This is a genomic window from Thiomonas delicata, assembly GCF_900088825.1.
Taxonomy (GTDB): domain Bacteria; phylum Pseudomonadota; class Gammaproteobacteria; order Burkholderiales; family Burkholderiaceae_C; genus Thiomonas_A; species Thiomonas_A delicata.
Map to the genome: position 1 here is coordinate 1,816,382 of NZ_LT592170.1, position 57,671 is coordinate 1,874,052.

The 57,671-nt window shown below is 65.9% G+C and carries 47 protein-coding genes (2 of these 47 running past the window's edge); 38 read left to right on the forward strand and 9 right to left on the reverse strand.

What is annotated here, in order from left to right:
- Positions 1-759, reverse strand: partial view of a PAS domain-containing sensor histidine kinase gene (locus THIARS_RS08660; protein ID WP_245845666.1) — the 5' end (the start) only. Its footprint begins 1,839 nt before the window's first position; only the first 759 of its 2,598 coding nucleotides appear in the window; the start codon lies at positions 757-759; its stop codon lies beyond the left edge, outside the window.
- Between the two features lie 324 nt (positions 760-1,083).
- Between THIARS_RS08660 and aceE the strand changes: the two genes are divergently transcribed.
- Genes aceE through lpdA (THIARS_RS08675) form a run of 3 tightly spaced genes read left to right on the forward strand, consistent with a single transcriptional unit; the run spans position 1,084 to position 7,002 of the window.
- Positions 1,084-3,786 (forward strand): pyruvate dehydrogenase (acetyl-transferring), homodimeric type, encoded by a 2,703-nt coding sequence (gene aceE, locus THIARS_RS08665; protein WP_094160310.1) that lies wholly within the window; start codon positions 1,084-1,086, stop codon positions 3,784-3,786.
- 30 nt (positions 3,787-3,816) lie between these two features.
- Positions 3,817-5,166, forward strand: coding sequence for a dihydrolipoyllysine-residue acetyltransferase (gene aceF / locus THIARS_RS08670; protein ID WP_094160312.1), 1,350 nt, complete (start codon positions 3,817-3,819; stop codon positions 5,164-5,166).
- Positions 5,167-5,184: 18 nt separating this feature from the next.
- Positions 5,185-7,002: a dihydrolipoyl dehydrogenase gene (gene lpdA, locus THIARS_RS08675; protein WP_094160313.1), complete on the forward strand. Its 1,818-nt coding sequence runs from the start codon at positions 5,185-5,187 to the stop codon at positions 7,000-7,002.
- A gap of 37 nt (positions 7,003-7,039) precedes the next feature.
- Here lpdA (THIARS_RS08675) and THIARS_RS08680 read toward each other — a convergent pair whose 3' ends face one another.
- Positions 7,040-7,720 (reverse strand): C40 family peptidase, encoded by a 681-nt coding sequence (locus tag THIARS_RS08680; protein ID WP_245845667.1) that lies wholly within the window; start codon positions 7,718-7,720, stop codon positions 7,040-7,042.
- Positions 7,721-7,885: 165 nt separating this feature from the next.
- Between THIARS_RS08680 and acuI the strand changes: the two genes are divergently transcribed.
- From acuI to THIARS_RS08750, 14 genes are all read left to right on the forward strand, one after another.
- Positions 7,886-8,863: an acrylyl-CoA reductase (NADPH) gene (gene acuI / locus THIARS_RS08685; protein ID WP_094160317.1), complete on the forward strand. Its 978-nt coding sequence runs from the start codon at positions 7,886-7,888 to the stop codon at positions 8,861-8,863.
- 169 nt (positions 8,864-9,032) lie between these two features.
- Positions 9,033-9,425 (forward strand): ArsR/SmtB family transcription factor, encoded by a 393-nt coding sequence (locus THIARS_RS08690; RefSeq protein WP_094160319.1) that lies wholly within the window; start codon positions 9,033-9,035, stop codon positions 9,423-9,425.
- A gap of 21 nt (positions 9,426-9,446) precedes the next feature.
- Entirely contained in the window at positions 9,447-10,826 is a 1,380-nt protein-coding gene (soxC, locus tag THIARS_RS08695) for a sulfite dehydrogenase (protein ID WP_094160321.1), read from the forward strand.
- The gene (locus THIARS_RS08700) at positions 10,780-11,880 is read left to right on the forward strand and encodes a c-type cytochrome (RefSeq protein WP_245845670.1); all 1,101 of its coding nucleotides are present in this window, start codon (positions 10,780-10,782) and stop codon (positions 11,878-11,880) included. The genes soxC and THIARS_RS08700 overlap by 47 nt, the downstream gene beginning before the upstream one ends.
- A gap of 76 nt (positions 11,881-11,956) precedes the next feature.
- A complete protein-coding gene (soxY, locus tag THIARS_RS08705) occupies positions 11,957-12,430 on the forward strand; it encodes a thiosulfate oxidation carrier protein SoxY (protein ID WP_094160325.1) in 474 nt (157 codons plus the stop codon).
- A gap of 45 nt (positions 12,431-12,475) precedes the next feature.
- Positions 12,476-12,787 carry a thiosulfate oxidation carrier complex protein SoxZ gene (soxZ, locus tag THIARS_RS08710; RefSeq protein ID WP_094160719.1) on the forward strand — a complete coding sequence of 104 codons (312 nt, stop codon included), beginning with the start codon at positions 12,476-12,478 and terminating at the stop codon, positions 12,785-12,787.
- A gap of 65 nt (positions 12,788-12,852) precedes the next feature.
- Positions 12,853-13,689, forward strand: a complete 837-nt coding sequence (gene soxA / locus THIARS_RS08715; protein WP_094160327.1) for a sulfur oxidation c-type cytochrome SoxA — start codon at positions 12,853-12,855, stop codon at positions 13,687-13,689.
- Positions 13,690-13,705: 16 nt separating this feature from the next.
- A complete protein-coding gene (gene soxX / locus THIARS_RS08720) occupies positions 13,706-14,356 on the forward strand; it encodes a sulfur oxidation c-type cytochrome SoxX (RefSeq protein WP_094160330.1) in 651 nt (216 codons plus the stop codon).
- Positions 14,357-14,459: 103 nt separating this feature from the next.
- Positions 14,460-16,196 (forward strand): thiosulfohydrolase SoxB, encoded by a 1,737-nt coding sequence (gene soxB / locus THIARS_RS08725; protein ID WP_094160331.1) that lies wholly within the window; start codon positions 14,460-14,462, stop codon positions 16,194-16,196.
- Between the two features lie 294 nt (positions 16,197-16,490).
- Positions 16,491-19,346: a 2-oxoglutarate dehydrogenase E1 component gene (locus tag THIARS_RS08730; RefSeq protein ID WP_094160333.1), complete on the forward strand. Its 2,856-nt coding sequence runs from the start codon at positions 16,491-16,493 to the stop codon at positions 19,344-19,346.
- Positions 19,347-19,435: 89 nt separating this feature from the next.
- Positions 19,436-20,731: a 2-oxoglutarate dehydrogenase complex dihydrolipoyllysine-residue succinyltransferase gene (gene odhB, locus THIARS_RS08735; protein ID WP_094160335.1), complete on the forward strand. Its 1,296-nt coding sequence runs from the start codon at positions 19,436-19,438 to the stop codon at positions 20,729-20,731.
- A 10-nt stretch (positions 20,732-20,741) separates the two neighbouring features.
- A complete protein-coding gene (gene lpdA / locus THIARS_RS08740; protein WP_094160337.1) occupies positions 20,742-22,169 on the forward strand; it encodes a dihydrolipoyl dehydrogenase in 1,428 nt (475 codons plus the stop codon).
- A 10-nt stretch (positions 22,170-22,179) separates the two neighbouring features.
- Positions 22,180-23,277 carry a cell division protein ZapE gene (gene zapE, locus THIARS_RS08745; protein ID WP_094160338.1) on the forward strand — a complete coding sequence of 366 codons (1,098 nt, stop codon included), beginning with the start codon at positions 22,180-22,182 and terminating at the stop codon, positions 23,275-23,277.
- Positions 23,277-24,056, forward strand: coding sequence for a hypothetical protein (locus THIARS_RS08750; protein WP_094160340.1), 780 nt, complete (start codon positions 23,277-23,279; stop codon positions 24,054-24,056). The genes zapE and THIARS_RS08750 overlap by 1 nt, the downstream gene beginning before the upstream one ends.
- Here THIARS_RS08750 and THIARS_RS08755 read toward each other — a convergent pair.
- A complete protein-coding gene (locus tag THIARS_RS08755) occupies positions 24,053-24,853 on the reverse strand; it encodes a PP2C family protein-serine/threonine phosphatase (protein WP_094160342.1) in 801 nt (266 codons plus the stop codon). The two genes, THIARS_RS08750 and THIARS_RS08755, sit on opposite strands and share 4 nt — an antisense overlap.
- Before the next feature lie 74 nt (positions 24,854-24,927).
- Between THIARS_RS08755 and THIARS_RS08760 the strand changes: the two genes are divergently transcribed.
- Together THIARS_RS08760 and yoaA are read left to right on the forward strand one after the other, a co-directional pair.
- Entirely contained in the window at positions 24,928-25,131 is a 204-nt protein-coding gene (locus THIARS_RS08760; protein ID WP_094160344.1) for a DUF465 domain-containing protein, read from the forward strand.
- On the forward strand, positions 25,128-27,290 hold the full coding sequence (gene yoaA, locus THIARS_RS08765) for a DNA repair helicase YoaA (protein WP_245845673.1): 2,163 nt from the start codon (positions 25,128-25,130) through the stop codon (positions 27,288-27,290). Before THIARS_RS08760 ends, yoaA begins: the two co-directional genes overlap by 4 nt.
- Before the next feature lie 72 nt (positions 27,291-27,362).
- Here yoaA and THIARS_RS08770 read toward each other — a convergent pair whose 3' ends face one another.
- Entirely contained in the window at positions 27,363-28,184 is an 822-nt protein-coding gene (locus tag THIARS_RS08770; RefSeq protein WP_425444230.1) for an outer membrane protein assembly factor BamD, read from the reverse strand.
- Positions 28,185-28,319: 135 nt separating this feature from the next.
- Between THIARS_RS08770 and THIARS_RS08775 the strand changes: the two genes are divergently transcribed.
- The 9 genes from THIARS_RS08775 (at position 28,320) to THIARS_RS08815 (ending at position 37,502) form a co-directional block, all read left to right on the forward strand.
- The gene (locus tag THIARS_RS08775) at positions 28,320-29,390 is read left to right on the forward strand and encodes an RluA family pseudouridine synthase (protein ID WP_186436613.1); all 1,071 of its coding nucleotides are present in this window, start codon (positions 28,320-28,322) and stop codon (positions 29,388-29,390) included.
- A complete protein-coding gene (gene pgeF / locus THIARS_RS08780; RefSeq protein WP_425444241.1) occupies positions 29,371-30,225 on the forward strand; it encodes a peptidoglycan editing factor PgeF in 855 nt (284 codons plus the stop codon). Before THIARS_RS08775 ends, pgeF begins: the two co-directional genes overlap by 20 nt.
- A 169-nt stretch (positions 30,226-30,394) precedes the next feature.
- Positions 30,395-32,164, forward strand: a complete 1,770-nt coding sequence (phaC, locus tag THIARS_RS08785; RefSeq protein ID WP_094160349.1) for a class I poly(R)-hydroxyalkanoic acid synthase — start codon at positions 30,395-30,397, stop codon at positions 32,162-32,164.
- 93 nt (positions 32,165-32,257) lie between these two features.
- A complete protein-coding gene (locus THIARS_RS08790; protein ID WP_094160351.1) occupies positions 32,258-33,439 on the forward strand; it encodes an acetyl-CoA C-acetyltransferase in 1,182 nt (393 codons plus the stop codon).
- 52 nt (positions 33,440-33,491) lie between these two features.
- Entirely contained in the window at positions 33,492-34,232 is a 741-nt protein-coding gene (phbB, locus tag THIARS_RS08795; protein WP_094160353.1) for an acetoacetyl-CoA reductase, read from the forward strand.
- 128 nt (positions 34,233-34,360) lie between these two features.
- The gene (gene phaR / locus THIARS_RS08800; RefSeq protein ID WP_094160355.1) at positions 34,361-34,903 is read left to right on the forward strand and encodes a polyhydroxyalkanoate synthesis repressor PhaR; all 543 of its coding nucleotides are present in this window, start codon (positions 34,361-34,363) and stop codon (positions 34,901-34,903) included.
- A 140-nt stretch (positions 34,904-35,043) separates the two neighbouring features.
- On the forward strand, positions 35,044-36,453 hold the full coding sequence (rimO, locus tag THIARS_RS08805) for a 30S ribosomal protein S12 methylthiotransferase RimO (RefSeq protein WP_094160357.1): 1,410 nt from the start codon (positions 35,044-35,046) through the stop codon (positions 36,451-36,453).
- 51 nt (positions 36,454-36,504) lie between these two features.
- Positions 36,505-37,140: a 7-carboxy-7-deazaguanine synthase gene (queE, locus tag THIARS_RS08810; protein WP_094160359.1), complete on the forward strand. Its 636-nt coding sequence runs from the start codon at positions 36,505-36,507 to the stop codon at positions 37,138-37,140.
- Positions 37,137-37,502, forward strand: a complete 366-nt coding sequence (locus THIARS_RS08815) for a 6-pyruvoyl trahydropterin synthase family protein (RefSeq protein WP_094160361.1) — start codon at positions 37,137-37,139, stop codon at positions 37,500-37,502. The genes queE and THIARS_RS08815 overlap by 4 nt, the downstream gene beginning before the upstream one ends.
- Positions 37,503-37,535: 33 nt before the next feature.
- On the opposite strand, the gene THIARS_RS08820 is transcribed toward THIARS_RS08815, so the two are convergent.
- Positions 37,536-38,375, reverse strand: a complete 840-nt coding sequence (locus THIARS_RS08820) for a sulfite exporter TauE/SafE family protein (protein WP_094160363.1) — start codon at positions 38,373-38,375, stop codon at positions 37,536-37,538.
- A 277-nt stretch (positions 38,376-38,652) separates the two neighbouring features.
- On the opposite strand from THIARS_RS08820, the gene THIARS_RS08825 reads away from it, so the two are divergent.
- Positions 38,653-39,198 (forward strand): acetate uptake transporter, encoded by a 546-nt coding sequence (locus THIARS_RS08825; RefSeq protein WP_094160366.1) that lies wholly within the window; start codon positions 38,653-38,655, stop codon positions 39,196-39,198.
- A 60-nt stretch (positions 39,199-39,258) separates the two neighbouring features.
- Here THIARS_RS08825 and THIARS_RS08830 read toward each other — a convergent pair whose 3' ends face one another.
- The 3 genes from THIARS_RS08830 to argA form a co-directional block, all read right to left on the reverse strand.
- Positions 39,259-40,533 carry an OmpP1/FadL family transporter gene (locus THIARS_RS08830; RefSeq protein ID WP_094160368.1) on the reverse strand — a complete coding sequence of 425 codons (1,275 nt, stop codon included), beginning with the start codon at positions 40,531-40,533 and terminating at the stop codon, positions 39,259-39,261.
- A gap of 280 nt (positions 40,534-40,813) precedes the next feature.
- Entirely contained in the window at positions 40,814-41,089 is a 276-nt protein-coding gene (locus THIARS_RS08835) for an oxidative damage protection protein (protein ID WP_094160370.1), read from the reverse strand.
- An 81-nt stretch (positions 41,090-41,170) separates the two neighbouring features.
- Complete coding sequence (gene argA, locus THIARS_RS08840) at positions 41,171-42,496, reverse strand: amino-acid N-acetyltransferase (RefSeq protein ID WP_094160372.1); 1,326 nt, start codon at positions 42,494-42,496, stop codon at positions 41,171-41,173.
- Between the two features lie 40 nt (positions 42,497-42,536).
- On the opposite strand from argA, the gene hrpA reads away from it, so the two are divergent.
- The 5 genes from hrpA to THIARS_RS08865 all read left to right on the forward strand — a co-directional run bounded on the left by hrpA (position 42,537) and on the right by THIARS_RS08865 (position 50,282).
- Positions 42,537-46,547: an ATP-dependent RNA helicase HrpA gene (gene hrpA / locus THIARS_RS08845; protein ID WP_094160374.1), complete on the forward strand. Its 4,011-nt coding sequence runs from the start codon at positions 42,537-42,539 to the stop codon at positions 46,545-46,547.
- A 193-nt stretch (positions 46,548-46,740) separates the two neighbouring features.
- The gene (locus THIARS_RS08850; protein ID WP_094160376.1) at positions 46,741-46,962 is read left to right on the forward strand and encodes a DUF3311 domain-containing protein; all 222 of its coding nucleotides are present in this window, start codon (positions 46,741-46,743) and stop codon (positions 46,960-46,962) included.
- A gap of 5 nt (positions 46,963-46,967) precedes the next feature.
- On the forward strand, positions 46,968-48,509 hold the full coding sequence (mctP, locus tag THIARS_RS08855) for a monocarboxylate uptake permease MctP (RefSeq protein ID WP_094160378.1): 1,542 nt from the start codon (positions 46,968-46,970) through the stop codon (positions 48,507-48,509).
- Between the two features lie 113 nt (positions 48,510-48,622).
- A complete protein-coding gene (locus tag THIARS_RS08860) occupies positions 48,623-49,021 on the forward strand; it encodes an MAPEG family protein (RefSeq protein WP_094160380.1) in 399 nt (132 codons plus the stop codon).
- On the forward strand, positions 49,014-50,282 hold the full coding sequence (locus tag THIARS_RS08865; protein WP_094160382.1) for a CaiB/BaiF CoA transferase family protein: 1,269 nt from the start codon (positions 49,014-49,016) through the stop codon (positions 50,280-50,282). Before THIARS_RS08860 ends, THIARS_RS08865 begins: the two co-directional genes overlap by 8 nt.
- Positions 50,283-50,312: 30 nt before the next feature.
- Here THIARS_RS08865 and THIARS_RS08870 read toward each other — a convergent pair whose 3' ends face one another.
- The gene (locus tag THIARS_RS08870; RefSeq protein WP_094160722.1) at positions 50,313-51,728 is read right to left on the reverse strand and encodes an FAD-binding oxidoreductase; all 1,416 of its coding nucleotides are present in this window, start codon (positions 51,726-51,728) and stop codon (positions 50,313-50,315) included.
- A gap of 91 nt (positions 51,729-51,819) precedes the next feature.
- Here THIARS_RS08870 and THIARS_RS08875 point away from each other — a divergent pair, with 91 nt between their 5' ends.
- The 4 genes from THIARS_RS08875 to THIARS_RS08890 form a co-directional block, all read left to right on the forward strand.
- On the forward strand, positions 51,820-52,410 hold the full coding sequence (locus tag THIARS_RS08875) for a cob(I)yrinic acid a,c-diamide adenosyltransferase (RefSeq protein WP_094160723.1): 591 nt from the start codon (positions 51,820-51,822) through the stop codon (positions 52,408-52,410).
- Between the two features lie 267 nt (positions 52,411-52,677).
- Positions 52,678-54,018: an efflux RND transporter periplasmic adaptor subunit gene (locus THIARS_RS08880; protein WP_094160384.1), complete on the forward strand. Its 1,341-nt coding sequence runs from the start codon at positions 52,678-52,680 to the stop codon at positions 54,016-54,018.
- Positions 54,019-54,176: 158 nt separating this feature from the next.
- A complete protein-coding gene (locus THIARS_RS08885; RefSeq protein WP_245845818.1) occupies positions 54,177-57,248 on the forward strand; it encodes a multidrug efflux RND transporter permease subunit in 3,072 nt (1,023 codons plus the stop codon).
- On the forward strand, positions 57,245-57,671 hold the 5' end (the start) of the coding sequence (locus THIARS_RS08890; protein WP_094160387.1) for an efflux RND transporter permease subunit. 2,678 nt of this gene lie beyond the right edge of the window; the window shows 427 of its 3,105 coding nt (coding positions 1-427); its start codon is at positions 57,245-57,247; its stop codon lies beyond the right edge, outside the window. Before THIARS_RS08885 ends, THIARS_RS08890 begins: the two co-directional genes overlap by 4 nt.

A 57,671-nucleotide genomic window follows, 5' to 3' on the forward strand; every position in this document is an offset into this window, starting at 1 on the left:
GGGTTTCATGCCGGTCTCCGCCGAGGCACTGCTGGCCAGAACATCCTGGTTTTGGTTGATCAGGGCGACCGCGTAGCGGCTGCTCAATTCCTGGGCCACGGCGCCGCGCAGCAAGCCATCGACCGAGAACACCGCGTTCACGGTGCCGACGAATTGCTGATCGCGTAATACAGGTGTGACGGACTCGACCACCCAGCCGACGCGTGGCAGGAGGTAGGGCAGGGTGTATGTGGTGTGCAGGCTGCTCTGGGCCTGTGCATAGGCGCGTTCCGAAAAAGCCAGGGTGAGCGGTTTCCCCGCTTGCAAGAGCTTGAGGTCGTGCGGCAAGCCGGGGTTCATGACGGTCTGCGTGACCCTGGCCTTCGCATCGGTGGCGTAGATCAACTCCACGCTCTGATGCTGATGGATGAAGTTGCGGGCCATGGCCTCGAGGCGCGCGGGGCCGCGCGGGGAGGACTCCAGCGCATTGGCCATGGACTGCACCTGCTCTTGCATCAGCGCCATTTCCAGGCTCATGCGTTGCTGCGCCCATTCGCTATCGCGCTGCAGGGTGTCGCGTTCGCGCTGCAACTCCGTCTGCTGGGTGTAGCGCACGAGGGCGGCGGCAGCCCCCAGAAACAGCACGAGAGACAGTAGCGGGCCGAACAGCAGCAGGCGGTCGGCACTGCGGCTGCGCATAAAGGCCTGGAAGCGCATGCGCCATTCCAGCGCGAACGGCGCGGGATGGCGGGAGGACGAGGCTCGGTGCGGTCGTTTCACCCTTGCAGTCTATGCAAGTTGGGATCGGCCGTGCTTGATTGACGTTCCCGGGCCATCGCGCAGCAGCCCTGGGTCGCTGTTTCCGCGAAAGAAGCGACTGCGGTGCCGGCCGGCCATCATGCCGACTGTGCGACGGACTTGGCTTGTCTTGCGGCTGGCAAGGTCGTGGCGCGTGTTTGCGTTTACGCAAGGGCGCATTTGAATCTTGTCGCTGGCCGCCGTGCTTGTCTTCAAACAGCCCTATATTTTCATAATATAAAAACGAATATTGTGATTCGAAAAACTCTCTGCAATACTAGAGCCAAACCACAGAGGAGATTCATCATGGCCGCAGTTCCCGAGATGCCCGCGTCCGCCAATGACGGCGATCCCCAAGAAACACGGGAATGGCTGGACGCTCTCCAGGCGCTGATCGCATCCGAAGGGCGTGAGCGCGCGCATTTTCTGCTCGAGTCGCTGCTCGACCAGGCCCGCCAGAACGGCGTGGACATGCCGTTCTCGGCCAACACGGCCTATGTCAACACGATTCCTCCTGATCTGGAGGAGCGCAATCCGGGTAATGTGGAAATCGAGGAACGTCTGCGTGCCTATATGCGCTGGAACGCCATGGCCATGGTGGTGCGCGCCAACCGCCTGCATCCGCCCGACGGAGGCGACCTGGGCGGGCATATCGCTTCGTTCGCTTCGCTGGCCAGCATGCTGGGTGCCGGTTTCAACCACTTCTGGCATGCGCCCACGGAAGACCACGGCGGCGACTTGATTTATTTTCAGGGCCATAGCGCACCGGGCATCTACGCCCGCGCCTTCATGGAAGGCCGCCTGAGCGAAGAGCAACTGCTGAACTTCCGCCAGGAGGTCGACGGCAAGGGTCTGTCGAGCTATCCCCACCCCAAGCTGATGCCCGATTTCTGGCAATTCTCCACGGTGTCCATGGGCCTGGGGCCGATCATGGCCATCTACCAGGCGCGCTTTCTCAAGTACCTGCATGCGCGTGGCATCGCCGACACGTCGAAGCGCAAGGTCTGGGTGTTCTGCGGCGATGGCGAGATGGACGAACCCGAATCGCTCGGCGCCATCGGCTTGGCCGCGCGCGAGAAGCTCGACAACCTGATTTTCGTCGTCAACTGCAATCTGCAGCGCCTGGACGGTCCGGTACGCGGTAACGGCAAGATCATCCAGGAACTCGAAGCCGAGTTCCGCGGCTCGGGATGGAACGTCATCAAGCTGATCTGGGGTTCGTACTGGGATCCGCTGCTCGCGCGCGACAAGGACGGCATCCTGCGCCAGGTGATGATGGACGTGCTCGACGGCGATTACCAGGCCATGAAGGCGAACGACGGCGCCTTCGTGCGCAAGCACTTCTTCGGCCGCCATCCCAAGCTGCTGGAGATGGTGAAGAACATGAGCGACGAGGACATCTGGCGCCTCAACCGCGGCGGTCACGATCCGCAGAAGGTCTACGCCGCCTTCCACGCCGCGGCGCATCACCAGGGCCAGCCTTCGGTGCTGCTGGTGAAGACCATCAAAGGCTACGGCATGGGCCAGGCCGCCGAGGCGCGCAACGTGGCCCACCAGGTGAAGAAGCTCACCGATGACGATATCCGGGAATTCCGCGATCGGTTCAACATCCCCGTTCCCGACCACGAGTTGCCGAACCTGCCGTTCTTCAAACCGGCCGACGACACGCCCGAGATGCAGTACCTGCACGCGCGCCGCAAGGCCTTGGGCGGCTCCTTGCCGCAGCGTCGCCGCAAGGCCGACGAGACGCTGCCGATCCCCGACCTGGCGGACATTTTCAAGCCTGTGCTCGAGCCCACTGCCGAGGGACGCGAAATCTCGACCACCCAAGCCTATGTGCGCTGCCTCAATCAACTGCTGCGCAACAAGAACCTGGGTCCGCGCGTCGTTCCCATCCTGGTGGACGAGACCCGCACGTTCGGCATGGAGGGCTTGTACCGCCAGATCGGCATCTACGCCCCCGAGGGACAGAAGTACACCCCGGTAGACCGCGGCGAGGTGATGTATTACCGCGAGGACAAGTCCGGGCAGATTCTGCAGGAAGGCATCACCGAGGCCGGAGGCATGTGCTCGTGGATCGCCGCGGCGACGAGCTACTCGCACAGCAACCGCATCACCATTCCCTTCTACATCTATTACTCGATGTTCGGTTTCCAGCGCATCGGCGACCTGATCTGGGCCGCCGGCGACATGCTGGCGCGCGGTTTTCTGCTCGGCGGAACCTCGGGCCGCACCACCCTCAACGGCGAAGGCCTGCAACACGAGGACGGCCATAGCCAGATCCTAGCTTCCAACATCCCGAATTGCGTCAGCTACGACCCCACCTTCGCGCACGAGGTGGCGGTCATTCTGCACAGCGGCCTCAAGCGCATGGTCGAGAACCAGGAAGACGTGTTCTTTTATCTCACCCTGCTCAACGAGAACTACGCGCAGCCGGGACTGCGTGCCGGAACCGAGGCGGAAATCCTCAAGGGCATGTACCTGCTGCGCGAGGGGCCCAAGCTCACGCCGCGGGTGCAATTGCTCGGCTCCGGTTCCATCCTGCGCGAGGTGATCGCCGCGGCGGATTTGCTGGAAAAAGACTGGGGTGTGGCCGCCAACGTCTGGAGTTGCCCGAGCTTTAACGAGCTGGCGCGCGATGGCCGCGACGCGGAGCGCTGGAACCTGCTGCATCCGGGCCAGGCGCCGCGCCAAAGCTTTGTGGCGCAGCAACTGGACAAGCACCCGGGCCCGGTGGTCGCCTCCACCGACTATGTGCGCCTGTTCGCCGAGCAGATTCGTCCTTATCTGCCAAAGGGGCGCAGCTATCGCGTTCTGGGCACCGACGGTTTCGGCCGTTCGGACACGCGCACCAAGCTGCGGCGGCATTTCGAGGTCGATCGCCATTTCGTCACGCTCGCAGCGCTGCGCAGCCTGGCCGACGAGGGGGCGCTGCCGCAGGCCAAGGTGGCGGAAGCGATCACCAAGTACGGCATCGACGCCGATCGCATCAACCCCTTGTTGGCCTGAGCCCGCGCCTTGATAAAACTGGAGACAAGCATGGCAGTCGTGGATGTGAAGGTGCCCGACATCGGGGATTTCAAGGAAGTGGAGGTGATCGAGATTCTGGTCAAGCCGGGCGACGTCGTGGCGGTGGAGCAATCACTGGTCACGGTGGAGAGCGACAAGGCCAGCATGGAGATTCCGAGCAGCGCGGCCGGGGTGGTCAAGGCGTTGCGCGTGAAGCTCGGAGACAAGGTCAGCGAAGGCTCGGTCCTGCTGGAGCTCGAGGCTGCGTCGGCCGCAGCAGCCGAGCCCACTGCCGCAACGGCTTCCGCGCCTGTCGAAGCCGTTGCGGCCGCTGCGGCAGCGCCAATCGCTCCGGCGGCGGTGGGCGTGGGTTTCGCCTCCGAGCCGATCAAGCATGTACCGCCCACTGTGGCGCTGGAACCCGTGGCGCCCGCGCCGACGCCCGCTCACCTGCCGCACGCATCGCCCACGGTGCGCAAGCTGGCGCGCGAACTGGGTGTGCCCCTGGCGGAAGTCAAGGGTACCGGCCCGAAGGGGCGCATCAGCGCCGATGACGTGCAGGCCTTCGTCAAGGCCGTGATGTCGGGCAAGGCCGTCACCCAGGCCGCCGCTGCCGCCAAGCCTGCGCAGAACGGAATCGGCCTGAACCTGCTGGCCTGGCCCAAGGTCGACTTCGCCAAGTTCGGCCCCATCCGCACCGAGCCGCTGTCGCGCATCAAGAAGATTTCCGGCCCGAATCTGGCGCGCAACTGGGCCATGATTCCCCACGTCACGCAGTTCGACGAAGCCGACATCACCGAGCTGGAGGAGTTCCGCAAAACCAGCAACGAACGTCTGGCCAAGAGCGGCGTCAAGCTCACCATGCTGGCTTTCGTGATGAAGGCCTGCGTCGCGGTACTCAGGCAGATGCCGGCGTTCAACGCCTCGCTCGACGAGTCAGGCGAGAACCTGATCCTCAAGGACTACGTGCATCTGGGCTTCGCGGCCGATACACCCCAAGGTCTGGTCGTGCCGGTGTTGAAGGATGTGGACCAAAAAGGCTTGGGCCAGATTGCCACCGAAATGGGCCAGCTCGCCGCCACCGCGCGCGAGGGCAAGCTCAAGCCATCCGACATGCAGGGCGCCAGCTTCACCATCTCCAGCCTGGGCGGGGTGGGCGGCACCGCGTTCACGCCCATCATCAACGCGCCCGAAGTCGCCATCCTCGGCCTGTCCAAATCGCAGATCAAGCCGGTATGGGACGGCAAGGCCTTTCAGCCGAGGTTGATGCTGCCATTGTCCTTGTCGTACGACCATCGCGTGATCGATGGCGCGATGGCGGCGCGTTTCACCACCCTGTTGGGCGAGTTGCTGGCCGACATGCGGCGCGCGCTGCTGTGAACCTTGGAGACCACACGCATGGCAACGATGGAAGTCAAAGTCCCCGACATCGGGGATTTCAAGGAAGTGGAGGTGATCGAGATTCTGGTCAAGCCGGGCGACGTCGTGGCGGTGGAGCAATCACTGGTCACGGTGGAGAGCGACAAGGCCAGCATGGAGATTCCGAGCAGCGCGGCCGGGGTGGTCAAGGCGTTGCGCGTGAAGCTCGGAGACAAGGTCAGCGAAGGCTCGGTGCTCCTCGATCTGGAGGCTGATGCGAGCGACGCCGGCACGGCGTCGGCGGCGCAATCCGTTTCCGTGCCGGATGCAGCGAAACCCGCCGCGGCAGCGCCTGCGTCGATCACCGCGGCGCCCGCCACGGGAAGCTACGCGGGCACGGTCGACCACGATTGCGACGTGATGGTGCTGGGCTCGGGACCAGGGGGCTACTCCGCCGCATTTCGCGCCGCAGACCTGGGCCTAAAGGTGGTTCTGGTCGAACGCTACGCCGCGCTCGGCGGAGTCTGTCTGAACGTCGGCTGCATTCCTTCCAAGGCGCTGCTGCATGTGGCGGCGGTGATGGACGAGGCCGCCCACTTCGCGGCTCTTGGGGTCGATTTCGGCACCCCCAAGGTGGACCGCGCCAAGCTTGCCGCGCACAAGGACAAGGTGGTCGGCAAGCTCACCGGCGGACTCGGCGCGATGGCGAAAATGCGCAAGGTGACCGTGCTGCGCGGCTATGGCAGTTTTGCCGATCCGCATCACGTGGTGGTCGAGTTGACCCAGGGTCCGGCGCAGGACAAGACGGGGGCTGCGCAGACCGTGCGTTTCAAGCGGGCCATCATCGCGGCCGGATCTCAGGCGGTGCGCCTGCCTTTTCTGCCCGAGGATCCGCGCGTGGTGGATTCCACCGGTGCCCTGGCGCTGGACCAGTCGCCGAAAAACATGCTCATCGTCGGCGGCGGCATCATCGGTCTGGAGATGGGCACCGTCTATTCGACCTTGGGTGCACGCCTGGACGTGGTGGAAATGCTCGATGGCCTGATGCCGGGCGCCGACCGCGATCTGGTCAAGGTCTGGCAGAAAATGAACGCCAAGCGCTTTGACCGCATCCTGTTGAACACGAAGACCGTGGCGGCCGAGGCCAAGCCCGACGGAATCTGGGTGCGCTTCGAGGGGGCAGGCGCTCCCGCCGAGCCGCAGCGCTATGACCTGGTGTTGCAGGCCGTGGGGCGTGCGCCCAACGGCGGCAAGATCGGGGCGCAGAGGGCTGGCGTCACGGTCAACGAGCGCGGATTCATCCCGGTCGACGCGCAACAGCGCACGAACGTTCCGCATATCCATGCCATCGGCGACATCGTCGGCCAGCCCATGCTCGCGCACAAGGCCGTGCATGAGGGCCATGTTGCAGCCGAGGTCTGCGCCGGGGAACTGCGCGGGGACGCGGCACTGGCACGCGCGGCTTTCGATGCCAGGGTGATTCCGAGCGTCGCCTACACCGATCCCGAGATCGCCTGGGTCGGGCTGACCGAGGACGCGGCCAGGGAGCAGGGCATTGCCGTGACCAAGGGGCTGTTTCCGTGGACGGCTTCGGGCCGCGCCATCGCCAACGGCCGCGACGAGGGCTTCACCAAGCTGCTGTTCGACGCCGAATCCCATCGCATCGTCGGCGGCGGCATCGTCGGAACCCACGCCGGCGACCTGATTGGCGAGATTGCGCTGGCGATTGAAATGGGCGCTGACGCCGTGGATATCGGACGCACCATCCACCCGCACCCCACGCTGGGCGAATCCGTCGGCATGGCGGCGGAGGTGGCCGAAGGAGCGTGCACAGACCTGCCTCCGGCCAAGCGCTAGCCCTTGCGCCGGGCCTGCCGACGGTCGTCGCGAGGCCTTAGTGGCTGACGGAGCCCTGGGCCTGGACCTGCTCCGCGGCCTTGTCCGCGGCGCCCCCGCTTGATGGGTCCGGGCCTGGCGCTGCGGCCTGTGCCGGTGGCAGCGGATCGGCGGCGTGAGTGATCAAGCGGCGCGCGCCATCAAAGTGGCGCGCCCAGTAGGGATCGTCGAGTTTGCTGATCTGCACGCTTTGACCCGGGCGCGGGGAGTGGACGAATTCGCCATTGCCGATGTAGATGCCGACATGGGAGAACGCGCGGCGCAGCGTGTTGAAAAACACCAAATCACCAGGGCGCAACTGGCTTTCGGAAATTTTCTCGCCCTCGCGGCTTTGTTGCGCCGCGCTGTGGGGCAAGACGAGACCGAGAGTCTGCTGATAGACATGGCGCACGAAGCCCGAGCAATCAAACCCGGTGGAAGCATGATCGCCGCCATATTTGTAGCGCACACCTAGAAAACCCAGGGCGTTGACCACCAGATCCGAGGCGCGGGTCGAAACCTGCTGAACCAGGCCGTTCCGGGCAAGCCACTGCTGAAGGACATCACTTTTGCCGGAAGATGCCCCGGATACGTTCGAGGCTGCCGGCGAGCCCGCCTGCGCGGCGTTTGAGGCGTCCTCGCCAACTGGTTTGTTTTGCGCGCATGCCGCTGCCGAAGCCACCAGAACGGCAAGGCTCAAGATCAGTTTCAGCGAGTGCGCGTGAAAATCCTGCATAACATGATCAACTTACCCTTTCCGGCGCGGGACTGTCAACCTTTGCACGAACCTGGCTTGTCCTCGTGCCTGCATGGCGCGCCGCGCTGAACTAGGCTCGCGACAGAACAAATCCGATGGAGACCGACAATGTTCAAGGCTTGGCTGCTGAGCAAGGATGAGGGCAAGTTTCATGCGGCGTTGCGCGACGTCGACGAGCAGGATTTGCCCGATGGCGATGTGCTGGTGCAGGTTCTGCATTCCTCCATCAACTACAAAGATGCGCTGGCCCTGACCGACAGCGCCCCCGTCGTCCGGCGCTGGCCCATGGTGCCCGGCATCGACGGCGCTGGCGTGGTGCTGCGCAGCAGCCACCCGGGCTGGAAGCCTGGGGATCGCTGGATTCTCAACGGCTGGGGCGTGGGCGAAACGCATTGGGGCTGTCTGGCGCAGCGCGCCAGCCTGCAGGGCGATTGGCTGGTCCCGCTGCCGGAGTGTTTCGACACCCGTCAGGCCATGATTCTCGGCACGGCCGGATACACCGCCATGCTTTGCGTGCAGGCCGTCGCGCGCCATGGCGTTGCGGCCGGGGATGGCGATGTGCTGGTGACCGGGGCGACAGGGGGCGTCGGCAGTGTCGCGGTGGGCCTGCTGGCTCGTCGCGGATATCGTGTCGTCGCCGCAACGGGCAAGCCTGCCGAAGCTGCGTATTTGCACGCGCTGGGCGCGGCCGAGGTCATCGACCGCGCAACGCTGAGCGGTCCCGGCAAGCCCTTGCAGAAAGAGCGGTGGGCCGCAGTGGTGGATAGCGCGGGCAGCCATATCCTGGCCAACGCTTGCGCGCAGACGCGCTGGGGTGGCGTGGTCGCCGCATGCGGACTTGCCCAAGGCATGGATTTCCCAACCACGGTGGCCCCATTCATTCTGCGCAATGTGACGCTGAGCGGGGTGGACAGCGTGATGCAACCCATGGCCGCGCGACAGGCTGCCTGGGCCGCGCTGGCCAGGGAGGTCGACACCGCGCAACTCGAGCGCATGGCGCACGATCTGCCATTGAGCGAGGCGCTGGCGGCCGCGACCCGGATCATGGCGGGGCAGGCCCTCGGTCGCACGGTGGTATCCGTCTGAGCCCGCCGAAACGGATGGAGCATGGCGCGCTCGCAAGGATCCATGGCATCCATGGCGGGCCTTTGTGAAGCAATTGTTCACCATTGACTAGGGAAAATCCTAGGCGCGCCGTCTAGACTCATAGGTCCACTTCCCTACAATCATAAGTGCTTGCTTATAAGCAAATTCAATGACCGCGCAACTTACGTCCCTGCCACTATTGAACACCGATGCCGAAGATGATGAAGACGCCGAGCGCGTGTTCATTCTTGCGGCGGAATTGTTCGGCGTCCTTGCCACGCCATTACGCCTTCGCATCCTGAACGCGATCTGCAATCAGGAAAGAGGTGTGGGCGAGATCATGGAAGTGGTCGAATCCACCCAGCCCAACGTGTCCCAGCATCTCAAGGTGCTGTACCAGGCCGGCATCGTGGCCAAGAGGCGTGTGGGTAACCAGGTTTATTACCGGGTGCAGAGTGAGAAGGCGGTGCAGTTATGCCGCACGGTTTGCACCCAAATTGCCATCGAGCTGGACGATCCAGAGTCCGTTTCCCAATCAGAGCGCTTGGCTCGGCGCATTTAGCATTTACCAGCGAGTACGAGGATGAGTGACTACAGCAAAAGGCTAGGCCGGTTGCGTCCTGCACCGGAAAACTTCCTGACTGCCGAGCAGATCGCGCAGGTTCAGGGCGGCCGTCGCGATTTTCTGCGCCGGGCGTTCACCGCGGCCAGTGCCGCCATGGTGACTGGGGGTGCCGCAAACGCTTACGCCGAGGACCGCAAGGACTGGGTTGGCGACAAGGGCAGCAAATTCATTCTGGACAAGCCCGAGTGGGGAACCACGCTGGGTAAGCCGGTGGATGAGCCGCCCTATGGCATGCCTTCCAAGTACGAGGCCAATCTGGTGCGCCGCATCAGTCCTGGCCTTTCGGCGGTGAATCAGGCCAACGTGGCGTTCGCGCCGCTGCAGGGGATGTTCGGCATCATCACGCCCTCCGGCCTGCATTTCAACCGCTCGCACCAGGGCTGGTATGACATCGACCCGGCGCAGCATCGCCTGATGGTGATGGGCGAGAAGGGCCTGGTCAAGAACCCCAAGGTCTATACCGTGGGCGACATCATGCGCATGCAGCCGGTGTCCCGCATCCATTTCATCGAGTGCGGCGCGAACAGCGCCATGGAGTGGGGCAACGTGTCTGTGCCCACCGTGCAATACACGCACGGCATGGTGTCGTGCAGCGAGTTCACCGGCGTGCCGCTGATCAAGCTGCTCGAAGATTGCGGCGCCGACCTCAAGGGCGTGCGTTTCATCATGGCCGAGGGGGCCGATGGGTCGCACGAAAACCGCACCATCCCGATGTCTCTGGTGATCTCCGGGGAAGTGTTGGTCGCTTACGGGCAAAACGGCGAAATGCTGCGTCCCGAGAACGGCTACCCACTGCGCCTTGTCGTCCCTGGCGTGGAAGGCGTGTCGCAAATCAAGTATCTGCGCCGCATCAAGCTTGGCACTTCGCCTTTTGCCACGAAGGACGAGGTGTTGGGCTATGTCGATCTGATGCCGGACGGCAAGTTGCGCCAGTACACGTCGATCATGGAATGCAAGTCCGTCATCACTTCGCCTTCCGGCGGCCAGGTCCTGATGGACAAGGGCGTCTACAACGTCACCGGCCTGGCCTGGTCCGGCCGCGGCAAGATCAAGCGCGTCGACGTGTCCTTCGACGGTGGTGTGAGCTGGCAGCAGGCCCGACTCGAGGGCCCGATCCAGAACAAGGCGCTGACCCGTTTCAACATTCCCTGGGTGTGGAATGGCAAGGGTGCTTTCCTGCAAAGCCGCGCTGTCGACGAAACCGGCATGGTGCAGCCCACCTATCAGGAAATGCGCAAAGTCCGTGGCACGCGTTCGGTGTACCACAACAATTCCATCCAAACTTGGCAAGTTGAAGAAACTGGAGATGTTCGCAATGTCCAACTCGCGAATTCGTAAGGCCGCCGTTGCGGCAGCTCTCGGCCTGGCCTTTTCGGCGGCCTGGGGAGCAAATCTGGGGGCCACGCTGGGCCGTGGCGCAACGCCGGATGAAATCAAGGCGTGGAATATCGACGTAAGGCCCGATTTCCAGGGTCTGCCGCAAGGGCAGGGCACGGTGGCCGAAGGCACCAAGCTGTGGGAATCGACATGCGCTTCCTGTCACGGGGATTTCGCCGATTCCAACGCCGTATTCCCGCCCATCGTCGGCGCCTACCAGGCGTCCAAGCAGGACATCGCCACGGGACGCGTGGCCAAGCTGGCCAACGTGACCGATGGCGGCGGCACATCCATCGAGAAGCTCTCGACCCTGTCGACGCTCTTCGACTATATCCACCGCGCGATGCCTTGGAATGCACCGGACACGCTGACCTGGAACCAAACATATTCCCTGGTCGCCTACTTGCTGAATTTGGCGAATGTCGTGCCGGCCAACTTCACCCTCACCCGCGACAACGTCCAGCAGGTTCAGGATATGCTGCCGAACCGCAATGGCATGACCTGGAACCATGGGATGTGGCCCGGCAAGGAAATCGGCAATGGTGGTATCCCCGATACCCACAATGTCGAGTGCATGAAAAACTGCGCCGCTAAGCCGAAGGTCGACTCATTCATCCCCGAGTACGCCATGAACACCTGGGGAAACTTGGCAGACGAAACTCGCCCCTGGGGTCCGATCCGCGGTCAGGTCACGCTGTCGAAAGCTGAGTTGAAGAAGATCGACGAAAAGAAGCAGGCGGCTGCCAGCGATCCGAATGCCAAGGTCGTTTCCCTGATCAAGGCCAACGGTTGCATCGCTTGCCATAGTTTCGGCGACAACAAGGTGGTGGGGCCGGGCTACCAGGAAATTGCCAAGCGCTATGCTGGCAAGAAGGACATGGTGGCCGAGTTGACTGGCCGAATCATGAAGGGCGGTTCGGGTGTATGGGGGAGTATCCCCATGCCCCCGCAGAGTATCAGTGAAGCTGATGCGAAGATGATCGCAACCTGGGTTGTAGACGGAGCGAAGCAGTAAAGCGTTAATCCCCAGTGGTCGATCCACGCAGGCAAGCCTTTCTGTTACGCATTTTCATTTTGAGGAGCATAGTCGTATGAATCAATCACGTCGTCAGGTCATGCAGCTGGGTGCTGGTGCGACCGTTGTGGGTCTGGCCGCCACGGCTGGGCTTCTGCCCGTTACCGCCCAGGCGGCCGACGCCCCGGGCTGGAATCCCAAGCTGTTCGAAGCCAAGACGCTGGATGAAGTCGCCAAAATCCTTGGCGCTACGCCCACCGAAAGCACCGATGTTTCCATCATCGGTCCGGACATCGCCGAGAACGGCGCGGTCGTGCCGGTCGGTGTGAAGTCCACCGCCGCGGGTGTCAGCATGATCGGCATTGTGGTGCAAAAGAATCCCACCGCATTGGTCGCGACCTTCAACACCAAGGATGGCGCCGAACCGAATGTGGCGACCCGCATCAAGATGGCACAAACCTCCCACGTCTACGCCGTGGCCAAGGCTGGTGACAAGCTGCTGTTCAACAAGAAGGAAATCAAGGTCACCCTCGGTGGCTGCGGCGGCTGAACGGCCTTTCCTACTTCGGTTTTCTAGACTTTATTGGAGTTCAATATGCCAAATCCGATGCGCATGCGCGCCAACGTCGAAGGCGATGCTGTGATTGTTCGTGTCCTGATGACCCACCCCGAGGACACCGGCCTGATGAAGGGCCCCGACGGGAAAATCATCCCCGCCCATTTCATTCAATCCGTCATTTGCAAGAACAACGACAAAACCGTCATGACTTGCGATTGGGGCACCGCCATTTCCAAGAATCCGTTCCTGGAATTCCGCTTCAAGGGCGGCAAGTCGGGTGACAAGGTGTCTGTGACCTGGCTGGACAACAAGGGCGAAACCCAGACTGACAGCACCACAGTGTCCTGAAGTTCCCGCTTCTGAAGTTCACGCCTCATTTGTTTGATGCAGTACGCACTGTTCGCGAGGAGACCATGAGACTACGACTAAAAAATTTCGCAGCACTGGCCGGGATGACGCTTCCCGCCCTGATGCTGATCGGGGCCGGGATGCATTACGCCCAAGCCGCTTCCGTAACCCAGGAAGGCAATGCCTACCTGCAGCTGATGAACGAGATGGGTGGTAACCCCGCCGATTTCAACATCGACGACGGCAAGAAGCTGTGGAGCGAAAAGCGCGGCCCGAAAAATGCTTCTCTCGAACAGTGCAATCTCGGCCTCGGCCCTGGTGTCGTGAAGGGCGCCTATGCCCAACTGCCGCGCTACTTCCCGGATACCGGCAAGGTGCAGGATCTTGAGTCCCGTTTGGTGACTTGCGAGGAGACTCTTCAAGGATTCACTCCCAAACAGGCGGATGCTGATCATTTCGCCAAGGAAGGCGGCAACGCTTCACCGCTGGAGAACATCGCCATGTATGTGGCGCATGAATCCGACGGCATGAAGATCGCCATTCCGCAAAATACCGAGCAGGAAAAGCTTTCGTATGAGAACGGCAAAAAGCTGTTTTTCTACCGCGCCGGCCCGTTCAGTTTTTCCTGTGCCGCCTGCCACTCGGAAAGCGGCAAGCGCATCAAGATTTCAGCGCTGCCCAATCTGACCAATAGCGAAGCGGCTGTTTCCTATGCCACTTGGCCTGCCTACCCCAACTCCCAAGGTGTTGCTCGCACGCTTGAATGGCGCATGCTGGCTTGCATGCGTCAACAACGTTGGCCGGCGCCCAAGTTCACATCCAATGCGGTGATCGACTTGATCACTTATATGGGTGTCAACTCGAATGGCGCCACGCTCCATACGCCGACCTTCAAGCGCTAAAAGAGGAGACGACGACATGAAAAAAATTGTTCTATTGGCGATGACGGCTGTCAGCGCCGCTGTGCTGAGCGGCTGTGCGGGAATGGATAAATCCGCTTCGGCAAATGGTGGCGACCCTTTTGCCACCGCATCGTTTCAAAAAATTCTCAAGGACGACTTTGTCAGCAAGGGCCAGGCCAGCGTGGATCGCCTGAAGCAAACCCAGCATCAGTACGAGTGTTCCAAGTACGAGTATCTGGGCAAGCCCATGCCGGCCGACCTGCAGAAGAAGTTGGAACAGGATGCGATGAGCAAGGTGGTTTATCCAAAGGACGGCCAGTACCTGGGCGACTGGAAGGCCGGCCTAAAAATCGCTGAAGATGGCAAAGGCATGCAGTGGAGCGACAAGCCCGGCTCGCCCAATGGTGGCAATTGCCTGGCTTGCCACAAGATGATCGCCAATGATCCTTCCCAGGGCAATATCGGCCCCGAGCTTTACCACTACGCGAAGCTGCGTGGCAACAGCGAAGCCGTTCTGAAGTACACCTGGCAGCGTATCTATGATTCCGAAGCGTTCAATGCCTGCAGCTATATGCCGCCTTTCGGCGCGCACAAGATTCTGACCGAGCAGCAGATGAAGGACGTGATGGCGCTGCTGATGGATCCGGATTCTCCTGTCAACAAATAATTGATTGTTTGTATCTAGGCTGGTCGACAGCCGATTAGCCGAGTCTGACCTGCCCGCCTCATCGTTGCCGATCGGCGGGCTTTTTCTTTTTCAAGGACCCACAATGAGCATCTCCCGCCGCGAATTTCTCAGTGTTTTGGCTGCCGCAGGCGTCAGCGGATTTCCGATGATGCGTGAAGCCAGTGCAGCCGAGGTGGATCAGCTGTACAACCCACCCGTGACGGGAAATGTGCATTTCCTGCATATGACCGACAGTCATGCGCATTTGCAGCCGGTCTACTTCCGTGAGCCGAACGTCAACATCGGCGTGGCCAGCATGGAAGGTCATCTGCCGCATTTGGTGGGGGCGAACTATCTCAAGCGCGTGGGTTTCAAGCCCAATACGCGCGAGTCCTATGCGTTCACCTATCTCGATTTCGTGCGCGCCGGCAAGCAGTACGGCAAGATGGGCGGCTATGCGCATATCGCCACCTTGGTGAAGAAACTCAAGGCCTCCCGCCCCGGCGCGCTGCTGCTCGATGGCGGCGATACGTGGCAAGGCACGGGACTGTCGCTGTGGACCAAGGGCCAGGACATGGTCGACGCGCAGCTCCAGCTCGGCGTGGACGTGATGACTGCCCACTGGGAGTTCACCTATGGGCAGGACCGCGTGAAGGAAATCGTGTCCAAGGATTTCAAGGGCAAGATCGACTTCGTGGCGCAGAACGTGAAGACCGCCGACTTCGGCGACCCGGTATTCCCGAACTACGTGATGAAGCAGATGAACGGCGTGCAGGTCGCCATCATCGGCCAGGCCTTTCCCTACACCCCGATTGCGAATCCCGCTTATCTGATTCCCGACTGGACCTTCGGCATCGACACCGACCACATGCAAAAGGTGGTGAACGAGGTCAAGAAGAAGGGAGCGCAGTTGGTTGTCGTCATCTCGCACAACGGTATGGACGTGGACCGCAAGATGGCTTCGCTGGTCGAAGGCATCGATTGCATCTTTGGCGGCCACACGCACGACGGCGAGGCCGTCGCGGTCGAGGTGCGCCGGCCTTCCGGCGGCATGACCCTGGTGACGAATGCGGGCTCGCATGGCAAATTCCTCGCGGTGATGGATTTCGATGTGCGGGGCGGCAAGATGGCGGGCTATAAGTACCGGCTGCTGCCCGTGTTTTCCGAGCTGCTCCCGGCCGATGCCGACATGACGGCGCTGATCAAGAAGCACCGCGCACCGTACGAAAGCAAGATGAACGAGGTGCTCGCCCATACCGAAGGCGTGTTGTACCGCCGAGGCAATTTCAACGGCACCTGGGATCAACTCGTGGTCGATGCCATGCTCGCCGTGCGCGGCGGCGACCTGGCGTTCTCGCCGGGCTTCCGCTGGGGCGGCAGCCTGCTTCCGGGCGAACCCATTACCCGTGAGGCCATGATGACCCAGCTGGCCATCACCTATCCGTACTGCACGCTTTCGGACATGACCGGCGAAACCGTGAAGGCCGTGATGGAGGACGTCTGCGACAACCTGTTCAACCCCGATCCCTACTACCAGCAGGGCGGTGACATGGTTCGCCTGGGGGCGCTGGAGTACACGTGCGCGCCCAATGAGAAAATGGGCAACCGCATCCAGGACATGCGCCTGGGAGGCAAGCCGCTCGATCCGAAGAAGACCTACAAGGTGGCCGGCTGGGCACCCGTGCAGCAAGCTTCGGCCAACGCCAGCAATCCGCCGATCTGGGACATCGTGGAGGAATACCTCAAGCACCAGAAGGTCATCAAGCCGCTCAAGCCCAACGAGCCCAAGCTGATCGGTGTGAAAGGCAATCCTGGGTTGGCGCAGTACAACAAATTCTGAGATCCGGGCTGAAGCTTGCGTTCCTGCCGCTCAGGGCGGCAGGGTAGGAAGGGTTGGAAGCAATTCCAGCCCTTTTTTTTGCTGTCCGGCCGTGCTGCGCACCCTGCAGCGTCACAGAACATCGGACTTGGCGTGGTCATGCTCGGCTAATTTTGCGATGCATCAAAACCGCTGTTACAGTTGATGCAGGTCTTTCGTCATCGGACCGCTGTGCGCCAGGGCAGGGTACCTGCTCCGGCGTATGGTGCTTCACCCACTTCACGCCGGGGTGCCCGGCATACCAGTGAGCCCACCATGACCATTCAACAGCTTCGCGCCAACTCCTATCTGTTTGGCGGCAATGCTCCTTATGTCGAGGAGCTGTACGAAACCTATCTCGCGAATCCAGGGGCCGTGCCGGATCATTGGCGCGACTACTTCGACGCTTTGCAGCACGTGCCGGCCGTCGACGGCAGCAATTCCCGGGACATTCCGCACGCCCCAGTCGTTTCGGCTTTTGCGCAGCGGGCCAAGAGCGGCCCGACGCGACCGATCACGTTCAGTTCCGATGCGGAGATGTCGCGCAAGCGCGTCGCCGCGCAGCAGCTCATTGCCGCCTACCGCAATGTGGGCGTGCGCTGGGCCGACCTCGATCCGCTCAAGCGCACCGAGCGTCCGCAGATTCCCGACCTCGACCCGGCTTTCTACGGCTTCACCGATGCCGATCTGGAAACGGTGTTCAACACCAGCAACACCTATTTCGGCAAGGAGAGCATGAGCCTGCGGGAACTCGTGAACAACCTGCACGAAACCTATTGCGGCTCCATCGGTGCCGAGTTCATGTACTTGAGCGACCAGGGGCAGAAGCGCTGGTGGCAGCAGAAGCTGGAGAGCATCCGCACGCGACCGAATTTTTCGGCGGAGAAAAAGCGCGAGATCCTGGACAAATTGACCGCCGCCGAAGGTCTGGAGCGCTATCTGGCGACGCGCTATGTCGGACAGAAGCGGTTTTCGCTGGAGGGTGGAGAGAGTTTCATCGTCGGCATGGACGAGGTCATTCAGCGCGGCGGTGAGTTGGGCTCGCAGGAGGTGATCATCGGCATGGCCCACCGCGGCCGGCTCAACGTGCTGGTCAACACCCTGGGCAAGCGGCCGAAGGATCTGTTCGACGAGTTCGAAGGCAAGCACGCCAGCGATCTGCCGTCGGGCGACGTGAAGTACCACCAGGGTTTTTCCAGCGACGTGTCGACCCCGGCGGGACCGGTTCATCTGTCGCTGGCGTTCAATCCTTCCCATCTGGAAATCGTCAACCCTGTCGTCGAAGGTTCGGTGCGCGCCCGTCAGGAGCGCCGCGGCGACAAAAAGGGGCAGCAGGTCCTGCCCGTTCTGGTGCACGGCGATGCGTCCTTTGCCGGGCAGGGCGTCGTGATGGAAACCCTGGCGCTGGCGCAGACCCGAGGCTATTCGACCGGCGGCACGCTGCACATCGTGATCAACAACCAGATCGGCTTCACGACCTCGGATCCGCGCGATGCGCGGTCCACGCTGTATTGCACCGACGTGGTCAAGATGATCGAGGCTCCCGTGCTGCATGTGAACGGCGACGATCCCGAAGCCGTGGCCCTGTGCTGCCAGCTCGCGGTCGATTACCGGGCTGAGTTTAGCCATGACGTGGTGGTCGACATCGTGTGTTTCCGCAAACTGGGGCACAACGAACAGGACACGCCGGCCGTGACCCAGCCGCTGATGTACAAGAAGATCGCGGCGCACCCCGGCACGCGCAAGCTCTACGCCGATCGTCTGGTCAGCCAGGGCGTGATCGGCGCCGACGATGGCGATGCGATGGTTCAGCGCTACCGTCAGGCCATGGAGGACGGCGAGCGAGCGATCGAGCCCGTGCTGTCGAACTACAAGAGCAAGTTCGCGGTCGACTGGACGCCTTTTCTCAATCGCAAGTGGACCGACAACGCCGACACCGCCCTGCCGCTGTCCGAGCTCAAGCGCCTGGCCGAGCGCATCACGACCGTGCCGTCCGATTTGAAGCTGCATCCGCTGGTGGAGAAGGTGGTCGCCGACCGAGCGGCCATGGGCCGCGGCGAGGTCCCGCTCGACTGGGGCATGGGCGAGCACATGGCCTTCGCCTCGCTGGTGGCCAACGGCTATCCGGTGCGGTTGTCGGGCGAGGACAGCGGGCGCGGCACCTTCAGCCATCGCCACGCCGTGCTGCACGACCAGGGCCGCGAGCGCTGGGATGCCGGCAGTTACGTGCCGCTGCAGAACGTCTCCGATGGGCAGGCGCCGTTCGTCGTCATCGATTCCATCCTGTCCGAGGAGGCGGTGCTGGGCTTCGAGTACGGCTATTCCACTGCCGATCCGAACACCCTGGTCATCTGGGAGGCCCAGTTCGGCGATTTCGCCAACGGCGCTCAGGTCCTGATCGACCAGTTCATCTCGGCCGGCGAGGTCAAGTGGGGTCGCGCATCCGGGCTGACGCTGTTTTTGCCGCACGGCTACGAGGGGCAGGGGCCGGAGCATTCGTCCGCGCGCCTGGAGCGTTACCTGCAGCTGTGTGCCGAGACCAATATGCAGGTTTGCCAGCCGACCACGCCGGCGCAGATCTTCCATCTGTTGCGGCGCCAGATGATTCGGCCTTTCCGCAAGCCGCTGGTGGTGATGACGCCCAAGTCCCTGCTGCGCCACCATGAGGCGCGTTCGCCGCTGTCCGATCTGGCGACGGGGCATTTCCACACGGTGCTGGAAGAGGTGCAGGACATCGACCCGGCACGCGTGAAGCGCATGATCATGTGCTCGGGCCGCGTCTATTACGACCTGGTCGCGGAGCGCAAGCGGCGCGAATTGCAGGATGTGGCGATCGTGCGCTTCGAGCAGCTCTATCCTTTCCCGCACAAGGCCTTCGCCGCCGAACTCAAGCGCTATCCGCAGGTCCGCGACCTGGTCTGGTGCCAGGACGAGCCCCAGAACCAGGGCGCATGGTTCTTCATCCAGCATCACATCCACGAGAACATGCTCGATGGCCAGCGCTTGGGTTACTCCGGGCGGCCGGCATCCGCCTCCACCGCGGTGGGCTACTACGCCAAGCATGCCGAGCAGCAGAAGGAACTCGTTGCGGGCGCCTTTGGCAAGCTCAAGGGCTTCATCCTCACGAAATAAACAAGGCCGTCGCCCGTGTGTGATCGCCGCCATGACGGCGCTCGCACGGGCCGCGCTTCATAGCGTTCACATCCATCACGAGACCCACCATGGCAGCTATCGATGTCAAGGTTCCCCAGCTTTCCGAATCCGTCGCCGAAGCCACTTTGCTTCATTGGAAGAAAAGGCCCGGCGAAGCCGTCAAACAAGATGAAATCCTGATCGAGATCGAAACCGACAAGGTCGTGCTCGAAGTGCCCGCTCCTGCGGCCGGGGTCATGGCGCAAATCCTCAAGGACGATGGCGCCACCGTGGTTGCCGAGGAAGTCATCGCCAAGATCGACACAACAGCGACACCCCAGGTCAGCCCCTTGGCCGTGCAATCGGTCCCCGCCGCGGGGGCGCAGGACAAGGCAGCGGCGCCAACGCCCGCCGCTGCGGCACAGCCGGCGGCCATGCCGTCGGCGGCCAAGCTGATGGCCGAAAAAGGCGTCGACCCGGCGAGCGTGACGGGCACCGGGCGGGGTGAGCGCATCACCAAAGGCGATGCCTTGGCCGCCGTGGCGGGTCGCGCAGCCTCGGCCGCGGCGCAAATCCAGCCCAAGCCGGTTCCAACGCAAGCGTCTGCGGCGCAGGCCGGACCGTTCAGCAGCCAGACGGCATTGCCGCCGGTGGACGCCGAGATCGATCTCTCGGCCTATGCCGAGCGTCCCGAGCAGCGCGTGCCGATGAGCCGGCTGCGCGCGCGCATCGCACAGCGCCTGGTGCAGTCGCAGGCCGAGAACGCCATCCTCACGACGTTCAACGAAGTCAATATGCAGCCGGTGATGGACCTGCGCAATGCGCATAAGGAGCGCTTCGAGAAGGAGCATGGAGTCAAGCTCGGATTCATGAGCTTCTTTGTCAAGGCGGCGGTGCATGCGCTGAAAAAATATCCCGTCATCAATGCTTCGGTCGACGGCAACGACCTGATCTACCACGGGTATTTCGACATCGGCATCGCCGTGGGCAGCCCGCGCGGCCTTGTCGTCCCCATCCTGCGCAACGCCGACCAGATGAGCTTCGCCGACATCGAGAAGCAGATCGCCGAGTTCGGCGCGAAGGCTCGTGACGGCAAGCTGGCCATCGAGGATCTCACCGGCGGCACGTTTTCCATCAGCAACGGCGGCGTGTTCGGCTCGATGTTGTCCACCCCCATCATCAACCCGCCGCAGTCGGCCATTCTCGGCGTGCATGCCACGAAGGAGCGGCCCGTGGTGGAAAACGGCCAGATCGTCATCCGTCCGATCAACTACCTGGCGTTGAGCTATGACCACCGCATCATCGATGGACGCGAGGCCGTGCTGGGCCTGGTGGCCATGAAGGAAGCGCTGGAAGATCCGGCCCGCCTGTTGCTGAATCTTTGAGGGCGCGATCATGCAAACGCAATTCGACCTCATCGTCATCGGCGCAGGTCCGGGCGGCTATATCGCCGCCATCCGCGCCGCCCAGCTCGGGCTGTCGGTGGCCTGCATCGACGCTTGGTCCAACGCCAAGGGCGGCCCGGCCCCCGGCGGCACCTGCACCAACGTCGGCTGCATTCCGTCCAAGGCGCTGCTGCAATCGTCCGAGCACTACGAACATGCGGGCCATGGTTTCGCCGAGCACGGCATCGACGTGGCAGGGCTCAAGCTCGACCTCCCCCGCATGCTGGCGCGCAAGGAGCAGGTCGTGCGCCAGAACAACGAGGGCATCCTCTACCTGTTCAAGAAGAACAAGGTGCAGTTCGTGCATGGCCGAGCCTCGTTCGCCGCCAAGCTGGATGCGGGGTTCGAAGTGGATGTGACCGGCCCCGAGTCCAAGCGCCTCACCGCGAAGCAGGTCATCATCGCCACCGGATCGAGTCCCCGTGCCCTGCCGGACGCGGCGTTCGACGAAAAACTCATCCTGTCCAATACCGGCGCGCTGGCGCTGGGCGAGGTGCCCAAGCGTCTGGGCGTGATCGGCGCTGGGGTCATCGGCCTGGAAATGGGCTCGGTCTGGCGCCGACTGGGAGCGCAGGTGACGGTGCTCGAGGCGCTGCCCGACTTTCTCGGCGCGGCCGACGCGCAAGTGGCCAAGGAAGCGCTCAAGCAGTTCAAGAAGCAGGGGCTGGACATCCAGCTCGGGGTCAAGATCGCCGGAGTGAAGGCCGGGGCCAAGGTCGTGAATGTGCGATATGCGGACGCGCAAGGCGCCGAGCAGACCCTGACGGTGGACCGGCTCATCGTCTCCATCGGCCGCGTGCCGAACACCGAGGGATTGAATCTGGGGGCCGTCGGCCTGTCCACCGACGCGCGCGGCTTCGTGCCCGTGGATCATGACTGCAAGACCCCGGTCCCAGGCATCTGGGCGATAGGCGACGTGGTGCGCGGACCCATGCTGGCGCACAAGGCCGAGGAGGAGGGCGTGGCCGTCGCCGAGCGCATCCAGGGGCAGAAACCGCACGTGGATTTCAACACCGTACCCTGGGTGATCTACACCGCGCCAGAAATCGCCTGGGTGGGGCAGACCGAACAGCAGCTCAAGGCGGCCGGCCGGGCCTACAAGGCCGGCAGCTTCCCGTTCCTGGCCAATGGGCGCGCCCGCGCGCTGGGCGACACGACCGGCTTCGTCAAGATGCTGAGCGATGCGGCCACGGACGAGATCCTGGGTGTGCACATCATCGGCCCCATGGCTTCCGAGTTGATCGCGGAAGCCGCCGTGGCGATGGAGTTCAAGGCGGCAGCCGAGGACATCGCCCGCATCTGCCACGCCCATCCCACCCTGTCGGAGGCGATGAAGGAGGCGGCATTGGCGTGCGATGGCCGCAGCCTGAACTTCTGACGGGTTTCGCATGGATTTCACCGCGTACGTTCTGCAGACCCTTGCAGAGCGTGGGCATACGCCCGACGCCGCGCAACGCGCGGCCATCCGGCGCCTGCAGCAGTGTTTCGACGCCTGGGTGGCCTACAAGTCGCGCCGCTCCACCGCGGTGCGGCGTCTGCTCGTGCACCCCGATTTGCCGCGAGGCTTGTACATGTGGGGAGGGGTCGGGCGAGGCAAGAGTTTCCTGATGGACGCCTTCTTCACCACCGTTCCGGTGGTGCGCAAGACCCGGCTGCATTTCCACGAGTTCATGCGCCAGGTGCAGCGCGAATTGGCCGTCCTGCAGGGCACGCAAGATCCGCTGGAAGAACTGGCGCGGCGCATCGCGCGGCGCTTTCGCCTCATCTGTTTCGACGAATTCCACATCAGCGATGTCACCGACGCGATGATTCTGCATCGCTTGCTGCGAGGCTTGTTCGAGCAAGGGGTCGTGCTCATGGCCACCAGCAATTTCCGGCCGGACGATCTCTATCCGGATGGCTTGCACAGAGACCGCATTCTGCCCGCCATCGAACTCATCAAGACGCAAATGGACGTGATCGAGGTCGATGGCGGGGTGGATTACCGGCATCAGGCCCTGGTGGACATGCGGCTCTACTACACCCCGCTCGGGCAGGCCGCGGACCTCGCCATGGAGCATGCCTTCGCGCGCCTGGCTGAAGCCGCCGAGGGCGACCCCATCCTCGAGATCGAGCATCGCAAGCTTGTCGCGCGGCGCCGCGCCGGTGGACTGGTATGGTTCGACTTCGACACCCTGTGCAACACGCCGCGGTCGCAGAACGACTATCTCGAGCTTGCCGCGCGTTTCCATACCGTGATGGTGTCGGACGTGCCGCGCATGACACCCGAACTCGCCAGCGCGGCGCGCCGCTTCACGCTGCTGGTGGACGTTCTGTACGACCGCGGCATCAAGCTCGTGATGTCCGCTGCGGTCGAGCCTGCCGCGCTGTATGCTTCGGGCCCTTTGGCCTATGAATTCGAGCGCACCGCCTCGCGCCTGCTGGAAATGCAGACTTCCGCCTACCTGCGGCAGTCCAGGCGCGAAGTCCAGGCCGAATTGACTTGATGACGCACGCCTTGAACCCACCCCACCGCGATGCCCCGCCGCCTTTAGCCCGCTCGCAAGCTGCCCGCATCGCGCGGCGTGCCGGCCTGACGCTGGCACTCGCTTTTGGCGCGATGGTCGGGGCGCACGCAGCCCCCTTGCCACCCGAACCCCCAGCCCTGGCATCGGTTCCCGGCCAGCACGACGCCGCCCGGAGCCAGGCCCAGCCCGCGTCGATCGAGGCGCGTATGGGCCGGCTCGATGCGGCCTATGCGCAAGACAAGCTGATGTGCGCCCGGCGATTCTTCGTCAATGCCTGCCTCGATCAGGCGCGCACCGCATACCTCACCGCGAGACAGGCTTTGCAAGCCGAGCTTCATGCCATGGACCTTGCGGTGCGCGAGCGGCGGGCCGAGGCCGAACGCCGGCGCGTGGCGCAGAACCTGCGCGAGCGTCAGGTGCCGGACGCGGCCGCCATTCGGCAGGCCAGGGCCGCGCGGGAACAGGAGCTCGCCACCAGGCAGCGCGAACATGCCGCGCGGCTGGCCGCGGCGGCTGACCATGAAGCCGCCGTCGCCCGCCAGCCGGTGCAGCGCCCGGCGCGGCCGACCACCCCGCCACCGGCAGACTCTGCCGCCGGACCGCCACGCAAGACGTCGGGGCAAGAGGCGCAGCAGTCCGCGCGGGCCCGGGCGTCGTATGCACGCAAGCTGGCGGACTACAAGCGCCGCCAGCAGGAAGCCGCCGAGCAGAACAAGGCGGGTGAGGCGCCGGCGCTGCCTATTCCCCGGCAGTATTAAGGCCTGGTGCCGTGCGGCGCGGCAGCCGCGCGCGCTTCACTGCGCCCCAGCTTGAGCACGGCGAGCGAGAGATTGTCGCCGCGCCCCACCGCGCGCTGCCTGGCCTTGGCGATGAGGAATTCGCAGCTTTCGCGTGGCTCCAGCCGGTCGAGTGCGGAGCCCAGCTCGGTGTCCACGAAGTAGTGCCACAGACCGTCCGAACACAGCAGGACCACGTCGCCGGCCTTGAGGGGCATGCTGTCGCTGACGAAGGGCGGATCTTCCGCGGTGCCGAGGCTGGAGGTCAGGACATTGCTCATCGGGTGGTTGCGCGCCATGGTCTCGCTGAGGGTTCCAGCGTCCACAAGCTCCTGGACGTAGGAGTGATCCTTGGTCCGCACCAGCAAGCGGCCGGCCCGGAACACATGCACCCGCGAATCGCCCACATGGGCCCAGTGGCAGTGCCCGTCTGGCTGCAGCAGGACGCATGCCACCGTGGAATGCGGTTCCTGTTCGGCCGAGATCGCGCTGAGCTTGATCATCAGATGGCTTTCCCGCACGATGCTCTGCAGCAGGCTGAGCGGCTCTTCCTGACTGGGCACGAAACGGTCGAACAGCTGCCGGGATGTCAGGATCACCTGGTCGGCCGCCATGCGCCCGCCGCTGCGCCCGCCCATGCCGTCGGCAACCACGGCCAGCATGAGGCCGGCAACGCGGGGATGCGTGAAGATCTCGATGCGATCCTGCTGGTACTGGCGATCACCGCGGTGGATGCCGGTGGCGGCCTGTAGTTGCAGGCGGGGACGCGGCGGAGTCATGGAATTCGAAACCCGGCAACTGCGCGTTCATACAATGGCCCAACCCCCTGATCAGCCAGCCAGCCCCAAGCCCGATGCATCAAGACCTGCGTTCCGCCAACCGGCGACTGATCGAGTTGCGCATGGAGCATGCCGATCTCGACGACGCGATCGACAGGCTTGGACCTCAGACCCCCGGTCAGGAACTTCTGTTGCGGCGGTTGAAGAAAAAGCGGCTGCAGCTGCGCGACCAAATTGCACTCCTGGAATCGGCCTTGCAGCCGGATGAACCCGCTTGAAGATTGATGACCAAGCGCCGGGGCATTTTAGGCAGAGCGCGGCGGTGTCGGACGTGAAGGCGGTCGAAACGCTGCCTGCTGACAACACTTTGGCGCCGGACGACGGCCTGTGGAGCGAGGGTGGGCTGTTTTCCGCCACGTTGCCGGGCTGGCGCGAGCGGCCGGGGCAACGCCGGCTCGCGGCCGCGGTGGCCCAAGCCATTGCCGAACGCGGCATCCTCCTGGCCGAGGCCGGTACCGGAACCGGCAAGACCCTGGCTTATCTCGTGCCTGCGCTGCTGCAGGGCGAGCGCATCATCATCTCGACCGCGACCCGCGCCCTGCAGGACCAGTTGTTTCGCAAGGACTTGCCGTTGGCGCGCGCGGTGCTCGGCGTACAGGTCCGCGCCGCAGTGCTCAAGGGACGCGCCAACTACGTCTGCCACTACCGACTCAAGCGGGCGCAAAGCGAGGGCTTGCTGGACAGCCGCCGCGCCGTGCAGGAACTGCGCCGCGTGGCCCTGTTCGCCGGCACCTCGAGCGACGGCGACATCTCGGCGCTCGGCGGGCTGGACGAACAGTCCCCCGTCATTCCTCTGGTGACGTCCACGCGCGACAACTGCCTCGGCTCGGACTGTCCCGACTACCGCGCCTGTTTCGTGATGAAGGCCAGGCGCGAGGCGCTGGCTTCGGATGTGATCGTCATCAACCATCATCTGTTCTTTGCCAACGTCGCCTTGCGCGACGAAGGCGTGGCCGAGCTGCTGCCGAGCGCCACCACCGTGGTGCTGGACGAGGCGCATCAGTTGCCCGACATCGGCGCGCAGTTCCTCGGCACCAGCGTCGGCACGGCGCAGGCGCATGAACTGGCGCGCGACGTGCTGGCCTGCGGCCTGCAGCATGCCCGGGGCCTGGCGGACTGGCAGAGCCTGGCGAGCCGCTTGCAAAAGGCCGCGCGCGACCAGCGCCTGGCGGCGCCAACCGGAACACACCGCCTCGACCAGGCCCAGGCGCAGGCCCTCCCGGGCTGGGCCGCGGTTCTGGGCCATTGGCAGGAAGAGTTGGCGGCGCTCGAGGCTGCGCTCGGTCCCGTCGAGGCGCTGGCCCCGGAGTTCACACGCCTGATCGAACGCTGCCGGGAGCAGCGCGAACTGCTGGCCGCATGGCAGCAGCCGACGCCGCAGCCGGATGCTGAAAGCGGCGCGCCCATGGCGCAGGAATCCGTGCGCTGGCTGGAAGTCGGCAGCTACCACCTGCGCCTGCTGGCCACGCCGCTCGGGGTGGGGCCGGCGTTCTCGGCCCTGCTGGCGCAGCGTCCGCAGGCCTGGGTGCTGGTGTCGGCCACGCTGACCCTGGACGGCGGGTTTCGCTATACCCGCGCCCGTCTGGGACTGGGCGAGGGCAGCCCGGCGCTGGCGCCGGTGGAGGGCGGCGCGGAGCCGCGCCTGCGCGAACTGCGCGTGCCCAGCCCCTTCGACTACGCCCGGCAGACGCGGCTGCTGGTGCCGCGCACGGGTTTTCGTCCGGCGGATGCCGAACATTCCACGCGGGTGGCCGAGCTGGCCGCCCGGCTCGTCGCGGTCAATCCGGGTGGCAGCTTCGTGCTGACCACCACCTTGCGTGCGATTGCCCGCATCGCCGCGCGCCTGCGCGAATTGCTGCCGCCCGGGCGAGTCGTGCTGGAGCAGGCCAGCGAATCCAAGTCGGTGCTGCTGCAGCGCTTCTCGCTCGACCCCCGTGCCGTCCTGGTGGGGAGCCACAGTTTCTGGGAGGGGGTCGATTTTCCGGGCGAGCAGCTCACCCTGGTGGTCATCGACAAGCTGCCTTTCGCGCCGCCCGACGATCCCATGGTGGCCGCGCGCATCAAGCGCCTGGAGGCGGCGGGGCGCAATGGCTTCATGGACTATTCGCTGCCGCAGGCCGCACTGGCGCTGCAGCAGGGCGCCGGCCGGCTGATCCGCAGCGAGCGCGACTGGGGCGTGCTGGCGGTCTGCGATCAGCGCCTGGCCACGACGGGATGGGGGCGGCGCCTTCTGGCATCGCTGCAGCCTTTTGCGCAGGTCGACGAGGTGGAGGAGGCTTGCGCCTTTCTCGCTGCGCATGCGCCGCAGCCGGGCCATACGCCCGACCAATCTGCGGTGCCTGCGAACGCCGCCGAAGATTCGGCTTTCGGCGCCTGAGGTCGCGCTGCCCTGCGCCGTGATCGTGCGGCGGGTTCAGCGCACGGGTTCAGCGCACCTTAAGGCGGCCGTTCACCACAGCTTCCACCACGACTCGTTGCGCGGCGGCAGGCCCTGGCTGAGGTAGGTGCTGTCGGGATAGTTGGCCTTGAGCACGCGTTCGGTGTCGTCGCGCAATTGCGTCAATCCCAGTTTGTCGTAGCTCTCCATCAGAACGGCCAGGGCGAGTTGTCTTGCCGGGGCGTCGGGATGGTTCTTGATGGCCTCCTGGGCGCGGTCGGCGGCGGCAACGTAGGCGCCGCGACGGTAGTAGAACAGGGCCACATGGGTGTCGTACTCGGCCAGCGCGTTCAGGATGTAGCGCATGCGCAGCAGCGCATCCGGCGTGTACTTGCTGTTCGGGAAGCGGGTGGTGAGTTCTTTGAAGGCCTCGAACGACTCCCGGGCCGCGTGCTGGTCGCGCTCGTACAGCTTCTGGTCGGACAGCCAGGAAAACCAGCTGTCGTTGTCGTAGAAATTGATGCGCCCCTTCAAATACAGCACATAGTCCGTCGCGGGATTGTTGGGGTAGATCTTGAGAAAGCGGTCGCAGGCCGCCAGCGCCTGTGCGCGTTCACCCTGCTTGTAATAGCCATAGGCGGTTTCGATCAGCGCCTGCTGGGCCAGCACGCCGTAGGGGTAGCGCGTTTCGAGCTTCTCGTAATACTTGGTCGCCTGGTCGTAGGCGCCGCTGCTCATCTCGTCCTTGGCCTCGCTGTACAACTTGGCGGCAGACCAGCCCGCGGTGATGTCTTTGTCCTCGGTGGACGCGCAGGCGGAGAGCAAAGCCGCGGCAAGCAGGACAAGCGCACGCCATGAACGGCGCACCCCCGGGGTGGATGGAATGGAATTCACAAGGCAACTCGTCGCAGGATCGGCAAGCTGGCCATTATAGGAAGCGGGTCGCCCATGCATGCCTTGGCGCCGTGCGGGCGTGCGGTGCCGGATCGCCTGCACGGGCGGCGGCGGGGGCTGCACTATGCTCGCGGCATGCAAGTTCGAGACCCTGGCGCAGCCGCCCCGACGGACCCTTCATCGCCGGCCGATGCGGACGATCCGCCCGACCTGGAACCCTGCGATCCCGTGGCGGAGATGGCCGCCTTGCAGGCGCGCATCCCGGCGACGGCGGCCGGCGAGCGCCTGGACAAGGTTCTGGCGCAACTCTTCCCCCAGTTCTCGCGCAGCCGGCTCAAGGCCTGGTGCGAGGCCGGCCTGGTGCGTATGGAGGGAACGCCGGCCGCGCCGCGGACCAAGGCGCGCAACGCCGCCCTGCTGGAACTGCAGGTTCCGCAGGAGCCGGAGGCCGGCGCTTTCACGCCGGAACCCGTTGCGCTCGTCCTGGTGTGGGAGGATGCCGAACTGGCCGTGATCGACAAGCCAGCCGGCCTGGTGGTGCATCCCGCCGCCGGAAACTGGAGCGGCACCCTGCTCAACGGGTTGCTGTTCCGGTTCCCGGAGACGGCCGCCGTGCCGCGCGCAGGCATCGTGCACCGGCTCGACAAAGACACCAGCGGCCTGCTGGTCGTCGCCCGCACCCTGCGGGCGCAAACCGACCTCGTGCGCCAGTTGCAGGCGCGCAGCGTGAGCCGGCAGTATCTGGCGCTGGCCTGGGGTGAACTCAAGCGGCCCGTGACGGTGGATGCGCCCATCGCGCGCCATCCCCGCGACCGGCTGCGCATGGCGGTGGTGGCGGGCGGCAAGCCGGCACGCACCCATCTGCTGCCGCTGGCGGTGCTGGCGACTCCGCACGGGCCCGTCACCGCGCTGCGCTGCAGGCTGGAGTCGGGGCGCACCCACCAGATCCGCGTGCATGCCCAGCATGCCGGCCTTCCCCTGCTGGGCGACGCCCTCTACGGACGCCGCAGCGCGCCCGCCTTGGATCTGCAGCGCCAGGCCCTGCATGCCGCGGTGTTGCGTTTTGCCCATCCCGCGACGGGCGTGTCGATGCGTTTCGAATCGCCCGTCGCAGCCGATGTGCGGGCGCAGTGGCTGGCCTTGGGGGGGCGTGCGGACGTGATGGACACCAGACTCTGGAGCGATGATGCAACCCTGGCCGGATGACTGGATCACCGCGCATTGGCCCGGCAATCCGCAGGTGCTGGGCGTGTTCACCAGCCGCCAGGGCGGCGCCAGCGCCGGGCCTTACGGAAGCGGACGCGCCGGCGCAGGCGGCATGAACCTGGGCGGCCATGTCGGCGACGACCCGCATGCTGTGGCGGCTAATCGCGCGCGGCTGGCGGAGTGGCTCGGCGGGGTGCGGATCGTGTATCTCGACCAGGTGCATGGCGCCTCGGTGGCCGACCTCGACGCCTGGGACGGCAGCGCCACGCTGCGCGCCGACGCCGCCGTCAGCAGCACGCCGGACCTCGCCGCCTGCGTGATCGTGGCCGATTGCCTGCCGGTGCTGTTCGCCGCGCCCGAAGGCCGTGCCGTGGCGGCGGCCCACGCCGGCTGGCGCGGCCTGGCGGGCGGAGTGCTGGAGAACACGCTGCTGGCGCTGTGCCGCAAGGCGGAGTGCGAGCCGAATGCGGTGCAGGCCTGGCTGGGCCCCGCCATCGGGCCCCTGGCCTTCGAGGTGGGCGGCGAGGTGCGCACCGCCTTTGTCGACAGGCAGGCCGAGGCCGCCACGGCATTTCGCGCGGCGGCCGGCGCAGGCAAATGGTTGGCCGACCTGTTCGCGCTGGCGCGTCTACGCCTCGGCGCCGCCGGCATGAGGCCGGAACACATCCAGGGCGGGAATGTCTGCACCGTTTCCAACCCCGATCGCTACTACGCTTTCCGGCGCGACCGCGTCACGGGCCGCCAGGCCGGGCTGGTCTGGATCGTGGCCGACGCCCGGCGGGAAAACGGCGTTGACACCTTGGGTGCTTTGTCCAAGAATGAACCCGGCCCATGAGCGCTGCGCGGCACGGCGATGGCCGCGCGAAGCACCTGGGTCTCCGAGGCTGCAGACTTGTCGGTTCGCCCTGAAGCGCACGCATCTTCGCGCGTGCCGTCACGGGGCCCTGGCATCATGTGGCGCAATACCGGAGTTGCGCATTCCGCGGTCCCAAGCCTGAGTCGCCATGTCAGCCAACCCATCCGCTACCACCCGCCCCACTGAATCGCCAGGGCCCAGGGCCGCTGCTTTCGCCGAGAGTCTCCAGCACACCTTCGCCACCGCCGCGCAGGCTCTGTCGCTCGACCCCGCGCGCGTCGCCGACATCCAGGCGCGTTTCGCACGCGAATACGCCGAACTCTGGTCCGGGTTGTTGCGGGCAGACGCGCCGCCGCCCGAGGTGAAGGATCGCCGGTTCGTCAGCGACAGCTGGCGCGCCAACCGTTTTTCCGCCTACACGGCTGCGCTGTACCTGCTCAACGCCCGGGCCTTGTTCGAATTGTCCGAGGCGGTGCAGGCGGACGCCAAGACCCAGCAGAGAATCCGCTTCGCCGTGCAGCAGTGGGTGGACGCCGCCGCGCCGAGCAACGTCTGGGCGCTCAATCCCGAGGCCATGCAGGCGGCCATACAGACCCAGGGCGAGAGCTTGAGGCGGGGCATGGACAATCTGCTGGCCGATCTGCGCCGCGGCAAGCTGACGCAGACCGACGAGAGCCAGTTCGAAGTGGGGCGCAACGTGGCCACCAGCGAGGGGGCCGTGGTGTTCGAGAACCCCTGGTTCCAACTCATCGACTACAAGCCGCTGACGGCCGAAGTGCATGCGCGCCCGCTGCTCATCGTGCCGCCTTGCATCAACAAGTACTACATCCTCGATCTGCAACCGGCCAATTCCCTGGTGCGCTATGCCCTGGAACAAGGCCAGCGCGTGCTGCTGATGTCCTGGCGCAACCCGGACGCGAGCTGCGGCCACTGGACCTGGGACGATTACGTCGAGCAGGGCGTGCTGCGCGCCATCGCGGTGGCGGACGAAATTGCCGCCGCGTCCGCGATGCCCGCGAAACCGGCTGCGCGCGGTGCAGCCAAGCCTGCGAAAACCGAAGGCGGCGGCATCAACGCGCTGGGGTTTTGCGTCGGCGGCACCTTGCTTGGCACCGCGCTCGCGGTGCTCGCCGCTCGCGGCGAGAAGCCTGTGCAGAGTGCGACGTTCCTGACAACCTTGCTCGACTTTTCCGATACCGGCATTCTCGACGTGTTCGTCGACGAGGCCCAGGTGAAGCTGCGCGAGGCCACCATCGGCAAGGGCGGCCTGCTTACCGGGGTCGAACTCGCCGCGGCGTTCTCCAGCCTCAGGCCCAACGATCTGATGTGGAACTACGTCGTGGGCAACTATCTGAAGGGCGAGACGCCGCCCCCATTCGATCTGCTGTACTGGAACGCCGACAGCACCAATCTTCCCGGACCCATGCTGGCCTGGTATCTGCGCAACACCTACCTCGAGAACAAACTTTCCAAGCCCGACGCGGTTTGCGTTTGCGGCGTGCCGGTGGCCATGCGCCGCATCGCCATTCCCGCGTATGTGTACGCCTCGCGCGAGGACCATATCGTGCCGTGGCACTCGGCCTACGCGTCGGCGCGGCTGCTTTCGGGTCCCACACGCTTCGTGCTCGGCGCATCCGGCCATATCGCCGGAGTCATCAACCCGGCATCCAAGGGCAAACGCAGCCACTGGCGCCTGGATGCCGGGCCGAGACCGGGCAAGGGACGGACTGCGCTGCCGGCCAGCGCCGCGGCCTGGCTCGAGCAGGCCACCGAGCACGCGGGCAGCTGGTGGCCGGATTGGGCCGCTTGGCTGGCCGCGCAGTCGGGGCCGTTGCAGCCTGCGCCGAAGGCCTACGGCGGCGGCGCCCACAAGGTCATCGAACCCGCCCCCGGGCGCTACGTCAAGGTGCGGGCATGATTCGTGCTCGTCGTCTTTTCCTGCGGGAGGCGTGCCGGTGATGCGCGCTCCCCATTCCGTTTTCATTGCTTTCATCACCAAGGACATCCAGTCATGAGCGAAGACATCGTGATCGTGTCGGCCGTGCGCACGGCCGTGGGGAAATTCGGCGGGTCGCTGGCCAAGACGCCTGCGGTCGATCTGGGCGCGCGGGTCGTGCAGGCCGCCGTCGAACGCGCCGGCATCGAGCCGGGCCAGGTCTCGGAGGTCATCCTTGGGCAGGTGCTCCAGGCCGGCGTGGGCCAGAACGGTGCGCGCCAAGCCAGCATCAAGGCGGGCCTGCCCGACATGGTGCCGGCCATGACCATCAACAAGGTCTGCGGCTCGGGCCTGAAGGCCGTGATGCTGGCGGCGCAGGCCGTGCGCGACGGCGACGCCGAGATCGTCGTGGCCGGAGGGCAGGAGAGCATGAGTCTTGCCCCGCATGTCCTGCCCGGTTCGCGCGACGGCATGCGCATGGGCAACTGGACCATGATCGACACCATGATCACCGACGGCCTGTGGGACGCGTTCAACCACTATCACATGGGCATCACGGCGGAGAACGTGGCGAAGAAATACGGCGTCACGCGCGAAATGCAGGACGCTTTCGCCGCCGCCAGCCAGAACAAGGCCGAGGCGGCGCAGAAGGCCGGGCGCTTCGCCGACGAAATCGTGCCGGTGCTGTTGCCGCAGAGGAAGGACGACCCCATCGCCTTCGCCACCGACGAGTTCGTGCGCCACGGTGCCACGGCCGAAAGCCTCGCCGGGCTCAAGCCCGCCTTCGACAAGGCCGGCACCGTCACCGCCGGCAACGCGTCGGGGCTGAACGACGGCGCCGCGGCCGTGGTGGTGATGTCGGCCAAGCGGGCCGCGGCGCTGGGCCTGAAGCCGCTGGCGACCATCCGCGCCTATGCCAACGCCGGGTTGGACCCGGCCTATATGGGCATGGGGCCGGTGCCTGCGTCCACCCGCTGCCTGTCGCGCGCGGGCTGGAAGCCGCAGGACCTGGACCTGATGGAAATCAACGAGGCCTTCGCCGCCCAGGCCATTGCGGTCAACCAGCAGATGGGCTGGGACACGGGCAAGGTCAACGTCAATGGCGGAGCCATCGCCATCGGCCACCCCATCGGTGCGAGCGGCTGCCGCATCCTGGTGACACTGCTGCACGAGATGAACAGGCGCGATGCGAAAAAGGGGCTGGCTTCGCTGTGCATCGGCGGCGGCATGGGCGTTGCCCTGGCCGTCGAGCGGTGAGGCCCGCCCGGCGACTCGATATTCAATGTCATCACAATCGGAGAATCCAACGATGAGCAAGAAAGTGGCTTATGTCACGGGCGGCATGGGCGGCATCGGCACGGCGATCTGCAGGCGCTTGTGCGAGGCCGGGCACAAGGTCATCGCCGGTTGCGGGCCGAACTCCTCCCGCAAGGACACCTGGCTGGAGGCCATGCGCGGCGAGGGTTTCGACGTGTACGCGTCGGAGGGCAACGTGGCCGAATGGGACTCCACCTGCGCGGCCTTCCAGAAAGTGTTCGCCGAGCACGGCCAGGTCGACATCCTGGTGAACAACGCCGGGATCACCCGTGACGCCGTGTTCCGCAAGATGAGCTACGACGACTGGGACCGCGTGATGAAGACCAATCTCTACTCCATGTTCAACGTGACCAAGCAGGTCATCGACGGCATGGTCGAGCGCGGCTGGGGCCGCATCGTCAACATTTCCTCGGTCAACGGCGAGAAAGGCCAGTTCGGCCAAAGCAACTACTCGGCCGCCAAGGCCGGCATGCATGGGTTCACCATGGCGCTGGCGCAGGAGGTGGCGTCCAAGGGCGTGACGGTCAATACCGTGGCGCCGGGCTATATCGCCACCGACATGGTCAAGGCGATTCGGCAGGATGTGCTGGACAAGATCGTCTCCACCATTCCGGTCAAGCGCCTGGGCAAGCCCGAGGAAGTGGCTTCCCTGGTGACCTGGCTGGCCAGCGAGGACGGCGCCTTCACCACCGGGGCGGAACTGTCCATCAACGGCGGACTGCACATGAGCTGAGACCGCCGGGCGGCGGCCCGCGAGTCCGGCCAATGCGCTTGCGGGTTTGTCTGCACGAGAAAGCGGCGGCGGGTCGCTTTTTTTGTGCTCCAATCGAAGCCATCCCGCAGTTTCCGCAGCACGTCACCATGCCCAATTCCGAGAGCCCCGCGCGCGTCATCAAGAAGTACCCCAACCGGCGCCTGTACGACACCGAAACGAGTGCCTACATCACCTTGGTCGATGTGAAGGCGCTGGTCATGGAGGGCGAACGCTTCGTGGTGCAGGACGCCAAGACCGGCGCCGACCTGACGCGCAGTATCTTGCTGCAGATCATCCTGGAGGAGGAGGCGGGGGGCATGCCCATGCTCAGCACCGCCATGCTCGAGCAGCTCATCCGCTTTTACGGCAACGCCATGCAGGGCATGATGGGCAGCTATCTCGAGAAAACCGTGCAGGCCTTCATCGACATCCAGGGCAAGCTCGCCGAGCAGTCGCGCGGGCTTTATGACAGCCGCAGCTTCAGCCCAGAGATGTGGTCGCAGTTCCTCAGCGGCCAGGCCCCCATGCTGCAGGGCATGATGAGCAATTACCTCGAGCAGAGCAAGAACCTGTACATGCAGATGCAAGAGCAGATGCAGCAGCAGACCAAGCAGATGCTCGGCGCCTTCCAGGCGCCGCCCAAGCGCTGAATCCGCACCGGGCGCAGTGCGCAGGCACCGCGCCATGACTGACCGAGGCACCCGCCTGCAAGCGGCCGGGCGGATTTGTCCCTGTCGCGCGCATGCCGCCGTCACGGCGCCGTGCGCGGCGCTCGGCGACAATAGCGCCCATGACTGAAATACCCATCATCCCCGCCGCCTCGCGCGCCACGTCCACCGCCGCGCCGCCCAAAATCGGTTTCGTTTCGCTCGGCTGCCCCAAGGCGCTGGTCGATTCCGAGCGCATCCTCTCCCAGTTGCGCGCCGAAGGCTACGAAACCTCCAAGAGCTACGACGGTGCCGACCTGGTCATCGTCAACACCTGCGGCTTCATCGACGCCGCGGTGCAGGAAAGCCTGGACGCCATCGGCGAGGCCCTGCACGAGAACGGCAAGGTCGTGGTGACCGGCTGCCTTGGCGCGCGCAGCGCCGACGACGGCGAGAACCTGGTGCGCAAGATCCATCCCAAGGTGCTGGCCGTGACCGGACCGCACGCCACCGACGAGGTGCTGCAGCATGTGCATGCGCAGCTGCCGCGTCCGCACGACCCCTTCGTCGATCTGCTGCCTCCGGGCGGGCTCAAGCTCACCCCGCGCCACTACGCCTATCTCAAGATCTCCGAGGGCTGCAATCACCGCTGCACCTTCTGCATCATCCCGAGCATGCGCGGCGACCTGGTGTCGCGGCCCATCGGCGATGTGCTCGGCGAGGCCCGCGCCTTGCTGCTGGCGGGCGTGAAGGAATTGCTGGTGGTCAGCCAGGACACCTCGGCCTATGGCGTGGACATCAAGTACCGCACCGGGTTCTGGGACGGCAGGCCCGTGCGCACCCGCTTCACCGAAATGGTGCAAGCGCTGGGCGAACTGGCCGAGGCGCACGACGCCTGGGTGCGGCTGCATTACGTCTACCCCTATCCCCACGTCGACGAAGTCCTGCCGCTGATGGCGCAGGGCCGCGTCCTGCCCTATCTCGACGTGCCGCTGCAGCATGCCCATCCGGACGTGCTCAAGCGCATGAAGCGCCCGGCCAGCGGCGAGCGCAACCTGGAGCGCATCGCCCGCTGGCGCGAGATCTGCCCGCAAATCGTCATCCGCTCGACCTTCATCGCCGGCTTCCCCGGCGAGACCGAGGCCGAGTTCGACACCTTGCTGGACTTCATCCGCGAGGCCGAGCTCGACCGCGTTGGCTGCTTCGCCTATTCGCCGGTGGAGGGTGCCACCGCCAACGCCCTGCCGGGGGCGCTGCCCGATGCCGTGCGGCACGAGCGCCAGGCCCGTTTCATGGCGGTGGCCGAGGAGGTCTCCTGCGCCAAGCTGCGCCGCCGCGTCGGCCAGGATCTGCAAGTGCTGGTGGACAGCGCCAACCGCCAGGGCGGCGTGGCGCGTTCCTACGGCGAAGCGCCGGAAATCGACGGCAAGATCCTGCTGCGCGAGCCGGCCAAGCCTTCGCACAAGATGCGCCTGGCGCAAAGCACCGGTCAATTCGTGCGCGCCCGCGTGGTGGGTGTGCAGGGACACGACCTCGTCGCCGATCTGCTCTAGCGCGAAATCCTTCGGGTGCGCACGGCTGGCGTTTGCGCCAGCCCATCGACCATGACTTACGCCGTCAAGGAAATTTTCTACACCCTCCAGGGCGAGGGCGCCAATGCCGGGCGCGCCGCGGTGTTCTGCCGCTTCGCCGGATGCAATCTGTGGTCGGGACGCGAGTCGGACAGGGCCACCGCCGTGTGCCGGTTCTGCGACACCGATTTCGTCGGCACCGACGGCAGCCTGGGCGGCAAGTACGAACAAGCCGACATGCTGGCGCGGACGATTGCGTCGCAGTGGCCGCAAGGCCATGCCGGGCGCCGGCTGGCGGTTCTCACCGGGGGCGAGCCCTTGCTGCAGGTGGATGACGCCCTGGTTGACGCCTTGCACGCGCAGCGCTTCGAGATCGCGGTGGAAACGAACGGCACCGTCGCGGCGCCAGCCGGGCTGGACTGGATCTGCGTCAGCCCCAAGGCGGGGGCCGAACTGCGCCAAATCCGCGGCGACGAACTCAAGGTCGTGGTTCCGCAACCCGGCCTGGATCTGGATGCCCTCGCCGCACTCGATTTCACCCACCGTTTCCTGCAGCCGATGGACGCTCCCGCGCGTGCCGAGCATACACAATGGGCCATCGCCCATTGCCTCGCCGACCCACGCTGGCGCCTGAGCCTGCAGACCCACAAGATCACCGGAATCCGATGAAATTCGAACTCTCGCAACGCTTCTTCTTCGAGGCGGCGCACACCCTCGACCGCAGCATCGACCGCGAAGGCAGCCTGCGCGTGCACGGCCACACCTATTGGGCCGAGATCAGCGTGGCGGGGGTTCCGGATCCCGTCACGGGCATGGTGGTCGACCTTGCCTACATCCGCCGGGAAATCGAGCGCGTGCGCGACGCCCTCGACCATCGCTTCCTCGACGACGTGGACGGTCTCGGCCCGGCCACGCTCGAAGGGCTCTGCTCCTATCTCTGGCGCCAGTTCCGGCCTGCGCTGCCGCACTTGAGCCGGGTCGAGGTGTGGCGCGAAGCCAGCGGGGACCGCTGCCGCCTCACCGACGATTGAGGCGGCAAGCCTGAGCCCCCACTGCGCGAGGGTTCAGAAGTGGATGCCGAAGGCCGAAAGGTTTTTGTACAGCATGTACACGGCGACCAAGGCCACGAGGCCGGCGAAAATCAGGTTGAGCGCGCCCTTGCTGTTCTTGCCAAGATGGGTCGCCACGCGCGTCCCGATCCAGCCGCCGACGATGCCGCCGCCGATGTACAGGGCCGCCACGCCCCAGTCCAGCAGGCCCGAGCGGGCGTAGTTCAGCGCCGTGGTCAGGCCGAAGGTGCCGACCGACACCAGCGAAGAGCCGATCGCGGAGATCATCGACATGCCCGTGGACAGCACCAGGCCCGGCACGATGAGGAAGCCGCCGCCAATGCCGAAAAAGCCGGAGAGCGTGCCCACGATCGCCGCGGCGATGATGAGCTTGATGGTCTTGGCCTTGGAGGGATGGTCGGTCGTGACCTCCTGCGCGGTGGTCGGCTTGCGCGGCCGCAGCATGAGCACGGCGATGACCAGCATCATGATGGCGAACAGGAACAGCAGCTTTTTCCCATCCACCGCCTTGCCGAGGCTGGAGCCGACGAAAGCGGCCGCCGCACCGACGATGGCGAAAAGTATGGCGTCCTTCCAGCGGACGTTGCCCGCGCGCGCATGCGGCACGAGGTTGATGTAGGCGTTGGCGGAAACCGCCAGGGCCGTGGTGCCGATGACGATGTGCGGGTTCGGATACCCGACGAAGTACAGCAGCAACGGTACCGCGAGGATGGAACCGCCGCCACCGATCAGACCGAGGGAGAAACCCACGGCGAAGCCCGAGATGACGGCCAGGATATGTTGCGTCGTGGTCAGCACCACGTCAGCTGAGGATGCGAGTTGTTCGATAGCCATAGTCCCCACAGCATAAGGGATGAATATCGTCGTGAGCTGTGAGGATTTGTGCCATTTCCGTGAGCAGTTGTTCTGCCGTCATGGCTGGCGAGGCAAGGCCGGCACGATGCGAAACAAGACGTAAGAAAACTAACGGAACCTTGCTGCGTAGGGTGTCCGTAAGGCGGCGACGCGAGATTGCGGGCCGTGCGCGAACGCGTGTTGTTCGCCGCATGAGCGCTCAGGCCGCGAGGGATCTCGATGGCCTGCGGCACGACATTCGACTCAGGAGACAACAATGGACAGGAAATTCGTCAACCCGGCCCCGCTGGGGCTTTCAGGCTTCGCCCTCACGACGTGGCTGCTCAGCATGGTCAATGCCGGCTGGTTCGGCGGCGTGGACGTCCCGATGGTGCTGGCCTGCGCCTTCGCCTTCGGCGGCACGGCGCAGTTCGCCGCCGGACTGATGGAAGCGCCGAGCGGCAATACGTTCGGCTTCGTCGCCTTTTGCGGCTACGGCGCCTTCTGGTGGAGTTTCGCGCTGTTCGTGCTGTTCTTCGCCAAGGACGTGCAGGGCCCCTTCGTCGGCTGGTATCTGCTGCTGTGGGGAGTCTTCACCACGTTCATGTGGATCGGCACCTGGAAGAAAAACAAGGCCTTGATGCTGATCTTCCTGGCGCTGACCCCGACCTTCTACTTGCTGGCGGCCGGCGCACTCACAGGCATCGGCGGCCTGACCGTGCTGGGCGGCTACCTCGGCCTGGTGACGGCTGCGCTGGCTTTCTACCTGGCCGCGGCCGAGATCATCAACGAGTCGTGGGGCAGGGTGGTGCTGCCGGTTTGAGCATGACGCCGAAATAAAAAACCGCAGCCTAGGCTGCGGTTTTTTCGTTCAGTCGCAGGATCAGAACTTCCAGCCGACGGACACGCCTACAGTGTCCTGGTACATGCTGATGGTTTCGGATGCGCCAGCTGGGTATCCGAACTGAGCCGGCAGAGCGCCAGTGACCGAATTTTTGAACGCATGGACATAGTCAAACGACAGTTCCATGGCGGGGCTCAGGGTATAGGTTGCCCCGAGAGTCAGATGGTCTTTTACGATTCCTGGTGCCAAGGTATTCAGCATCACTTGGGAACTCGGGATGGGGTTGTCCGAATGGTTCCAGCCCGCACGGACAGTCAGGCTCGGATTGATCGCGTAAGCCACCCCCAGTTTGACAACCGTGATGTCTTGCCAACCGAAGCCGGGTCCGTTCGAGCCGCCAAGTTGGCACGATTGGGTATAGAAGCAATCGATCGTGTTGCCGATGGCGGGAACTCCGCTGTAAAGAATCCGTTCCACGTCGCCGGCGACCGTCCATTGCTGATTCGGCTGCCAGGCAAAGCCGATGCCGTAATTGGCCGGGATGTCGAAGCTGCCGCCACCCGCGAACAAGCCGCTGTATTTGCTGAAGCTGCTCATATGCGTTTTGGGCTGATAGGTCGCACCGAGCGAAAAGCCTGGCGCGATCTCGCCGATCCAGCCGATACGCACGCCAACCCCATTGGATGAATCATGACCGTTATCCGTTACGTTGCTTGGGCTGGTGGACGCGTTGGCGAATGGCCCTGAGGTTTGGGCGAACGCGCCGAGGCCATTGGCTCTGAACGACTGATGTACGAGGTTGATGGCCACGCCGATCGAGTTGCTGGGGTTCAGCTTGATCGAGAAGCTAGGGCTGATGAACAACTGTTGCAGATCCACACCTGCACCGTTCATGTAAGGCAGTCCAGAGTTGCCGATCGTGCTGTAACCGGTATTCATGCCGCCATTGCCATACATGCTGAGCCCAACCGACATGGTCGGGTTCAGCATGTAGTTGAATCCGACTTCGGGGATCAGGAAACTGCTCGAGTCGTTACCCGAATAGGTGGTGGTCGGGCCCAGTCCGGATACGCTCGCTTCACGAACCGGCCGGAACAGGCTGATGCCGCCGTCGACGCGGTTGCCGATCAGGGCCATGCCGGCGGGGTTGGCGGCGGCGGCCAGGGCATCTTGCGGCAGGGCGATGCCCACACCGCCCATGCCCACGGATTTCACGCTGTAGCCGGGTTGAAAGTAGCCATCGGTGGCGTTGGCGGCGCCGGGGGCGATGACCCCGGCGACGAACAGGGCTGCGGCAAGTTTTTTGAGTTGCATGGATTTGTCTCCCTTATGGGACCTTCCTCGGTCATGGGGTGGGAAAAATCTGCGCTCGCTGGCGCAGATCCTGGCACGCATACTGCATCTCAGTAGCAGTATTCCGTATCTCCGATGCTAGATGCGTCGATGTGCCAGCCCCATCCTGTTTTGCCGTGATGGCAATTCACCGTTTTTTGTGGTAATGCGCCAAGCGATTTGCCGTGAAAAATACTATACAGGGTATAGATGTATTGAACCGGCGCCTGGCCGTATTGGGTTGGCCGAGCTAGGGGGCAAGTCACTCAGCCGTCGGTGGCACATAGCCTGCCGGTTGGTCGGCGCCTTCGCCGAAGAAGAAACGCTCCATCTGCCGTGCCAGGTATTGGCGGGCGCGGGCATCGGCGAGGTTCAGGCGGTTCTCGTTCACCAGCATGGTCTGGTGCTTGAGCCATTGCTGCCAGGCCTCCTTGGAGACGTTTTCATAGATGCGCTTACCCAGTTCGCCGGGGTAGGGCGCAAAGTCCAGGCCTTGGGCCTCGCGGCCGAGCTTCACGCAATTCACCATACGGGTCATGTCGGTTCCTGTGGATCAGTGGTTGGAGAGGAAGGTTGCATCTTGCTCAGGGTTCGGCGCGTGACGCCGGCGCAGCGCGCGTCAGTTGAGGTACTTGACCAGCACGCGCGAGCGCCGTTGGTCGTCGTAGCGCAGCCGGCGCGCCTCGGGCAGCCAGTCACGCTCGACCGGGACGAAGCCGCGCTTGATGAACCAGTGCATGGTGCGCGTGGTGAGGACGAAAATGCTTTGCAGTCCGGCCGCGCGGGCTTGCTGCTCGATGCGTTTGAGGATGCGCTCGCCATCGCCCTGGCCTTGCGCGGAAGGGGCCACGGTGAGCGCGGCCATTTCGCCGGTCTTGTCATTCGGATAAGGGTAGAGCGCCGCGCAGCCGAAAATCACGCCGTCGTGCTCCAGGACCGTGTAGTTGGCGATGTCGCGCTCGATTTCGGTGCGGCTGCGCTTGACCAGCACGCCTTCGGTCTCCAGCGGCTCGATGAGCCGCAGGATGCCGCCCACGTCGTCGGCGGTGGCGACGCGCAGGTGCTCGAGGTTCTCGTCGGCGATCATGGTGCCCACGCCGTCGTGGGTGAACAGCTCCAGCAGCAGCGAGCCGTCGAGGGCGAAGGGAATGATGTGGGCGCGTCCGACGCCGCCGCGGCATGCCTTGACGGCGTGGCGCAGATAAAACGCGGTGTCGGTGGGCTGTTGGGGGTCCGGCAGCCGGGCGAGCAGCGCTTCGGCCTGGGCCACGGTCAGTTCGGGCAGCAGGTGCTGGTCCTCCCCGATGACGCCTTCCACCTCGGTGACGAGCACCAGCTTGTGCGCCTTGACGGCAACGGCCACGCTGCTGGCGACGTCTTCCATGCTCAGGTTGAAGGCCTCGCCCGTGGGCGAGAAGCCGAAGGGCGACATCAGCACCACGGCGCCGTATTCCAGCGCGCGTTGAATGGTCTGCGCGTCGATTTTGCGCACCAGGCCCGTGTGCTGAAAGTCCAAACCGTCGATCACGCCCACCGGCCTGGCCGTGATGAAATTGCCGGACACGACGCGCACGGCCGCCCCGGCCATGGGGGTATTCGGCAGGCCTTGCGAAAACGTGGCTTCGATCTCGAAGCGCAATTGCCCGGCGGCCTCCTGCGCGGCGTCCAGCGCGACCGAGTCCGTCACGCGCATGCCGTGCGAATAGCGCGAGCCCACGCCTTTTTCGCGCAACTGGGCTTCGATCTGCGGGCGAAAACCGTGGATGAGCACGATGCGCACGCCCATCGCGGCGAGCAGCGCCACGTCTTGCACCAGGGTGTTGAGGCGCCCGGCGGCGATGAGTTCGCCGGCGATGGCCACGACGAAGGTCTTGCCGCGGTGGGCATGGATATAGGGCGCAACGGAGCGTAGCCATTGCACGAACTGGGACTGGTCGTCGAGCATCTGGCGAATTATCCGAGAATTGCCGCTTTGCCAATCACCCATGCCGCCACCGATCCATCCGATTCCCGCCGTCCACTTCCCGCCAGAGTTGCCGGTGAGCGGGCGGCGCGAGGACATCGCCCAGGCGGTGGCGGCGAATCAGGTGGTCATCGTCTGCGGCGAAACCGGCTCGGGCAAGACCACCCAGCTGCCCAAGATCGCCCTCGCCCTGGGGCGCGGGCTCGGCGCCGGCGGCAAGGGCCTGATCGGTCATACCCAGCCCCGGCGCCTGGCCGCGGTCACGGTGGCGCGGCGCATCGCGCAGGAGCTGGGCACGCCGCTGGGCGAGCACGTGGGCTACAAGGTGCGCTTCGCCGACCGCTTCCAAGCCGGGGCCTCGGTCAAGCTGATGACGGACGGCATCCTGCTGGCCGAGACCCAGGGCGACCCGCTGCTGTCGGCCTACGACACGCTGATCATCGACGAGGCGCACGAACGCAGCCTGAACATCGATTTCCTGCTCGGCTACCTCCGCAACATCCTGCCGCGCCGGCCGGACCTGAAGGTCATCATCACCTCGGCCACCATCGACGCCGAGCGCTTCGCCCGGCATTTCGCCACAGCAAGGAGGCCGGCGCCGGTGATCGAAGTCTCGGGCCGGTTGTATCCGGTGGAGATGCGCTGGCGGCCGGTGGGTGTGGAGTCGCAGCGCAAGCCGGCGGCCGACGCCACGGCCCGCGCCGAACTGCCGGGGCGGGTCCAGGCCGAGCGCGAGGAGCGCGACATGCACGCCGCCATGTGCGACGCGGTGGACGAACTCTGGCGCGAAGGCGGCGGCGACATCCTGGTGTTCCTGCCCGGCGAGCGCGAAATCCGCGAGGCGGCCGAAGCCCTGCGCAAGCATCACCTCGAGCATGCGCGGCACGGCATCGACATCCTGCCGCTGTACGCGCGGCTGTCGCAGGCCGAGCAGGACCGCGTGTTCCAGTCCGGCGGCGGGCGGCGCGTCGTGCTGGCGACCAATGTCGCGGAAACCTCGCTCACCGTCCCGGGCGTGCGCTACGTCATCGACACCGGCCTGGCGCGGGTGAAGCGCTACAGCTATCGGCAGAAGGTCGAGCAGTTGCAGGTCGAGCCCATCAGCCAGGCGGCGGCCAACCAGCGCGCCGGACGCTGCGGGCGGGTGGCGGGCGGCATCTGCATCCGGCTCTACGACGAGGCCGACTTCGCGGCGCGGCCGCGCTTTACCGATCCCGAGATCCTGCGCTCCTCGCTGGCGGCGGTCATCCTGCGCATGCAGTCGCTGGGGCTGGACGCGATCGAGCAATTCCCCTTCATCGACCCGCCCTCGCGCCGCGCGGTGGCCGACGGCTACCAACTGCTGGCCGAGCTGGGCGCGGTGGACGATCAGAACCGGCTCACCGCAGTCGGCCGCGAGCTGGCCCGCCTGCCGCTCGACCCTCGCCTGGGGCGCATGATTCTCGAAGCACGCAAGCAACTCGCCCTGGGCGAGGTGCTCGTCATCGCTTCCGCGCTGGCCGTGCAGGACCCGCGCGAACGTCCGCCAGACCGGCAGGAAGCGGCCGACACCGCGCACCGGCGGTTTTTCGACGGCCATTCCGAACTCGCCGGCTGGCTCAAACTGTGGGCGCACCACCAGGAACTGGTCACGCACAAGAAATCCAACCGCAAGCTGCAGGACCAGTTGCGCGCCGAGTTCCTCTCGCCGCTGCGCATGCGCGAATGGCAGGACGTGCACAGCCAACTGCTCACCGTCGTGGCCGAGCAGGGCTGGATGGCGTCGGGCCACCCGGCGCGCCAGCACAAGGTGGCGGCTCCTCCTGGCGGCCAGGAGCCCGCAGCGCGGCCCGTGGTGAGCGCCGCGGCTCCCGCCACCGACGAACAATTGCACCTCAGCCTGCTCGCCGGCCTGCTCGGCAACGTCGGCTGCAAGGCCGACGACGGGCCGCATTACCTGGGCGCGCGCGGCATCAAGTTCCTCATCCATCCGTCGTCGCCCATCGGGCGCAAGGCCGGACGCTGGATCATGGCCGCCGAACTGGTGGAAACCACGCGGCTGTATGCGCGCGGCGTGGCGCGCATCGAGCCGCAGTGGATCGAGCGCGTCGGCGGGCATTTGCTGCACAAGACTCTGCTCGAGCCGCACTGGGAGAAAAAACCGGCCCAGGTCAGCGCCTTCGAGCGCGCCACGCTGTACGGCCTGGTGGTCTACAACCAGCGGCGCGTGGACTACGGTCGCGTCAACCCGGCCGAGGCGCGCGAGCTGTTCATCCGTCACGCCCTGGTCGAGGGCGAGTGGGACTGCCGCTGGCCCTTTCTCAAGCACAACCTCAAGCTCATCGCCGAGATCGAGGCGCTGGAGGACCGCGCCCGCCGTCGCGACGTGCTGGTGGATGCGGCGCTGATCGAGGCCTTCTACGAGCGCTTCGTGCCGCCCGAGGTGCATAGCGGCGCCACGTTCGATGCCTGGTATCGCCACGCCGTGCGCGAACAGCCGCGCCTGTTGTTCCTGGAGCGCGAGGCGCTGATGCGCCACGAGGCCGCCGGCGTGACCACCGAGGCCTTTCCCACGCGCCTGAACATCGGCAGCCTGGAGCTTGCGCTGGCTTACAGCTTCGATCCCGGCGGCGCGCGCGACGGCGTGACCGCCACCGTGCCGCTGGCCGCGCTGAACCAGATTCCCGAGCAGCGCCTGCAATGGTTGGTGCCCGGCATGCTGGGCGACAAGGTGGCGGCACTGCTCAAGAGCCTGCCGCAAAAGCTGCGCGCCCGGCTCGTGCCGCTGCCCGAAACGGCGCGCCAGTTCGCGGCCGACCTCACCCAGCCCGAGCACTACGCCCAGGGCGACCTGCTCGACGCGCTGCGCGCCCGCGTGCGCGAACGCACCGGCCTGATTCCGCGCCCGGAAGACTTCAAGCTCGACACGCTGGGCACGCACGTGCTGTTCAATCTGCGCGTGGTCGACGACCAGGGCCGCCAGCTCGCAATGGGGCGCAATCTCGCGCGGCTGCGGGCCGAGCTGGCCGACGCGGCGCGCGCCGCGTTCCAGAGCGCGGTGCGCGCGCAGGCCGGCTCGGGCGTCTTGCAGACAGCCCTGGCCGACATGCCGGCTGCGGCGGTGCGCCGGGGTGAGCCCGCACCAGCGGTGGAGCAGGCAGGCGCCGCGCTGTCTGGGGACGGCGCCGCGCCTGCCGAGCCGCGCTATACCGACTGGACCTTCGGCGCCTTGCCCGAACTGCTCGAAATCCGCCGCGCAGACCAAACCCTGGTCGGCTTCCCGGCGCTGATCGATCGCGGCAGCCATGTCGTGCTCGACGTGTTCGACACCCCCGAGCAGGCCGCGCGCATGCACCGCGAGGGCCTGCGCCGGCTGTTCGCGCTGCAGCTGCGCGAGCCGCTGAAACAGGCGGAGAAGAATCTTCCGGGGTTTCAGCAGGCCGCCATGCAGTACATGCCGCTGGGTTCGGCCGAGGACTTGCGCCGGCAAATCCTGGACGCCGCGCTCGATCTAGCCTTTCTCGCGGAGCCGCTGCCGACCGACGCGCAGGCCTTCATCGCGCGCCGCGACGCCGGCAGGCCGCGCCTGCAGCTGCTGGCGCAGGAGATGGGGCGGCTCGCGGCCGCCATCGTCGCCGAATGGAGTGCGGCCCACAAGAAGCTGGCGGGTTTCAAGGCGCAGACGGCGCTGGCCGCCGACATCACCGCCCAATTGCAGGCCCTGGTGACCAAGCGCTTCATGCTGGACACGCCCGCCGACAAGCGGGGCCACCTGCCGCGCTATCTGAAGGCGGTGCAACTGCGGCTGGACAAGTTCCGCGCCGACCCGGCCCGCGATGCGCAGCGCCAGGCCGAAATGGCGCCCCTGCTGGCACGCCTGCGGCGCGAACTGCAACAGGCGCAGCAGAGCGGCGCTGTCGCGGACCCCAGGCTCGTCGAACTGCGTTGGATGCTGGAGGAACTGCGCGTGGCCTTGTTCGCGCAGGAATTGCGCACCCCGGCGCCGGTGTCGGTCAAGCGCGTCGAGAAGGCATGGAGCCAGATGCAGGCGTGAACGCCGCGCAACACGGATTCCAGGGTAAACCCTCGATCGGTGACGATTGGTTACCGAAGTCGCATCTGCTCACAACGTTTTTGTCGGCCGCATCGCTAACCTTCGACAAAGACAAACCACGCCCGGCCCGACCGGGGTTGTGGCACAGCACCCAGCGCAATCGCCTGGGCGCCAACCTTGCGGAGACTTCAACGTGAAACCCAACCTCAACCCACGCAAGCTCGGGTTGCTGCAGGTCGTTCTGCTCGCGATCCCCTGCATTGCGGTGCTTGTCGTGCCCTACTACAACACGCTGGAACCCAGCCTGTTCGGCATCCCCTTCTTCTACTGGTGGCAGCTCGTCTGGGTGCCGCTTTCCGGTGTATTCATCGCCATCGTCTACAAGATGGTCGTTCCCCCTGGCAGCGGAGACTGAAAGCCATGAATATCGTTGCCACCGTTGTTTTCGTCGCCCTGTTCGCGTTCATCACCGTGCTGGGCTTCGTGTCGGCCCATTGGAGAAAGGGCGACATGACCCATCTGCACGAGTGGGGCCTCGGCGGCCGCCGCTTCGGCACCTGGATCACCTGGTTCCTGATTGGCGGGGACCTGTACACCGCCTACACCTTCGTCGCGGTGCCCGCGCTGGTGTTCGGCGCCGGCGCCCTGGGTTTCTTCGCGCTGCCTTACACCGTGGTCGTGTATCCGCTGGTGTTCGCCATCCTGCCGCGGCTGTGGGTCGTGGCGCGCAAGCACAACTACATCACCGCATCGGACTTCGTCGCCGGGCGCTACAACAGCCCCGCGCTGGCGCTGGCCATCGCCGTCACCGGCATCGTCGCCACGATGCCGTACATCGCGCTGCAGTTGGTCGGTCTCCAGGTGGTCATCGGCGGCCTGGGCTTCCCCACGACGCATGGCCTGATGGGTGATCTGCCGCTGATCATCGCCTTCATCATCTTGGCGGCTTTCACCTACACCAGCGGCCTGCGCGCGCCAGCGTCGATCGCCGTGGTGAAGGACCTGCTGGTCTACATCACGGTGATCGCGCTCATCATCGTCGTGCCGCTCAAGATGGGCGGTTTCGCCAACATCTTCGCCGCCATTCCGAAGGGACACCTGCTGCTGCCGCCCATCAAGGACGGCAACACCGGCATGCAGTCGTTCTACGGCACGCTGGCGTTCGGCTCGGCGCTGGCGCTGATGCTCTACCCGCACGCCACGACGGCGGTGCTGGCGGCCAAGGGACCCAATACCCTGCGCCGCAACTGGGTGTTCCTGCCGGCCTATTCCTTCATGCTGGGCCTGATCGCGCTGCTGGGTTATATGGCCTACGCCTCGGGCATCGCCAAGCTGCCTGATCTGGCACCGTACTTCAAGGCCTACGGCCCGCAGTTCGCCATGCCCGGCCTGCTGCTGCACTACTTCCCGAGCTGGTTCGTCGGCGTGGGCTTCGCGGCGGTGGCGATTGGCGCGCTGGTCCCCGCGGCCATCATGTCGATCGCGGCGGCCAACCTGTTCACCCGCAACATCTACAAGGCCTACATCAACCCGAAGTGCTCCACGGCGCAGGAAACCAGCGTGGCCAAGCTGGTCTCGCTGCTGGTGAAGTTCGGCGCCCTGCTGTTCATCATCTTCCTGCCGTTGACTTACGCCATCCAGTTGCAACTGCTGGGCGGCATCCTGATCCTGCAGACTTTCCCGGCCATCGTGTCCGGCATCTACACCCGCTGGTTCGACGCCAAGGCCTTGCTGCTGGGATGGGCGGTCGGGCTGGCGTGGGGCGTCTGGGCGGCTTCGCTGTCCGGGTTCCAGAAGTCGGGCTATGCGCTGCATCTCGGCGGCATGACCATCCTGTCGTATATCGGCCTGTACGCGCTGATCATCAACTTCGCCGTTGCCGTGGCGGCCACGCTCCTGATTCGGGTTATCGGCATGGCCGACGACCGGGATGCCACCGTCGCGGCGGACTACGCGGGCTGATCGCCTTCGCTTGAAACCGCATGAAAACACCGAGGGCCGGCTTTGCCGGCCCTCGGTGTTTGTGGCGCGAGCCTCGCGCATAATCGGCGCCATCCCCATCTTCCATTCCCATCATGCTGCTGACCGCCGCCTTGCTGCTCATCGCCTCGCAATTGCCCATCGTGGCTGCCGGCATCGCCAAATCGGGTTCGCGCGGCTCGGCCGACAACCGCTACGACAACCACGAGCCGCGCGCCTGGCTCGAACGCCAGACCGACCCGCGCCGCCGTCGCGCCAACGCCGCGCAGGCCAATGCCTTCGAGGCTCTGCCGCTGTTCTTCGCCGCCACGCTGTTCGCGCTCTACGCGCGGGCCGATCCGGCTCTGATCAACGCGCTGATGATGGTCTGGCTCGCGCTGCGCGGCTTCTACCTGTGGTGCTACCTGAACGACCGCGCAACCCTGCGCTCCTCGGCCTGGGCCCTGGCCCTGCTGGTCAACATTGCCCTGCTGTTCTCGCCCTTCTATGGTTGATGCCGCAACATCCACGCCAGCGGCGCAGGGTCCGCTCAAGGGGCTGCGCGTGCTGGAACTCGGCAGTCTCATTGCCGGGCCCTTCGCCGCGCGCCTGCTGGCCGAGTTCGGCGCCGACGTGGTCAAGGTCGAGCCGCCCGCGCGCGATGGCGACCCCGGCGGCGACCCGCTGCGCACCTGGCGCAAGCTCCATCCCGAGCCGGGCGGCACCTCGCTGTGGTGGGCCGCGCAGGCGCGCAACAAGCGCTGCATCACGGTCAACCTCAAGCATCCGAAGGGGAGGGACATCGTGTTGCGCCTGGCCGCCCAGGCCGACGTGGTGGTGGAGAACATGCGCCCCGGCGTGCTGGAAAAGCTGGGGCTGGGCTGGGACGATCTGCGCGCCGTCAACCCCAGCCTGGTGATGGTGCGCATCTCGGGCTTCGGCCAGACCGGCCCGCTGCGCGGCCAGCCCGGGTTCGGCGCGATTGCCGAGGCCATGGGCGGCATGCGCTACCTCATCGGCGATCCCGATCGCCCGCCGATGCGCGCCAATCTGTCCATCGGCGACTCACTGGCCGCGCTGCACGCCACCATGGGCGCGCTCATGGCGCTGCGCCACCGCGACGCCACCGGCGGCCGCTGGGACGGCAAGCAGGGCGGCGAAGGCCAGGTGGTGGACGTGGCCCTGACCGAAGCCGTGTTCAACCTGCTGGAGAGCACGCTGATGGAATACGACCGCTACGGCATCGTGCGCGAGCGCACCGGCACGCGCCTGCCGGGCATCGTCCCGTCCAACACCTACCGCAGCGCGGATGGCGAGTTCGTGCTCGTCTCCGGCAACGGCGACGCCATCTTCAAGCGCCTCATGCGCGCCATCGGCCGCGACGACATGGCCGAGAATCCGCAGCTCGCCGACAATCCCGGCCGCATGCGGCAGGCCGACGCCATCGACGCCGCCATCCAGGACTGGGTGGCGCAGCGCAGCGCCGACACGGTGCTGCAGATCATGCGCCAGGCCGAGGTTCCGGCCGGCCGCATCTACAGCATCGCCGACATCGTCGCCGACGCCCAGTTCCAGGCCCGCGGCATGCTCGAGCAGCATGCCCTGGCCGACGGCACGCCGATCAAGCTGCCTGCCGTCGTACCCCGCTTTTCGGCCACCCCCGGCGGCACGCGCTGGCTGGGGCCGGAACTGGGCGCGCATAACCGGGAGGTGTTGCACGAACTGGGGCTGGACGCCGAGCAGATCGCCATGCTCGGCAAGGACGGGGTCATTTAACCGGGCGCATGGCCCTGGTCGTCCACGCGCTTATTCCGACGGCGCGAAGATCTTGCCCGGGTTGAGGATGCCGCGCGGGTCCAGGGCCTGTTTGATGGCGCGCATGACGTCCAGCGCGTCGTCGCCGGCTTCCTCGCGCAGGAAGCCCTGCTTGTGCAGGCCGATGCCGTGCTCGCCGGTGCAGGTGCCGCCCAGGGCGAGGGCGCGGCGCACGAGCTTGTCGTTCAGGCTTTCGGCCAGTTCGCGCTCCTCGGGTTTCGCGGGGTCGATCAGGTAGCCGACGTGGAAGTTGCCGTCGCCGACATGGCCGACGATGAAGTAGGGCAGGCCGGCGGCGTCGGCCTCGGCCACGGTGTCGTTGATGCTCTCGGCCAGGCGCGAGATGGGCACGCAGGTGTCGGTTGTGACGCTGCGGCAGCCCGGCTTGGTCTGCAGCGCCGACAGATAGGCGTGATGGCGCGCCTTCCACAGCCGGGTGCGCTCCTCGGGCGTGTCGGCCCAGGAAAAGCGCGATCCGCCATGCTCGGCAGCAATGGTCTGCACGCTCTCGGCCTGCTCGCGCACGCTGGCCGGCGAGCCGTGGAACTCCATCAGCAGCAGCGGTTGCACGGGCAGGTCGAGGTGGTCGTGGGCGTTGACCGCGCGCACGGCGTTCGCGTCCATCAGTTCGCAGCGCGCGATCGGGATGCCGGCCTGGATGATCTGGATGGTGCAGTCCACGCTGCTGGCCACGTCGGGGAAGGAGCACACCGCGGCGGCCACCGCCTCCGGCTGCGGATAGAGCCTCACGGTGATCTCGGTGACGATGCCCAGCGTCCCCTCGCTGCCGACGAACAGGCGCGTGAGGTCGTAGCCGGCGCTGCTCTTGCGCGCGTGCGTGCCGGTGCGGATGACGCGGCCGTCGGCCAGCACCACGGTGAGCGCCAGCACGTTCTCGCGCATGGTGCCGTAGCGCACGGCGTTGGTGCCGCTGGCGCGGGTGGCGGTCATGCCGCCGAGCGTGGCGTCGGCTCCGGGGTCGATGGAGAAGAACAGGCCGGTGTGGCGCAGCTCGTCGTTGAGCTGCAGGCGGGTGACGCCGGCCTGCACCGTGGCGGTGAGATCTTCGGCGGCAACGCGCAGCACGCGGTTCATGCGCGTGAGGTCCAGGCTGATGCCGCCGTGTATGGCCAGCAACTGGCCTTCCAGCGACGACCCCGCGCCGTAGGCGATGACTGGGACATCGTGCGCGGCGCAGAGCTTGACGGCGTCGGCCACGTCTTGCGTGCTGGAGCAGAACACCACGCCGGCGGGTGGCGGCGCGTCGAAGGGCGACTCGTCGCGCCCGTGCTGCTGGCGTACCGCCAGCGCGGTGCTGAAGGCGGCGCCGAAGCGCGTGGCAAGTGCTTCCAGACAGGCGGGCGGGGTCGGGCGGGACAGGGCTTGGGCAATCGTGGGGGCGTTCATGGCGGTCTCCTCGGCGCGTCGTGTGCGCGGCTTGGGCAAGAATACGCGCTTGCCGCGCCTGTCGCAGCCTTGCCAACTGGGAGCCATCATCATGGGACACCGACTCACTGCCATCGCCACCCGCACCGGCGATGCCGGCACCACCGGCCTGGGGGACGGCTCGCGCCGCTCCAAGGCCGACGCCCGCATCCACGCCCTGGGCGAGGTGGACGAACTCAACTCCCACATCGGCCTGCTGCTCACCGAGGCGATGCCGGAGCCCTTGCGCGAGGTGCTGCTGCAGGTGCAGCACGATCTGTTCGACCTCGGCGGCGAACTCGCCGTGCCGGGCATGAGCCTGCTGCAGGAGGCGCAGGTGCAGCGCCTGGACGCCGCGCTGAAGCAGTACAACGCCGTGCTGCCGCCGCTCAAGGAATTCATTCTTCCCGGCGGCACGCGGGCGGCCAGCCTGGCGCATGTCTGCCGCACCGTGGCGCGGCGCGCCGAGCGCGCCGTGGTCGCCCTGCTGCCGGATGCCGCGCCGGGGCAGGGCGAGGGCATGGCGCTCGCCTTCCCGCTGCAGTATCTCAACCGGCTGTCGGACCTGTTCTTCGTGCTGGCGCGCACCCTCAACCGCGCCGGCAGCGAAGCCAGCACCGAGGTGTATTGGAAACACGAGCGCAAGGCCAAACCGAAGGCCTGAATCCGTGGTCGGGAACTGGCTGGTGTGCCGCTGAAGAACGCGGGCCAGCAACATTTCGACATGTCCAACACATGCCGGCGTTACATCCCGCAGGCAAGATTCGCGCAGGCGCCACGACCCGGCTTCGTCGCGGCGATGTCCACGAAAATCCCCAGAACGCGACACGCCCCGCCGCGAATTGCACAATGCGGCAGCTTCGTCAACGCAAGTTCTGGTTGCCTGGCTGATGCCTCGGCTTTGCTCCGCACCGTGTCCTGACTCCTCTCCATGACCGCACCCACTCCCGCTTCGGATTCCGTTGCCATCACGCAGCCCGCTTCGCGACGCGGCCGGTGGCTGTTGGCCATCGTCGCCCTGCTCGTCGCCGGCGGCCTGTGGTGGCGCCTGGGCGACGTGGGCCATGCACAGAAAGGCCCGGGCGGCATGGGGCGCGGCGAGCAGGGCCCGCAGCCCGTGACGGCGGCCGTGGCCAAGGCCCTGCCGCTGCCGGTCTGGTTCACGGCGCTGGGCACGGTCACGCCGCGCAGCCTGGTGAACGTGATGCCGCGCGTGGCCGGACTCCTGCAGAGCGTGGACTACAAGCAGGGCCGCATGGTCAAGGCCGGGCAACTGCTGGCGCAGATCGACCCGCGCCCGTTCCAGATCGCGGTGGCCCAGGCGCAGGCCCAGGTGGAGCAGACCCAGGCCCAGCTGGCCGGGGCGCAGCGCGATCTCGTGCGCTACGAGACCCTGCTCGGGCAGGACTCGATCGCCGCGCAGCAGGTGTCCGACCAGCGCGCCACGGTGGCCCAGCTCAAGGCCACGCTGGATGCGAACAAGGCCGCGCTGAACAACGCCAAACTGCAGCTGAGCTGGACCCGCATCACCGCCCCGGTGGCCGGCCTGGCCGGCCTGCGCCCGGTGGACGCCGGCAATATGGTGACCACCTCGGGCGCGGTGGGCGCCGTCACTGTCGCAAACAGCGGCGGCGGAACCAGCGCCGGCAGTGGCGGCGGCAATGCCACGCCGATCGCCGTCATCGCCCAGGTGCAGCCGGTGGACGTGACTTTCGCCCTGCCGCAGCAGCAGATCGGCGAGGTGGTGGGGCAGTTGCTGCATGGCAAGCAACTCGAAGTGCAGGCCTGGGACGCGCGCAATACCAAGCTGCTGGCCACCGGCAAGCTGGTGGCGGCCGACAACCAGATCAACACTTCCACGGGCACGCTGAACCTACGCGCCGAGTTCGACAACAAGGACCTGGCGCTGTTCCCCAACCAGTTCGTCAACGTGCGCCTGCTGGTGCGCACCCTTCCCGACGCGGTCGTGGTGCCGAGCACGGCGGTGGCGGTGGGCGCGCCGGGCACCTACGTGTACGTCATCGGCGCCGGGGACAAGGTGGCGCTGCGCAAGGTGGTCACCGGTGCGGCGTATGAAAACCTGACGCAGATCGTCTCCGGCGTGCGTCCTGGCGAGCGTGTGGTGACCGACGGCCTCGACCGCCTGCGCGACGGCAGCAAGGTGCGCGTGGTGCAGGCGCGGCAGGCCATGCCGGGGCCGGTGGCCTCCGGCGCCCATGCCGGCCGGCCTGACGGCAAGGCGAAGCCAGCCGCTGCCGGCGGGGCGCATTGAACATGCGCGAGGCCACGCCACCGGATCATCCGGCTTCACCCGCCCACGGCGAGGGCGCGGTACCACCGCCCGACGGGGACGACGGTGCCGAGGCCGGCGCGGACCGGCCCAGCCCCTCGCGTCTGTTCATCCTGCGGCCCATCGCCACCACGCTGCTGATGGTTGCGGTGCTGGTGGCCGGCTTCGTCGGCTACAAACTGCTGCCCCAGGCCGCGCTGCCGGAGGTGGACTATCCCACCATCCAGGTCACCACGCTCTATCCCGGCGCAAGCCCGGACGTGATGACGTCCTCGATCACCGCGCCGCTGGAGCGCCAGTTCGGCCAGATGCCGGGGCTGGCGCAGATGTGGTCGGTGAGTTCAGGCGGCGCCTCGGTCATCACCCTGCGCTTCGACCTCTCGCTGTCGCTGGACGTGGCCGAGCAGGAGGTGCAGGCCGCCATCAACGCCGCCGGCAGCTTCCTGCCCACCGACCTGCCGCAGCCCCCGGTGTACGCCAAGGTCAACCCGGCCGACGCCCCGGTCATCACCCTGGGCCTGACCTCGGGCTCGCTGCCGCTGACCACGCTCTATGACCTGGCCGACACGCGGCTGAGCCAGAAGCTCTCGCAGGTGCCGGGGGTGGGCCTGGTCACGCTGTCGGGCGGGCACAAGCCGGCCGTGCGGGTGACGGTCAACGCCAGGCAGCTGGCGGCGCTGGGCCTGTCGCTCGACAGCGTGCGCACCGCCATCGGCCTGGCGAACGTCAACACGCCCAAGGGCAGCATCGACGGGCCGCAGCGGTCGTTCACCATCAACGCCAACGACCAGTTGCAGTCGCCCCAGCAGTACCGCGACATGATCATCGCCTACAACAGGGGCGCGCCGGTGCGCCTGGGCGACGTGGCGCACATCGACACCGGGGCCGAGAACGACTGGCTGTCCGCGCTGGTCAACGGCAAGCCGGGCATCGTCATCAATGTGCAGCGCCAGCCCGGCGCCAACGTCATCCAGGTGGTCGACCGCATTCATGCCATGCTGCCCAGCCTGCAGGCGCAGCTGCCGGCGGCGGCGCAACTGTCGGTGCTGTCCGACCGCACCGTGACCATCCGCGCCGCGATTTCGGACGTGACCTTCGAATTGCTGCTCGCCGTGCTGCTGGTGGTGCTGGTGATCTTCGTGTTCCTGCGCAGCGCGCGCGCCACCTTCATCCCGGCCACCGCCGTGCCGCTGGCCCTGGTGGGCACCTTCGGCGCCATGTACCTGTTCGGCTTCTCCATCAACACCCTGACGCTGATGGCGCTGACCATCGCCACCGGCTTCGTGGTGGACGACGCCATCGTCATGATCGAGAACATCGCGCGCTACATCGAGGCCGGCGAACCGCCGCTGCGCGCCGCGCTCAAGGGCGCGGCGCAGATCGGCTTCACCATCATCTCGCTGACCTTCTCGCTCATTGCCGTGCTCATCCCGCTGCTGTTCATGGGCGACGTGGTGGGCCGGCTGTTCCGCGAATTCGCCATCACCCTGGCGGTGGCCATCGTCATCTCGGCCTTCGTTTCGCTGACCTTTACGCCCATGCTGTCGGCGCGCCTGCTGCGCCACGTCCCCGAGGAAAAACAAGGCCGGCTGTTCCGCGCCAGCGGTCGTGCCTTCGAGCGCCTGGCCGACGGCTATGCACGCGCGCTGGCCTGGGTCCTGCGCCACCAGCCGCTGGTGCTGCTGCTGGCCGCGGGCACGCTGCTGCTCACGGCCTTGCTCTACATGGTCATTCCCAAGGGTTTTTTCCCTGTGCAGGACACCGGGCTGATCCAGGCCACCACGGTGGCGCCGCAGGACGTGTCCTTTGCCGCCATGCAGCGCCGGCAGCAGGCGCTGGTGGATGCGCTGCTGCGGGACCCGGCGGTGGCCAGCATTTCCTCGGTGGTGGGCATTGACGGCGTGAACACGACGATGAACACCGGGCGCCTGCTCATCAACCTCAAGCCGCTGGCGCAGCGCGTGCTGCGCGTGGGGCCCATCATCCAGCGCCTGGACGCGCGTGCCGCGAATGTCGAAGGCATACGCCTGTTCATGCAGCCGGTGCAGGATCTCACCATCGACGACATCGCCAGCCGCTACCCCTATCAGTTCAGCCTCTCGGCCACCAGCCAGGCGCAGCTGTCCGCGGTGAACGCCGCGCTGATGCAACGCCTGCGCGCGCTGCCGCAGCTCGCCGGCGTCACCAGCGACCTGCAGGACCAGGGCCTGCAGGCCTATGTGGACGTGGACCGCGCGGCGGCCAGCCGCCTGGGCATCACCATGAGCGCGGTGGACAGCGCGCTGTACAACGCCTTCGGCCAGCGCCTGGTGTCGACCATCTTCACCCAGTCGGCGCAGTACCGCGTGGTGCTGGGCGCCGGCGGGCAGGGCGGCGCGGGGCTTGCGGCGTTCAACAGCGTGTATCTCGCGTCGAGCAGCGGGCAGCCTGTGCCGCTGTCAAGCATCGCGCGCGTCGAGCAGCGGGCCACGCCCTTGGCCATCGACCACCTCGGCCAGTTCCCGGCGGCGCTGATCTCCTTCCAGCTCGCGCCCGGCACCTCGCTGGGCGCGGCGGTGAGCGCCATCCAGCAGGCGGCGAAGGACTCGGCGCTGCCGCCTTCGGTGGTCATCCAGTTCCAGGGCGCGGCCAGCGCCTTCCAGGCCGCGCTGTCCAATCAGCTCTGGCTGCTGCTGGCGGCGGTGGCCACCATGTACATCGTGCTCGGCGTGCTGTACGAGAGCTATATCCATCCCATCACCATCCTGTCCACGCTGCCGTCGGCCGGCATCGGCGCGCTGCTGGCATTGATGGGCTCGGGGCACGACCTCACGGTCATCGCCATCATCGGCATCATCCTGCTCATTGGCATCGTGCAGAAGAACGCCATTCTGATGGTGGACTTCGCGCTCGACGCCCAGCGCCGCCAGGGGCTGCCGGCCGAGGCCGCCATGTTGCAGGCCGCGCGCCTGCGCCTGCGCCCCATCCTGATGACGACCTTCGCCGCGCTGTTCGGCGCGGTGCCGCTGGTGGTGGGCGGCGGCATGGGCGCCGAACTGCGCCAGCCGCTGGGCATCACCCTGGTGGGCGGCCTGCTGCTGTCGCAACTGCTGACGCTGTTCACCACGCCGGTTATCTACCTGACGTTCGACCGCCTCGCCGCGCGCGTGACCCGCTGGCGGGTGCGGCGCTTCGGCGCGCCTGACGAGGTGCAAGGCGAGGGCGGGGCGTGAACATTTCCGCGCCTTTCATCCACCGCCCGGTGGCGACCAGTCTGCTGGCGCTGGCGGTGCTGCTGGCCGGCATCATCGCCTTTCGGCTGCTGCCGGTGGCGCCGCTGCCGCAGGTGGACTTTCCCACCATCACGGTGCAGGCCAGCATGGCCGGGGCCAGCCCCGAGGTGATGGCGGCGACCGTGGCCACGCCGTTGGAGCGTTCGCTCGGCACCATCGCCGGCATTTCGCAAATGACGTCCAGCAGCACGCTGGGCTCGACCCGCATCATCCTGCAGTTCGACCTGTCCAAGGACATCAACAGCGCGGCGCGCCAGGTGCAGGCGGCGATCAACGCGGCGCGGCCGCTGCTGCCCACGGGACTGTCGGGCAACCCGACCTACCGCAAGGTGAACCCGGCCGACGCGCCGATCATGATCATCT

Excerpts from the sequence above, each read along its gene's own strand:
- THIARS_RS08790 (WP_094160351.1), top strand. The coding sequence starts at position 32,258 with ATGAGCGAAGACATCGTGATCGTGTCGGCCGTGCGCACGGCCGTGGGG.
- THIARS_RS08885 (WP_245845818.1), top strand. The coding sequence starts at position 54,177 with ATGGTTGCGGTGCTGGTGGCCGGCTTCGTCGGCTACAAACTGCTGCCC.
- phbB (WP_094160353.1), top strand. The coding sequence starts at position 33,492 with ATGAGCAAGAAAGTGGCTTATGTCACGGGCGGCATGGGCGGCATCGGC.
- THIARS_RS08875 (WP_094160723.1), top strand. The coding sequence starts at position 51,820 with ATGGGACACCGACTCACTGCCATCGCCACCCGCACCGGCGATGCCGGC.
- phaC (WP_094160349.1), top strand. The coding sequence starts at position 30,395 with ATGTCAGCCAACCCATCCGCTACCACCCGCCCCACTGAATCGCCAGGG.
- soxZ (WP_094160719.1), top strand. The coding sequence starts at position 12,476 with ATGCCAAATCCGATGCGCATGCGCGCCAACGTCGAAGGCGATGCTGTG.
- soxB (WP_094160331.1), top strand. The coding sequence starts at position 14,460 with ATGAGCATCTCCCGCCGCGAATTTCTCAGTGTTTTGGCTGCCGCAGGC.
- aceF (WP_094160312.1), top strand. The coding sequence starts at position 3,817 with ATGGCAGTCGTGGATGTGAAGGTGCCCGACATCGGGGATTTCAAGGAA.
- soxC (WP_094160321.1), top strand. The coding sequence starts at position 9,447 with ATGAGTGACTACAGCAAAAGGCTAGGCCGGTTGCGTCCTGCACCGGAA.
- lpdA (WP_094160337.1), top strand. The coding sequence starts at position 20,742 with ATGCAAACGCAATTCGACCTCATCGTCATCGGCGCAGGTCCGGGCGGC.
- THIARS_RS08825 (WP_094160366.1), top strand. The coding sequence starts at position 38,653 with ATGGACAGGAAATTCGTCAACCCGGCCCCGCTGGGGCTTTCAGGCTTC.
- hrpA (WP_094160374.1), top strand. The coding sequence starts at position 42,537 with ATGCCGCCACCGATCCATCCGATTCCCGCCGTCCACTTCCCGCCAGAG.
- phaR (WP_094160355.1), top strand. The coding sequence starts at position 34,361 with ATGCCCAATTCCGAGAGCCCCGCGCGCGTCATCAAGAAGTACCCCAAC.
- aceE (WP_094160310.1), top strand. The coding sequence starts at position 1,084 with ATGGCCGCAGTTCCCGAGATGCCCGCGTCCGCCAATGACGGCGATCCC.
- THIARS_RS08690 (WP_094160319.1), top strand. The coding sequence starts at position 9,033 with ATGACCGCGCAACTTACGTCCCTGCCACTATTGAACACCGATGCCGAA.
- THIARS_RS08815 (WP_094160361.1), top strand. The coding sequence starts at position 37,137 with ATGAAATTCGAACTCTCGCAACGCTTCTTCTTCGAGGCGGCGCACACC.
- THIARS_RS08835 (WP_094160370.1), bottom strand. The coding sequence starts at position 41,089 with ATGACCCGTATGGTGAATTGCGTGAAGCTCGGCCGCGAGGCCCAAGGC.
- THIARS_RS08820 (WP_094160363.1), bottom strand. The coding sequence starts at position 38,375 with ATGGCTATCGAACAACTCGCATCCTCAGCTGACGTGGTGCTGACCACG.
- THIARS_RS08755 (WP_094160342.1), bottom strand. The coding sequence starts at position 24,853 with ATGACTCCGCCGCGTCCCCGCCTGCAACTACAGGCCGCCACCGGCATC.
- THIARS_RS08760 (WP_094160344.1), top strand. The coding sequence starts at position 24,928 with ATGCATCAAGACCTGCGTTCCGCCAACCGGCGACTGATCGAGTTGCGC.
- acuI (WP_094160317.1), top strand. The coding sequence starts at position 7,886 with ATGTTCAAGGCTTGGCTGCTGAGCAAGGATGAGGGCAAGTTTCATGCG.
- odhB (WP_094160335.1), top strand. The coding sequence starts at position 19,436 with ATGGCAGCTATCGATGTCAAGGTTCCCCAGCTTTCCGAATCCGTCGCC.
- rimO (WP_094160357.1), top strand. The coding sequence starts at position 35,044 with ATGACTGAAATACCCATCATCCCCGCCGCCTCGCGCGCCACGTCCACC.
- soxA (WP_094160327.1), top strand. The coding sequence starts at position 12,853 with ATGAGACTACGACTAAAAAATTTCGCAGCACTGGCCGGGATGACGCTT.
- THIARS_RS08775 (WP_186436613.1), top strand. The coding sequence starts at position 28,320 with ATGCAAGTTCGAGACCCTGGCGCAGCCGCCCCGACGGACCCTTCATCG.
- pgeF (WP_425444241.1), top strand. The coding sequence starts at position 29,371 with ATGCAACCCTGGCCGGATGACTGGATCACCGCGCATTGGCCCGGCAAT.
- zapE (WP_094160338.1), top strand. The coding sequence starts at position 22,180 with ATGGATTTCACCGCGTACGTTCTGCAGACCCTTGCAGAGCGTGGGCAT.
- mctP (WP_094160378.1), top strand. The coding sequence starts at position 46,968 with ATGAATATCGTTGCCACCGTTGTTTTCGTCGCCCTGTTCGCGTTCATC.
- THIARS_RS08730 (WP_094160333.1), top strand. The coding sequence starts at position 16,491 with ATGACCATTCAACAGCTTCGCGCCAACTCCTATCTGTTTGGCGGCAAT.
- THIARS_RS08865 (WP_094160382.1), top strand. The coding sequence starts at position 49,014 with ATGGTTGATGCCGCAACATCCACGCCAGCGGCGCAGGGTCCGCTCAAG.
- soxY (WP_094160325.1), top strand. The coding sequence starts at position 11,957 with ATGAATCAATCACGTCGTCAGGTCATGCAGCTGGGTGCTGGTGCGACC.
- THIARS_RS08870 (WP_094160722.1), bottom strand. The coding sequence starts at position 51,728 with ATGAACGCCCCCACGATTGCCCAAGCCCTGTCCCGCCCGACCCCGCCC.
- argA (WP_094160372.1), bottom strand. The coding sequence starts at position 42,496 with ATGCTCGACGACCAGTCCCAGTTCGTGCAATGGCTACGCTCCGTTGCG.
- THIARS_RS08750 (WP_094160340.1), top strand. The coding sequence starts at position 23,277 with ATGACGCACGCCTTGAACCCACCCCACCGCGATGCCCCGCCGCCTTTA.
- THIARS_RS08860 (WP_094160380.1), top strand. The coding sequence starts at position 48,623 with ATGCTGCTGACCGCCGCCTTGCTGCTCATCGCCTCGCAATTGCCCATC.
- THIARS_RS08880 (WP_094160384.1), top strand. The coding sequence starts at position 52,678 with ATGACCGCACCCACTCCCGCTTCGGATTCCGTTGCCATCACGCAGCCC.
- lpdA (WP_094160313.1), top strand. The coding sequence starts at position 5,185 with ATGGCAACGATGGAAGTCAAAGTCCCCGACATCGGGGATTTCAAGGAA.
- THIARS_RS08830 (WP_094160368.1), bottom strand. The coding sequence starts at position 40,533 with ATGCAACTCAAAAAACTTGCCGCAGCCCTGTTCGTCGCCGGGGTCATC.
- queE (WP_094160359.1), top strand. The coding sequence starts at position 36,505 with ATGACTTACGCCGTCAAGGAAATTTTCTACACCCTCCAGGGCGAGGGC.
- soxX (WP_094160330.1), top strand. The coding sequence starts at position 13,706 with ATGAAAAAAATTGTTCTATTGGCGATGACGGCTGTCAGCGCCGCTGTG.